Annotated in this window: 40 protein-coding genes (1 of these 40 only partly in view); 25 read left to right on the top strand and 15 right to left on the bottom strand. The window is 43.3% G+C overall.

What is annotated here, in order from left to right:
- The first annotated feature begins 355 nt into the window (after positions 1–355).
- From RB622_RS15245 to RB622_RS15225, 5 genes are all read left to right on the top strand, one after another.
- On the top strand, positions 356–979 hold the full coding sequence (locus RB622_RS15245) for a hypothetical protein (protein ID WP_308047430.1): 624 nt from the start codon (positions 356–358) through the stop codon (positions 977–979).
- Between the two features lie 228 nt (positions 980–1,207).
- A complete protein-coding gene (locus RB622_RS15240) occupies positions 1,208–1,828 on the top strand; it encodes a PspC domain-containing protein (RefSeq protein WP_308047429.1) in 621 nt (206 codons plus the stop codon).
- Between the two features lie 81 nt (positions 1,829–1,909).
- Positions 1,910–2,095 carry a LiaI-LiaF-like domain-containing protein gene (locus tag RB622_RS15235; protein ID WP_308047428.1) on the top strand — a complete coding sequence of 62 codons (186 nt, stop codon included), beginning with the start codon at positions 1,910–1,912 and terminating at the stop codon, positions 2,093–2,095.
- A gap of 6 nt (positions 2,096–2,101) precedes the next feature.
- Positions 2,102–3,124, top strand: coding sequence for a LiaF transmembrane domain-containing protein (locus RB622_RS15230; RefSeq protein WP_308047427.1), 1,023 nt, complete (start codon positions 2,102–2,104; stop codon positions 3,122–3,124).
- 59 nt (positions 3,125–3,183) lie between these two features.
- Positions 3,184–3,900 carry a M15 family metallopeptidase gene (locus RB622_RS15225; protein WP_308047426.1) on the top strand — a complete coding sequence of 239 codons (717 nt, stop codon included), beginning with the start codon at positions 3,184–3,186 and terminating at the stop codon, positions 3,898–3,900.
- On the opposite strand, the gene RB622_RS15220 is transcribed toward RB622_RS15225, so the two are convergent.
- Positions 3,901–4,608, bottom strand: a complete 708-nt coding sequence (locus RB622_RS15220; RefSeq protein WP_308047425.1) for a head GIN domain-containing protein — start codon at positions 4,606–4,608, stop codon at positions 3,901–3,903.
- Between the two features lie 230 nt (positions 4,609–4,838).
- On the opposite strand from RB622_RS15220, the gene RB622_RS15215 reads away from it, so the two are divergent.
- From RB622_RS15215 to RB622_RS15205, 3 genes are read left to right on the top strand one after another with little or no spacing between them, the layout of a single operon-like run.
- On the top strand, positions 4,839–5,432 hold the full coding sequence (locus RB622_RS15215; RefSeq protein ID WP_308047424.1) for an RNA polymerase sigma-70 factor: 594 nt from the start codon (positions 4,839–4,841) through the stop codon (positions 5,430–5,432).
- Between the two features lie 2 nt (positions 5,433–5,434).
- Positions 5,435–6,472 carry a FecR domain-containing protein gene (locus RB622_RS15210; protein ID WP_308047423.1) on the top strand — a complete coding sequence of 346 codons (1,038 nt, stop codon included), beginning with the start codon at positions 5,435–5,437 and terminating at the stop codon, positions 6,470–6,472.
- 46 nt (positions 6,473–6,518) lie between these two features.
- Positions 6,519–8,312, top strand: a complete 1,794-nt coding sequence (locus tag RB622_RS15205) for an STN and carboxypeptidase regulatory-like domain-containing protein (RefSeq protein ID WP_308047422.1) — start codon at positions 6,519–6,521, stop codon at positions 8,310–8,312.
- A gap of 154 nt (positions 8,313–8,466) precedes the next feature.
- Here the strand turns inward: RB622_RS15205 and nadE are convergent, their stop codons facing one another.
- Complete coding sequence (gene nadE, locus RB622_RS15200; protein WP_308047421.1) at positions 8,467–10,500, bottom strand: NAD(+) synthase; 2,034 nt, start codon at positions 10,498–10,500, stop codon at positions 8,467–8,469.
- 223 nt (positions 10,501–10,723) lie between these two features.
- Between nadE and RB622_RS15195 the strand changes: the two genes are divergently transcribed.
- Positions 10,724–11,959 carry an FtsX-like permease family protein gene (locus tag RB622_RS15195; protein WP_308047420.1) on the top strand — a complete coding sequence of 412 codons (1,236 nt, stop codon included), beginning with the start codon at positions 10,724–10,726 and terminating at the stop codon, positions 11,957–11,959.
- Positions 11,960–12,070: 111 nt separating this feature from the next.
- Here the strand turns inward: RB622_RS15195 and RB622_RS15190 are convergent, their stop codons facing one another.
- Positions 12,071–13,234 (bottom strand): methionine aminotransferase, encoded by a 1,164-nt coding sequence (locus RB622_RS15190; protein ID WP_308047419.1) that lies wholly within the window; start codon positions 13,232–13,234, stop codon positions 12,071–12,073.
- A 115-nt stretch (positions 13,235–13,349) separates the two neighbouring features.
- Positions 13,350–13,967, bottom strand: a complete 618-nt coding sequence (locus tag RB622_RS15185; protein ID WP_308047418.1) for a redoxin domain-containing protein — start codon at positions 13,965–13,967, stop codon at positions 13,350–13,352.
- A 256-nt stretch (positions 13,968–14,223) separates the two neighbouring features.
- Between RB622_RS15185 and RB622_RS15180 the strand changes: the two genes are divergently transcribed.
- Entirely contained in the window at positions 14,224–16,368 is a 2,145-nt protein-coding gene (locus RB622_RS15180) for a TIM-barrel domain-containing protein (protein WP_308047417.1), read from the top strand.
- Here RB622_RS15180 and RB622_RS15175 read toward each other — a convergent pair.
- Together RB622_RS15175 and RB622_RS15170 are read right to left on the bottom strand one after the other, a co-directional pair.
- Positions 16,355–16,861 carry an NUDIX hydrolase gene (locus RB622_RS15175; protein ID WP_308047416.1) on the bottom strand — a complete coding sequence of 169 codons (507 nt, stop codon included), beginning with the start codon at positions 16,859–16,861 and terminating at the stop codon, positions 16,355–16,357. The two genes, RB622_RS15180 and RB622_RS15175, sit on opposite strands and share 14 nt — an antisense overlap.
- 24 nt (positions 16,862–16,885) lie before the next feature.
- Positions 16,886–17,923 (bottom strand): LacI family DNA-binding transcriptional regulator, encoded by a 1,038-nt coding sequence (locus tag RB622_RS15170; protein WP_308047415.1) that lies wholly within the window; start codon positions 17,921–17,923, stop codon positions 16,886–16,888.
- 278 nt (positions 17,924–18,201) lie between these two features.
- Between RB622_RS15170 and kduD the strand changes: the two genes are divergently transcribed.
- The 9 genes from kduD to RB622_RS15125 all read left to right on the top strand — a co-directional run bounded on the left by kduD (position 18,202) and on the right by RB622_RS15125 (position 28,870).
- A complete protein-coding gene (gene kduD / locus RB622_RS15165) occupies positions 18,202–18,972 on the top strand; it encodes a 2-dehydro-3-deoxy-D-gluconate 5-dehydrogenase KduD (RefSeq protein ID WP_308047414.1) in 771 nt (256 codons plus the stop codon).
- 165 nt (positions 18,973–19,137) lie between these two features.
- The gene (kduI, locus tag RB622_RS15160; RefSeq protein WP_308047413.1) at positions 19,138–19,968 is read left to right on the top strand and encodes a 5-dehydro-4-deoxy-D-glucuronate isomerase; all 831 of its coding nucleotides are present in this window, start codon (positions 19,138–19,140) and stop codon (positions 19,966–19,968) included.
- 356 nt (positions 19,969–20,324) lie between these two features.
- Entirely contained in the window at positions 20,325–22,658 is a 2,334-nt protein-coding gene (locus RB622_RS15155; RefSeq protein WP_308047412.1) for a glycosyl hydrolase family 28 protein, read from the top strand.
- 44 nt (positions 22,659–22,702) lie between these two features.
- Complete coding sequence (locus tag RB622_RS15150) at positions 22,703–23,047, top strand: cupin domain-containing protein (protein ID WP_308047411.1); 345 nt, start codon at positions 22,703–22,705, stop codon at positions 23,045–23,047.
- 23 nt (positions 23,048–23,070) lie between these two features.
- Entirely contained in the window at positions 23,071–23,505 is a 435-nt protein-coding gene (locus RB622_RS15145) for a cupin domain-containing protein (protein ID WP_308047410.1), read from the top strand.
- Positions 23,506–23,544: 39 nt separating this feature from the next.
- Positions 23,545–25,485, top strand: coding sequence for a glycoside hydrolase family 88 protein (locus RB622_RS15140; RefSeq protein ID WP_409021496.1), 1,941 nt, complete (start codon positions 23,545–23,547; stop codon positions 25,483–25,485).
- 37 nt (positions 25,486–25,522) lie between these two features.
- The gene (locus tag RB622_RS15135) at positions 25,523–27,052 is read left to right on the top strand and encodes a tagaturonate reductase (protein WP_308047409.1); all 1,530 of its coding nucleotides are present in this window, start codon (positions 25,523–25,525) and stop codon (positions 27,050–27,052) included.
- A gap of 33 nt (positions 27,053–27,085) precedes the next feature.
- Entirely contained in the window at positions 27,086–28,390 is a 1,305-nt protein-coding gene (locus tag RB622_RS15130) for an MFS transporter (protein WP_308047408.1), read from the top strand.
- 39 nt (positions 28,391–28,429) lie between these two features.
- Positions 28,430–28,870: a nuclear transport factor 2 family protein gene (locus tag RB622_RS15125; RefSeq protein WP_308047407.1), complete on the top strand. Its 441-nt coding sequence runs from the start codon at positions 28,430–28,432 to the stop codon at positions 28,868–28,870.
- Between the two features lie 146 nt (positions 28,871–29,016).
- On the opposite strand, the gene RB622_RS15120 is transcribed toward RB622_RS15125, so the two are convergent.
- The 4 genes from RB622_RS15120 to RB622_RS15105 all read right to left on the bottom strand — a co-directional run bounded on the left by RB622_RS15120 (position 29,017) and on the right by RB622_RS15105 (position 33,569).
- Entirely contained in the window at positions 29,017–29,610 is a 594-nt protein-coding gene (locus RB622_RS15120; protein ID WP_308047406.1) for a transposase, read from the bottom strand.
- 206 nt (positions 29,611–29,816) lie between these two features.
- Positions 29,817–30,368 carry a hypothetical protein gene (locus tag RB622_RS15115; protein WP_308047405.1) on the bottom strand — a complete coding sequence of 184 codons (552 nt, stop codon included), beginning with the start codon at positions 30,366–30,368 and terminating at the stop codon, positions 29,817–29,819.
- 384 nt (positions 30,369–30,752) lie between these two features.
- Positions 30,753–31,967 (bottom strand): ATPase, encoded by a 1,215-nt coding sequence (locus RB622_RS15110; protein WP_308047404.1) that lies wholly within the window; start codon positions 31,965–31,967, stop codon positions 30,753–30,755.
- Positions 31,968–32,174: 207 nt separating this feature from the next.
- The gene (locus RB622_RS15105) at positions 32,175–33,569 is read right to left on the bottom strand and encodes a leucyl aminopeptidase family protein (protein ID WP_308047403.1); all 1,395 of its coding nucleotides are present in this window, start codon (positions 33,567–33,569) and stop codon (positions 32,175–32,177) included.
- 176 nt (positions 33,570–33,745) lie between these two features.
- Here RB622_RS15105 and RB622_RS15100 point away from each other — a divergent pair, with 176 nt between their 5' ends.
- Positions 33,746–35,137: a glycoside hydrolase family 88 protein gene (locus RB622_RS15100; RefSeq protein ID WP_308047402.1), complete on the top strand. Its 1,392-nt coding sequence runs from the start codon at positions 33,746–33,748 to the stop codon at positions 35,135–35,137.
- A gap of 168 nt (positions 35,138–35,305) precedes the next feature.
- Here RB622_RS15100 and RB622_RS15095 read toward each other — a convergent pair whose 3' ends face one another.
- On the bottom strand, positions 35,306–36,856 hold the full coding sequence (locus RB622_RS15095; protein WP_308047401.1) for a M20/M25/M40 family metallo-hydrolase: 1,551 nt from the start codon (positions 36,854–36,856) through the stop codon (positions 35,306–35,308).
- A gap of 428 nt (positions 36,857–37,284) precedes the next feature.
- Here RB622_RS15095 and RB622_RS15090 point away from each other — a divergent pair, with 428 nt between their 5' ends.
- Positions 37,285–37,521: an acyl carrier protein gene (locus RB622_RS15090; RefSeq protein ID WP_308047400.1), complete on the top strand. Its 237-nt coding sequence runs from the start codon at positions 37,285–37,287 to the stop codon at positions 37,519–37,521.
- A gap of 430 nt (positions 37,522–37,951) precedes the next feature.
- Here RB622_RS15090 and RB622_RS15085 read toward each other — a convergent pair whose 3' ends face one another.
- Complete coding sequence (locus RB622_RS15085) at positions 37,952–38,797, bottom strand: AraC family transcriptional regulator (RefSeq protein WP_308047399.1); 846 nt, start codon at positions 38,795–38,797, stop codon at positions 37,952–37,954.
- A gap of 195 nt (positions 38,798–38,992) precedes the next feature.
- Here RB622_RS15085 and RB622_RS15080 point away from each other — a divergent pair, with 195 nt between their 5' ends.
- Positions 38,993–39,964, top strand: a complete 972-nt coding sequence (locus RB622_RS15080) for a phytanoyl-CoA dioxygenase family protein (RefSeq protein ID WP_308047398.1) — start codon at positions 38,993–38,995, stop codon at positions 39,962–39,964.
- A 160-nt stretch (positions 39,965–40,124) separates the two neighbouring features.
- Positions 40,125–40,937, top strand: coding sequence for an HAD family hydrolase (locus tag RB622_RS15075; protein WP_308047397.1), 813 nt, complete (start codon positions 40,125–40,127; stop codon positions 40,935–40,937).
- A 103-nt stretch (positions 40,938–41,040) separates the two neighbouring features.
- Here RB622_RS15075 and RB622_RS15070 read toward each other — a convergent pair whose 3' ends face one another.
- On the bottom strand, positions 41,041–42,633 hold the full coding sequence (locus RB622_RS15070; RefSeq protein WP_308047396.1) for a serine hydrolase: 1,593 nt from the start codon (positions 42,631–42,633) through the stop codon (positions 41,041–41,043).
- A gap of 186 nt (positions 42,634–42,819) precedes the next feature.
- Here RB622_RS15070 and RB622_RS15065 point away from each other — a divergent pair, with 186 nt between their 5' ends.
- On the top strand, positions 42,820–43,962 hold the full coding sequence (locus RB622_RS15065) for a DEAD/DEAH box helicase (protein WP_308047395.1): 1,143 nt from the start codon (positions 42,820–42,822) through the stop codon (positions 43,960–43,962).
- 18 nt (positions 43,963–43,980) lie between these two features.
- Here RB622_RS15065 and RB622_RS15060 read toward each other — a convergent pair whose 3' ends face one another.
- Complete coding sequence (locus RB622_RS15060) at positions 43,981–45,342, bottom strand: hypothetical protein (protein WP_308047394.1); 1,362 nt, start codon at positions 45,340–45,342, stop codon at positions 43,981–43,983.
- Positions 45,343–45,486: 144 nt separating this feature from the next.
- On the opposite strand from RB622_RS15060, the gene RB622_RS15055 reads away from it, so the two are divergent.
- Positions 45,487–47,280, top strand: a complete 1,794-nt coding sequence (locus RB622_RS15055; RefSeq protein WP_308047393.1) for a DUF1420 family protein — start codon at positions 45,487–45,489, stop codon at positions 47,278–47,280.
- 354 nt (positions 47,281–47,634) lie between these two features.
- Here the strand turns inward: RB622_RS15055 and RB622_RS15050 are convergent, their stop codons facing one another.
- Positions 47,635–47,786, bottom strand: partial view of a M12 family metallo-peptidase gene (locus RB622_RS15050; RefSeq protein WP_308047392.1) — the 3' portion only. It continues 2,131 nt past the right edge of the window; the window shows 152 of its 2,283 coding nt (coding positions 2,132–2,283); the start codon falls outside the window, past its right edge; the stop codon is at positions 47,635–47,637.

Below are 47,786 nucleotides of genomic sequence, written 5' to 3'. Positions count from 1 at the left end.
CTGAAAACCCGATAACCATATTAACCCAAGGCTCCCCCACCGAGCATAGTAAACCGCCGCAAAGGTGGCTAACCCAAGGATTCAGCCCTGAAAACCCGATAACCATATTAACCCAAGGCTCCCCCACCGAGCATAGTAAACCGCCGCAAAGGTGGCTAACCCAAGGATTCAGCCCTGAAAACCCGATAACCATATTAACCCAAGGCTGAAGCCTTGGGGGCCAGAAATGTGCTGTGCGTATCAGGCTTTAGCCATTGATTTTGCGCCTCCCGGTCCAAAAAGTAATTTATTAATAATAAAATTCCCCCGATGAATTATCTTTACGGGAAATATTATTGCAACTAATAACATCAACATGCTAACCAGAACGGTAAAAATCAGTAATGTCACAAACTTGTCCGACGCCCGTTATTGTGCAGGTATGGGAGTGGAAATGCTTGGTTTTTCAATTGATCAGGATTCTCCCAATTATATCTCTCCAAAAAAATTCGAAGAAATATGTTCATGGCTGGCTGGCGTGCAGTTGGTTGCTGAATCCAGCCAAAGTGATCCTGAACTACTCCTTAAAGCACTTTCCGAATATCCTGTTCATTATGTGCAGGTTGAAACTCAAGGATTGCTTACCTATTTACAAAGCGAGCTGAATCTTCCACTGATCCTCCGGGTGAGTGTGGATACCTACGACGCCAACGATATTTATTCAATTCTGAGCCGTTATGGTGACGAAGTTGCTTATTTTTTATTGGAAAGTGACGTAAATACTGCCTTGACCGAAGAATGGATCAATGCCTTGGCACAACTTGCAAAAGAGTATCCGATATTGATCGGTTTTGGTCTTGACGACGAAAGTACCGTTAACAACCTTACCGAAACTTTTCCCGAAATAGGTATTGCTTTACGTGGAAGTGAAGAAATCCGTCCGGGCTACAAAGACTTCGGCAGCATGATGGATATTCTCGAAGCGCTTGAAGAAGAATAAAATGCAACGTAACTTCCCGAAAACCGATCAAAATAATTGCTTTCAAGACCAATTCTTTTGATCGGTTTTCATTTAAATTTCGGGCTGTTTAAGTGTAACTAAAAGTTTGAAAATCGGAAATCATTCCAGATTACCTTTTAACACGTCAACTAACCGATAATAAATTTCCAGCTTGCAGTATCTTGTATCACCCACTACCTTTGATTACAAATAAACGTAAACAACGAAATGGAAAAGAAATTGCACCGCATACCCGATCAGGCTGTATTTGGAGGAGTTGCTTCCGGTATTGCCCAATATTTACAAATAGATGTCGTAATCGTTAGGGTTTTATTTGTCGTGATGTTGTTCCTGCCAATCCCGCCAAGTTTCGGCTGGACCGGTATCCTCTACATCATTTTGTGGGCTGTGCTTCCAACCGGAACTGCGGATGTCCATAATGTTGACACCATTGCGTCAAAACCGCACGATCCCGAAGCAGAGAAAAAACGGAACGACCAGACGATCAAAATTCTTGGAGGAGCACTGGTACTGTTTGGTATCTTTATGCTGGTTGACGACTTCCCTTTGTGGTACGAAATCAAACCCTATTTCTGGCCGGTAGCGTTGATCGTTGTGGGTGCATTTTTAATCCTTCGCCAGCGCGACAAAGAGCAGGAAAATGGCAACGCGACCGTTTATCCGACCACACCACCGCCAACGGAGCCGGTAGAACCCAACACGCCAACACCAGATCCGCAGCCATATACACCATTCAGCACAACGGAATCGACACCTGCGAGTACGTTTCCCAGGGACCCAAACGAACCCAAGGGAGACAATGACGATGATGTAATAAAAGTTAATTAGAGTAAATGAGCTGAAAACACTAAAAAACTTTCAACCGCGCGGCGGACCGCTCTTAACTGTCAACTCTCAACTATTTTAGTCATGAACTTTCGAAGCATTTTCTGGGGTATACTCCTCATCCTTGCAGGCTGCCTCTTTCTTATAGAAGAGTTTACCGGGTTTGACTTCAAAGGCTTTTTCTGGCCCGTCATGCTCATCATCGCCGGTATCCTGCTTTTACTCAAAAATTTCATTAATTCCGATACATCCAACCACTCAAATATTTAAGCAATCATGAAAAATTCAAGAGGTGTTTTTTGGGGTGGAATTCTTATTGTCATCGGTATCGTTGCCCTCCTTCGTAAACTGAACCTGTTTTACTTCCACTGGGATTCGGTTTTACCTTACTGGCCAGTACTCCTTATTTTGGCGGGGATATTGTTGCTGGTAACACAAAAACATGCGCCAGCCAGGGCTTTCGTGGGTATTCTGATAGGCCTCGCCGTTTTCGGAGGCATTGCACACAGGACCGACCGCGCGATTGACCGCAACCGCGACAACTGGAATTTTAACTGGAATGACGACAACGATCAGGATGAAGATAACAACGACGACGGAGACGAAAATAAAGACGAAGACTACGAACAGGATCACAGCGAAAGGCAGGATGATGGAGATAGCAAGTTAAGAAACAACTCCTATCAATATGACATGCAGGATTTTATCCAGAAAGCAAATTTCAATCTGGAAGGCGGTGCCGGCACTTTTACCATGAAAGGTAATACCGATAAACTGTTTGAAGCGGATACAAAATCTTCCGTAATCGGCTTTTTATCAAATACCTCCATTAATAAACTGGCAAATTCTGCAACGGTTAATTTCAAAATGGAAGATGGCAATGTAAAACTGAACCACGGAGAGCTAAGCAATAGAGCAGAGATCGAGCTGAATGACAAACCTATCTGGACAATTGATCTTGGACTGGGCGCTGGAAAAGGCGATTTTGACCTGAGTGGCTATAAAGTAGAATCATTAAAAGTGAGTACTGGTGTAGCCGATATGAATATCCGCCTAGGTGATAAACTGGATAATTCAAAAGTGAAAATTGAAGCTGGCGTAGCAGCCATCGACCTCGAAATCCCAAAATCAGTCGGCTGTGAGATAGTCCTGGACGGAGCACTTAACCTGACATCGTTTGACGATCTTGAAAAAATAAATGATAAACTTTATCGTTCTCCCGGATATGATAAGGCTTCGAGAAAAATTAATATAAACTTCAAAGGTGGCTTATCAAAAGTCAAAATCAGAAGATATTAATCATGTTATCCTCCTTCTCAATCGCTGAGAAGGAGGAATTATTTTACTGTTTGAAACGTATGCGTGCTTTTAAGATATTTTTCCCAACTGCGGTTTTCACCATTTTTTACATATTTGTACAGGCCCAGCATCCTGAAAACCAATCTAAAAAGAATATTTCAGGCACCGAAAAAAAAATCCTCGACCAGGGGCTTGTCAACATTCAAACCGTAAATCCGGATATACTCGTTGAATTGAAATACGCTACTTCTGATAATTTCATGAAGAGAAATGTATACGGAGATCTTACCCATGCCTATCTTCAGCCCGAAATGGCCAAAAAACTTTCTCAGGCCAGCATTTTTCTTCAGCGCATAAAGCCAGGTTTTAAGTTACTGGTGTATGATGCCGCCCGTCCAAATTCTGTGCAATACAAGTTATGGGACGCGCTTGATGATCTTAAAATACCTGCACGTCAGAAAACACAATATGTCGCCGATCCAAAAATTGGCTCCAATCATAATTTTGGCTGCGCCATCGACCTGACAGTTGTCGACGAAAACGGAAAACCGTTGGATATGGGGACCAAATATGATTTTTTTGGCCCTCTTGCTTATCCCCGATCAGAACAGGAAATGCTGAAACAAGGCAAGCTGACATCCAAACAAATTGCGAACCGGAATATTCTGCGCAACGCGATGACTCAGGCCGGTTTTACCGTCAATACAACGGAATGGTGGCATTTTGACGGTATGTCAAAAAAACAGGCCCGGGCCAAATACGGCATGATCAAATAGTTAATCCTGGTGTACCAAACTTCCTCCGGATACCTTTTTCTGAACATTTGGGTTTCCCCGGAATCTTAAATGGCTTGCACCGCTGGCATCCGCTTTGAGAAATTTACTTATCCTGACTTTCCCTTTACTCGCTCCCGATAATTTGAGGTCTGATTCTTCTGCCTGGTATTCGAAACTGCTCAATTCCGACGCGCCTGAAAGTTCTCCATCCAGAAATTGTCCGCTACCAATCAGACTTAAATAGGATGCGCCCGATAAGTCGACTTCAATACTTTTGGCCGAACCGATAAAATTACATTGAGAAGCACCCGACAATTCGAAGTCAATTTTCCGGGCATTTTCAAATCCATAAATACCCGCATCCACCGCTCCTGAAAACTCCACACCCGTCAAAGTAGGCATGGTAACGTCGATAGTCATCTTTTGGCGACGATTTCCCCAATCTTTATAACGAACAACAAGCGCTCCGTCTTCCGTAAAAATCTCAAGGTCATCGAGATCATTTAACTCCCCTGTCGCTGTGACTGCATAGGAATTTCCTGCTTTCACGTTAACCTGAAAAGCATTGCCCATCTCGAGCTGATCAAAACCGGTAAAACTATAATTACGCATACTCGTCCCGCGTGGTTCCGGATCGTCATCAATGCAGGATTGCAGGCTGAATATGGTAAAAGCATAGACAAACAAGGGAAGAAATATTTTTTTCATGGCTAATAAATGATATTTGATTTAGGCTATTTCCAGTTCTCGCATTGAGGACAATCCAAATTTATTTTCCCCCTACGCCCGGAAATATTTTTTAGCCATAGGGGGAAGCGCGTTTCCGTTTGTCATAGAGAAAAGAAATTTAAACCGTGTCAGCAACCGCTCTTATTAATCGGGATTTTATAATCGGAAGAGATTATCTACTTTTGGCCAAAAATCAAAAGAGAAAGTCCGTGAAAGCCACTGATCCGGAAATTGTTCAAGCGATAAGAAAAGGAGACGAAGCCGCTTTCGAGCATACTTTCCGTTTCTACTACCAGCGCCTGTGCAATTATGCCAGTTCTCTATTGAAGGACGAGGAGGATGCGGAGGAAATTGTTCAAACCGTTTTCATAACGATTTGGGAAAAACGAGAAGATCTTGAGATTACCCTTTCATTGAAATCCTATCTTTATCGTGCTGTGCATAACCATTGCCTGAACCGGTTCAAGCACGCCTCGGTGAAAGAGGCATACCGGGAATATTCGGTCAATTATATGCCGCAATCGTACGAATCCGTGACGGAAGCGATCCATGCGGATGAGCTCGCTGAACGTATTGAAAAAGCGGTACGCCGGTTGCCGGAACAATGCCAGAAAGCATTCCGGATGAGCCGCTTTGAGGAAATGAAATACCAGGAAATTGCCGATCAGTTGAGTATTTCCATCAAAACGGTGGAAAACCAGATTGGCAAAGCACTGAAAATATTACGGAGTGAGCTGGCGGATTATCTTCCTTCGCTGCTTTTATTGGTTTATTTTTTACATCAACAGTTTTTCCAATCGTAAGCATGAACAATCATGAAAACATATCGGATGAGCTGTTAGCACGCTACGTAGCCGACATTGCCACTGCTGAGGAAATTGCAGCGATACAAAGCTGGCTTAAAAACGCACCCGAAAATAAAAAGGAGCTCGCAGCCTTTGAAATGCTCTGGGAGAAGTCTGCCGCGTTAAAAACAAGACAGGTAAAAGTAGATACTGACGCAGCCTGGGATAAGGTACGTTTAAAAATGACGGCTAAAAATCCGGTCATCGGGGACGGAAATACCGATCAGGGCCTCGCGCATGAAACGATCATCAGACAATTACCGTTAAAAAAACAATTTTCATATAAGTTATGGATTGCCGCAGCCGTTTCGATGGTCATGATGGCCTTTGGCTGGTATGTTTTCCAGACCCAATTGAATGTCCCCGAGACCTTGCAGGTCGCCACAACCAACAATACAACCGAAGCAACCTTGCCGGACGGAACCCAGGTATTTCTGAATTATAATTCAAAAATAAGTTACCCTGAAAATTTCAGCGGTGATTTACGTTCGGTCGCTTTACAGGGAGAAGCCTTTTTTGACGTAAAACCAGATGCCTCCCACCCTTTTGTCATCGATGCAAATGGTACGGAAGTAAGGGTTTTAGGAACTTCTTTCAATGTTAAAGCTTACAAAAAGGAACTCGTCCGCGTTGACGTAAAAACCGGTAAAGTCCGGGTTAGCAAGGCAGAGCAAAAAATTGAGCTGGTAAAAGGAGAAAGTGTGGAAGTAAAGGATGATACCTTGCGAAGCCTTCAGACCGATTTAAACATCATGGGTTATCGTACGCAGGTTTTCGATTTCAATGCAGCACATCTGGGTAATATTGTTAATTCTTTAAAAGACGGATATCACGCTGATATTCGTCTAGCCAACGCTGATCTGGCCAACTGCCGGTTGACCATTGGTTTTCAAAAAGAACCACTGGACGCCACGCTTTCCGTTATCGCGGAAACCCTGAAGTTACGTTTGAGAAAAGAAGGAACGACTTATTGGCTGGACGGAAACAGCTGCCAGTAGTACCCGCATTCCATTGCTACAAGCCTCAACCTATCCGCGCAGTACCTTGAAAAAGTTCCAGTTCAGCTTCCTGATCATTCTATTGAATTTTCTGATCCCAATTCCTTCACAAGCGCAGGAATTGCTGGAAAGAAAGATCTCTATCCGGATCAATAATCAGCCTTTGAACGAAGTTTTACAGCAAATTGGTAATCTGGGCGGGTTCAGCTTTTCTTACAATCCGGATGTCATTGATACCAGAACCCGCGTCTCCGTCAAAGTTACCAATCAAAGTATACGTGAAATCCTGAATGAGTTGTTTAAAGGAAAAGTTACTTTCAAGGAGCGTCGCAAGTATATTATTCTGCAGAGCAGTCCAAAGAAGGAAAACGAGGTTCCGGAAAATTTCAATCTCAACGGGTATATTATTGACAAAAGTACAGGCGAAAAACTCGCCAATGCCAGTATTTATGACCCGTATACGCTGACTTCAACGATAAGCGACCGGTATGGATACTACAAAATCCGGTTACCGACGGTTTCCTCACCCGTAAGACTTGAAGTCCGGAAACACCAGTACGTTGGTAAATCGGTCGTTATATCCAGTAAAAAAAACACTTATTTACCCATCGCTCTAAACCCGGATACGATCAAATCGCTGTCCGTCCGGCAAATCAATATTCCTAAAAAGACAAATTCTCCCGATAATCCCAAAATACAAATTCCACAGTATGAATATATTTCAACTACTTACGTATCCTCCGATACCATCATAGAAATAGATTCCCTTCGCGCTCAGAAAAAACTGCGGACTACCTACCAGCGTGTAAGAAAAAATTTCAGTATGGCGTTTGCTTCTGCAAAACAGGCCATCAACACCAGAAATATTAAGGATACCCTGCACAGGCCTGTTCAAACCTCAATTTTACCATTTCTAAGTACCAACCGGGAATTGAGCGGTAACGTCGTCAATGATTATTCATTTAATGTCCTCGCCGGCTATTCGCTCGGAACCAATAAACTGGAAATTGGTGGTTTTTTTAACGCGGACCGGGGAAATGTAGTCGGAGTGCAGCTTGCCGGGATTGCGAATGTCGTTGGAAATAACGTCACCGGTTTCCAGTATGCCACAGCGCTTAATCTGGTCATGGGCAATGTGACAGGTTTCCAGTATTCGACGTTGCTGAATTTTACAGCAGGTAATTTTCATGGCCTGCAACTCGCTGGTGCAGGCAATGTGTTGTTAGGAAATCTTTACGGATGGCAGGTTTCGGGTGGTTATAACTATGCCAGAACCGTACGCCGCGGTCATCAGTTAAGCGCCTTTAACTACGCGGATTCATCTGCGACTGCACCCATCGGTCTTTTCAGTTACGTTCGTAAAAACGGATACCGTCGCTATGAGGTTGCAACCGATGAATTCAACTATTTTAACACGTCCTTTAAAACCGGAATGAATGCGTTTTACAACATATTTACGTTTGGATTTAACGCACTGGCCTCCGATAAACCGCTTGGAAGTATTGGGTATGGTTTTGGAACTGCCAGAAATCTAGGACGCGGCTGGATGGTCAATGCCGATCTGACGGCTAACCTGGTGGTCATAGACGAGCATGTAAAAAATAACGATGCGGCGGGTTTATTTAGGATTATTACCGCTTTGGAGCGAAAAGTGGGGAACAGGTTTTCATTGGCATTTGGTCCATCGATAAATCTGCTGGCTGGAAATCAGGCTGGTATTGCCAAAGATGGCCGACGTTTTTTTTCCACGTTTTGGATTGGCGGCAAACCCGATCAGACCCGCAGGAACTACGCCTGGGTTGGATTTCAGGCGGCAATACGGTTCCGGGATAAGCTTTAATTGAGGGGGCACAGTTTCGTTTAACCACAAAGAGCACAAAGTCTAACCACAAAGAGCGCAAAGTTAAAATCTCTGCGCTCTTTGTGGTTAGACCTTTGTGCCCTTTGTGGTTAAACCTTTGTAGTTAATCTTTTCGTGAAACAAAAAAGAAGTCCTAAAATCCAATTCTCCCTCTGCTATTCCTGCCGCCATTACCACCTGCATATGCCCTCAATTCTGCCAATTCCTTTTCAAATCCTCCTGAAAGAATCGGGAAGCGGCACCAGGAACGCGGATCCAGGTTCAGATCATCCAGATGGAAAGACGGCGCATAACGTTCTCTTTTCCACTGATTGCGGCTCCATAATTTAAAGAATCGTTCCGTCCAGCCCAGAACCTGTGCATCGGAATAAACGCCGTTGTACTTTACGAGCATGTGCCTGTAACAATCAACCGGCGACTTTTTATCCCGGATCGCCACTTTTTCCAGAGCGTCCAGGAAGTCATAAGGCATAAGGTCAGCCTCGTCGGTCTGGTTTAATTCCAATGGTCGTAGCTCCGCCGTGGGTTGCAGTGAATTCACCTTTTTCAAGCCCTCAATCCGGATATGTTTTCCCTTCACCTCGCAGCCAACGGTTTCCAGCCAGCGAAGCCATTGACGCAAATAATGTTTGTCAATTCCAGCCAATGGGCTAATACTTCCCGAAGTATCGCCATCCATGGTGGCATAACCTACGGCCACTTCAGAGCGATTGGATGTAGCCAGCAGCAGGTGATTTGACAAATTGGTCAGCAACCAGACACCCGGAGCACGAACCCTCGCCTGAATATTCTGCAAGGCGATATCATCCGTTTTCCATGACAGTTTCCTGCCGATCTGGTCCTCGATCAATCCTTTATAAGTCTCAACCAGACCGTTGATATTGATGTTATAAAAAGTCGAACCGATAGACAAAGCCAGCGAACTCGCCGAGTCCAGTGTATCGGCAGAGCTGTTTTCAGTACCCTGGTAAATATTATGGATCAATGCCAAAGCAATATCTTCCTCCGTTTTGGCGGATTGAATTCCTTTGATATACGACAGTTTCTCCTTAAACCGTTTCAGGCCAATACTTTCGTCGGCCAGACGGATCATCAGACCGCATAAGGCCGTACAAGCGCAGGAATCCGCACCTCCAGACAACGAAATGGTAAACCCATTGGATCTGCTTTTTCTCAGATAGTCAAAAAGCCCCAGAGAAACGGCGCGGGCAAATTCCTCCTCCTTCAACGCACCGCCCTTTTCAAAAGCTTCCAATGCTGCTACTTGTTGTGGAACGGGACCTATCTCTGGAAAATCAAAACGTCCTGCAACACGCCAGGTTTTATCTTTATTTGAGGATGATATCTTGTTCTGCAACTGGTTTAACCGTGTATTATCGGTATCGATCACCGCCGTGATGATCAGATAATCCTCATAACTGAACCGATCGCTTGTTACCAGCATTTCACCGTTGGAAGCGATCATCGCATCGCCGTCATAAATGGCTCTACCCGCCTCATTGCCCAATAAATTGGTATACACATAGCTGCAACCAAATGATCTCGAACCATCCAGAACCAGCCTTTCACGGGTAAGAAACTTATGGAAAGCAAAGTGACTGGCACTCGGATTTAATATCACATCCACACCGCGCTCATAATGACGGCGCCCCGGACGGTTTGACACCCAGGCGTCTTCACAAATTTCAAACCCGATCCTGATGCCTGACAAATCAAAAATCACGTCCCCGATCGGATACAGCATCTGATCAATTTCTATACTTTCGACCAGGCCGACCGGCCATGGACGAAACCACCTTGCTTCGTAATGTATCCCGTTATTCGCCAGATTTTGTTTACAATAAAATCCAATAATCTGTTTGTTGGCGATGAGGCAGGCGGCGTTATACAAATTGTTGTTATGCCGAACGGGCAAACCCACCGCGACAATTATACCAGCCGTAACCTGAACGATTTCATGAAGACATTTCTGAGCCTGATCCACCAGATCCTGCGCAAAAAAATAGTCCTCACAGCCATAACCCGACACGCACAGTTCAGGCAGACAAAGTAAACTTACATCCTGTTTCTTTGCTTCTTCAATCGCTTGCAAAATGTGTTTGGTATTGGATTCCCACGTCATGGGCGTTTGGTTTACTACGCCTGAGGATACTTTTATAAATGACATATTTAGAATAATCCGTTTTTGAGGTACCTACTTTTACCGTTTGACAGAACACAAACCGCTTGGCAACTTAACAAAAAAATAAGGAGAAGAATTGAATATTTTGCGCTAAGATGTAAAAAACACAAAAGAAATCATGCTAACGGTATTTGCGAGGGATTCAAAAGGAAGTAAACTTTTTCGCTACTTTTGTCAGAATAATAGTAAAATCTAAAATCCGATTTCTTTGCAGTTTCCCTCATTTATTGCCAAACGCATCCGGAACAACGAAGCCGGTTCTTTTTCTGCAACGGTTTCACGTATTGGCGTGGCCAGTATTGCTATTGGCGTGGCGGTCGGAATTGTTGCATTCGCAGTGCTGATCGGTTTTAAGGAAACAATTCAGAAGAAGGTTTTTCTCTTCGGCGCCCATATCAACGTGACGGCTTTTGCCTTGGGAAATGTTTATGAGGAAGGTGCTTTACCCATCAAAAATCCTGTTGTTGATGCCTTAAAGAAAATGCCGGAAGTTAGTCACTGGCAGGCTGTTGCCCATAAATCAGGCATTTTAAAAACCTCCGACGAAATAAAAGGTGTCGTTTTAAAGGGTGTTGGGAAAGATTACGACTGGGAATTGTTTAAAAATACGCTGGTCGAAGGCCGTTTGATTGGTACCAAAGATTCGTCTTCTCTGAAATATGGTTATTCTTCCGAAATTCTGGTCAGCCAAAAAATTGCTTCCCAATTGAAACTAAAATCCGGCGACGAGGTGATTATGTATTCGCTGCAAGATCCGCCACGCCCCAGAAAACTGAAAATTTCAGGCATCTATGACACCCAGATGGAGGAATTTGACGACCGGCTTATCATTGGCGATCTGGCTTTGGTACAACGCCTCAACGGATGGGGCCCCGATTCCATTGGTACTTACGAAATTTATCTCAAAGATTTCCAGCAGCTCGATAACGTTTCGCATCAGTTAAAAAAGATTTTACCACCTGCCGTTTATCTCCAAAAAGTTACCGATACATTCCGTCAGTTATTCGACTGGCTCATATTACTCGACAGAAATACAGCCGTTTTTCTGACGTTAATTCTCTTTGTCGCTTGCTTCAACATGATCTCCATTTTACTGGTCATGATCATGGAAAGGACGCCTTTAATCGGCTTATTAAAAACCCTCGGCAGCCCGAATAAGCAAATCAGAATGGTCTTTTTACGCGTCGGCTTATATATGGTACGGAGGGGGCTGCTGATCGGAAATGCAGCCGGTCTGACATTTTGCTGGCTACAATATCAATTTAAAATCATCCCGCTTGATCCGGTAAATTACAACATGGACACCGTTCCCATCATTTTTGACTGGGCTACGTTTCTGTTAATTAACGTGATCACCATTGTTGTTTCTGCCTTAATTCTCATGATCCCAACGCTGATCATCACCCGGATCCAACCCATCAAAGCCTTGTTATTCAAAAAATAAATGATTGTTGTTTCTGGTTAGGTTACACAGAGAACCACTGAGTTACACAGAGATACTCGGAGCTGATGTTATAATAATAACCTCCGTGTATCTCTGTGTAACCTAAAAATATCACCAGATCACCTTATTCAACAGTTCCCCAGCTCTCAGAAGTGTGTCATTGTTTTTAGCAAAACAAAACCTCAAAACTCTGAAATCAGTCGGTTGGTCGTAAAATGAAGCAATCGGAATCGATGCTACGCCTGCTTCCTTTGTTAACCGTTCGGCCAATACCAGATCATGTTCATCCGATAGATGCGCATAGGATACGTTCTGAAAAAAACTCCCTTCCGACGGTTTCAAAATAAATCCGGTATCCCGGATCGCGTTGTTAAAAAGATTTCGCTTGGTCTCGTAAAAAGTAGAAAGACTTAAATAATGATCCGGTTCTTTCAGATATTCTGCCAGCGCAAACTGGAATGGTGTAACCACACTAAAAACCATGTACTGATGGATTTTGCGAAACTCAGCAGTATACTCCACCGGTGCCAGGCAATAACCCACTTTCCATCCTGTTGTATGAAAAGTCTTCCCGAAAGACCCGCAAAGGAAAGTTCTGGAAGCCAGTGCAGGTATGGAAGCCGCAGAAATATGCTGTAATCCGTCAAAAATAATATGTTCGTACACTTCGTCACTGATGACAAACAGGTCATGTTTTTTGGCTAAAAAACTAAGTTGTTCCAGGTCTGTCGAGGTCCACACTTTGCCGGTAGGGTTATGTGGTGTATTGATAATGATGGCCTTTGTTTTGTCCGTAACTTTTGAACCAACAACTACCCAGTCGATATATTCATACTGCGGATCCAGGGTCACGAAAACCGGAACGCCTCCGTTCATTTCAATCGCCGGAACATAACTGTCATAAGCAGGTTCAAAAACAATTACCTCATCCCCCGGATTCACAACCGTAGAAATCGCTACGTAAAGTGCCTCCGTAGCGCCGCTCGTGATCGTAATTTCGGATACAGGATGATATTCCGTACCTGTTGACTCAAACACCTTCTGAGCAATTGCTTCCCTCAACGCTATCACACCGGCCATCGGCGCATATTGGTTTTTTCCCTGACGGATATATTTATCAACCAGTTTTTGCAACTCCGGAGAACAATCAAATTCCGGAAAACCCTGCGCCAGATTGATTGCCTTATAATCCTCGGCAAGTTTCGACATATGGGTAAAAATGGTAGTACCCACTTTGGGCAGCTTCGACTGGATTCCTGAGATTGCAGAAGGCATAAAAAACGTAACAGAAGTGTCAGATAAAAGAAAATAGTACACCGGCAACCGGACTGGTTCAAATATAATTGAAACAGTCTGACTGCCGGTGCAGATCATATAATTTTAGAGATTTTTATTTTTTGTCTTTCCAGTCGTAAACTGTTTTCAGCAGCGCTTTACGATTTGGCGTTCCGTCGAAATTTTCATCCACAAAAGTGTAGGCAATCTTTCTGTCACTACCAATCACAAAAAGTGCTGGCGTAAATACCTCCTCTGAAATTCCCGCGATACGGTCCCAGATCGGTGAAGTTTCGGAATAAACCCCGTAAGACCGTGCAACGTTAAAATCTTTATCGTGAATGATGGTAAAATCAAGTTGCAGTTTCTTTGATATTCTTTCGATTTGCTTCGGCGACTCGTTAGTCAGGACCAAAAGCTGCCCCCCGAAAGCTTCGATTTGCGGAGCAAGTTCCTGCAAAACAGCCAAATGTTTAGGTGCGTAACTCCCCCAGCATGGGCAATAGAAACTCAATACAAGTGGTTTGTAAGACAAGAGATCAATCAGAGACCTGGAATCACTGGCTACGGAATATCCGGAAACAGATGTTACCTGCACGCCATCTTCCGATCTCAAATAAAATAAAGGGGCCAGATCGCCTGCTGACAGTTCCTCAGCCTGCTCATCCTGCTCCCGCTCTTTCAGCTGAATGGTTGAAATGTTACCCAATTCATCTTCGATTTCGTAATACATAATCGTTAGGGTTGTGTATTTGTTTGAGTTTCTAATGCAAAGGTATTATTAATCTATATAATCTACAATATTTATAGACTTTTAATTTTAAAGAATATTTTCTAGTAGAAACGAAACGATGGTTTGTTTACTAGGTGGTAAGAACGCCGGAAGCGGGCCCCGCAGGAGCTTCCGGCTTATAGTAAAATAAATTGGTAAAATACCAACGCTGATTCAGCCGTCTTATCTAATACGAGTCCATTCCTAAAACCCATGTATGAAACGATTTTACCTGTTTTTATCGCTATTAATGTTAGGCGGTCTTTTGCCGCCTGTTTCTGCCCAATCGGTACGATGGCATGAAATTCACCCCGGAATCTGGAAAGGGACCGTCGGAAAACCCGATACCTACGACTTATTGAAAGCAGCCGACACCGACCCCTCACCGACCCTCAAAAAACTACAAAATGCTACATTTCCATTAAACAACGAGGACATTTCCGTCGAAGTCAAAAACGGAAAAACCTATCTTCGTTTTCCCTTGAAAAGAAATGAGCAACTCTATGGTTTCGGTCTGAACTTTCAGACGATCCACCAACGCGGGCGCATTATGCAGCTGCACGCGGATCATTATGGCAAATCCGATAATGGACGCACCCATGCCCCCGTTCCTTTTTACGTGTCTTCGCTGGGCTATGGTGTATTTGTGAATTCTGCGAAATATATTGAGGTTTATGCCGGATCGTCTGTCAGGAAAGACAGCAAAAATGCCCCGGAAGTTCAGGACAGAAATACGGATAAGAACTGGCATGCCCACCCCTATTCCGACGCCATGGAAATGCTCGTTCCGGGTGAGGGCATAGAGTTGTATGTTTTTGCAGGACCAAAACCTGTCAATGTGATCGAGCGGTTCAATTTGTTAAGCGGCGGTGGCTGTCTCCCACCAAGATGGGGACTGGGCTTCACGCAGCGCGTCAACCGCCTTTACAACGACGAACAGGTCAAAGCCGAAGCCAAGGCATTTTCCGATAGAGGTTATCCGCTGGACTTTATTGGACTGGAACCTGGCTGGCAGAGTAAATCCTATCCCTGCACCTTTGAATGGGATCCAACCCGTTTCCCCAATCCTGAAAAGTTTGTAAAGGAAATGGATGCCGTGGGTGTAAAAATTAACTTATGGACCAACCCATACGTTTCGCCTGATGCTTCTATTTATTCAAAAATAAAACCTTACACGGCGTCTCATACGGTATGGAACGGGATTGTACCGGATCTTTCCATGCCAGAAGCCCGAAAAATATTATTCGGGCAGTTTGAAAAAGAGCATGTTAAAATTGGTGTGAGCGGATATAAAATTGACGAAGTGGACGGTTTCGATACCTATCTGTGGCCGGATGTCGCTACTTTCCCTTCCGGTCATACGGCAGAACAGTTAAGACAAACCTACGGGTTGCTCGTTCAGAAGCATACCTATGACATGTTCAGGAAAAACAACAGCCGTACCTATGGCCTCGTACGTGGCTCCAATGCCGGCGGCGCTTCTTTTCCTTATGTTATTTACAACGACAATTACAGCCACGAAGATTTCATTACAGCCCTCATCAACAGTGGATACGCAGGTGTATTGTGGACACCGGAAGTGCGCGCGTCAAAAACGAGTGAAGAATGGCTCAGAAGATTTCAGACCGTATGCTTTTCTCCCATGGCCATGATTAACGCCTGGGCCAGCAGCACGCAACCCTGGACCTTCCCGGATGTCGCCGAACAGGTTAAAGACATGGCTCAGCTGCGGATGCGGATGATGCCTTACTGGTACAGCACTTTTGCGAAATATCATTACGAAGGCACGCCGCCATTCCGTGGGATGAATCTTGAAGAAGGCTTTGGCATGGAGCTAAAAAAAGAGAAAACACCAACCAATCTGGAAGAAAATCCATACGAAGAAGCGACAGCAAAAGAAGTGAAAGACCAGTACATGGCCGGAGAATATTTACTCGTTGCACCGCTTTTCACAGGACAAACAACGCGAAAGGTGATCCTCCCAAAAGGAAAATGGTACGATTTTTACACCGGCAAATTTGCAGGCGACGGCGAGGTGATTACCGTAACCCCGGGATTATCCAAAATTCCTGTTTTCGTAAAAGATGGTGGCATTATCCCGATGATGCCTGCGCTGTTACATGCCCCAAAAGCGAATGAAAAAGTCGATCTGGAAATACGCTATTACGGCAAAAAGCAGGCAGCCGTTTCTAGATTATATGATGACGATGGTGAAACATTTGCCTACGAAAACAATCAGTATGCTTGGCGTGAATTAAAGGTTGAAAGCCGGAATGGCGTATTAAGAGGCAGTATTTCCAGTCCGGAAAAAGGCAAACCCAACACCGTCGGCAGAGTAACCTGGCACTTTATGACAAATTAATTTTCGCCGTATTCAGGTTTTTAAAACCCAGATTAATATGCTGAATGGAAGTAGTGTTAAGCAGCAAATCGGTCGTAATAAATTCCGGATAAATACTTCCGAAATCGATTTGTTTGATATCTTTCCAATGAAACAGCAGCTCGGTATCGTCTTCCTGCACGACAAAATCCAGCTGGTTATCAAGATCCGGGATTTCCATTTGGTAATAAAAGCCGATTTCGTGATACCGGGTTTCGTTGTATTCAAAGAAATTTTCAACCACCCAAAGCAGGTTGCCTACGGTTACGGTTTTACCAATTTCCTCGACCATTTCCCGTAAAAGCGTTTCTTTTGAAAACTCGAACATATCCACGCGACCACCCGGCAAACTCCAGAAATTATCCGTTGGCGTTTTATGAAGAAGTAGTTTTCCGTTTTGAACGGCAACACCGGCCACACGAAAATTGAACAGCGAATTGCCCACAGGGAGACAAATCGATTCGGCACCATTCATAGATCAATCAGGATTTGCGTGACACTATACATTGACCGTTTTACGCGCCGTCGATTCTCGGATGATCAAAGATGTTTTCAATGATCTTGTTTCAAAAACGGTCGGTTTTTTAGGGTGTTCAATCAACCTGATTAAAAGCTCCGTGGCCTGATGCCCCATATCCAAAGCCGGCTGTACAACGGCAGTTAGCGGCGGATTTAATAAATCTGCTATGCTCGTATTCGTAAAACCAACGACGGCAATCTCATCGGGGAGCTTGATTTGTTTTTGGTGTAAAACGGATAAACAACTGGTGGTTAATCGGTCGCTGGCCGTAAAAATCGCATCCGGCGGTTCAGACATATCCAGCAACTCCTGCACCGCAGTTTCATTTTCACTCATCATCATCCCGCCATGGTGACAATATTTGACGTACGACTCATCAAAAGGAATGCCGTAATCTTCCAACGCCTGACGGTAGCCCGCAAGACGTTCCATCGTGATCGACAAATAGAAAGGGCTGGTCAAATGCGCGATCCTTTTTCTTCCTGTTTTGATCAAATGTTCTGTTGCCTGATAACTCCCGAAAAAATTGTCCACAACGATTTTATGCGTATCGATATTTTTTGGAACCCGGTCGATAAAAACGATGGGCATCCCCTTTTCCAGTAATTCTTCAAAATGTGTCAGATCCGTGGTAAGGCTTGAAAGCGATACCAAAAGACCGTCAACCTTCCTTGAAACAAGATAATTTGTATTGGCAACCTCCCGCTCGTAGGACTCATGGCTTTGAAAAATCACAACGTGATAACCCATGTTGTAAGCAATGGATTCGATGCCGTTGATCAGCTGCGAGAAAAAATTATTGGCAATTTCAGGAATAATGACACCGATGGATTTGCTTTTACTATCTCTCAAACTCAACGCAATCGGATTAGGCCGGTAGTTCATTTTCTCGGCATATTCCAGTACAAGCTTTTTGGTTTCATTGTTGATTTCGTAACTATTTCTCAACGCACGGGATACCGTAGATGTCGACAAATTCAAGGCACGGGCAATATCTTTTATTGTAATTGTTTCCAAAGAATATATTCGTTTACTACAACTTATTCCTAGATAAAATATACTTAACTAAACACTCAGTGAATATACTAAATAACCCTTTAATTCTACAATTTTCAATTATTAACTTACCATCAGACATTGCTGGTAACGTTCCCGATAACGATTGCACAAAAAAAGACAATCCAATATTTGATAATTCTAACTATTACATCTAAACTCGTTGAAATTCATACTCATTTTTTGCACAAACTGGCTGTATTTATGCTGGCGACCCAAAAATCAACAGAAAAATTTAAATGAATAGTACAAATTTGTTCAACCTCACCGGGAAAACTGCCCTCGTAACAGGTTGTAACCGTGGCATAGGCAAAGCGATGGCCGAAGCACTGGCCGAAGCGGGTGCTGATATCATCGGTATATCTTCTTCGCTGCCAGCAACTGAGAGTGAAATTCAAAAATCAATTACGTCACTTGGCAGGAAATTTTATCCATATCAGGTGGATTTGGGAAGCCGGGAGAGTCTTTATGCTTTTATCAAACAGGTAAAAGAAGACCATCCGGTTATTGATATTCTTGTCAATAATGCCGGCATTATTCTTCGCCAGCCTACCGCCGAGCATAGCGACGAATATTGGGATCAGGTATTGAATGTTAACCTGGATGCACCTTTCATCCTTTCCCGCGAACTCGGTAAAGAAATGGTTGCAAGAGGATATGGTAAAATAATTTTCACAGCTTCTTTATTGACCTTCCAGGGCGGAATCAATGTGCCGGGTTATACGGCATCAAAAAGTGCCATTGGGGGTTTGGTTAAAGCACTTGCCAATGAATGGGCCGGAAAAGGAGTCAATGTGAACGCCATTGCGCCGGGTTATATCAACACCGACAACACCGAGGCGCTGCGCAACGATCCGGTCAGAAGCAAATCCATTCTGGACCGTATTCCTGCCGGCCGCTGGGGATTACCCGAAGATTTCAAAGGCCCTGCGTTGTTTCTTGCCTCGGATGCTTCCAATTATGTCAACGGGACGACTTTGACCGTAGATGGCGGCTGGATGGGTAGATAGTGGTCTGCCGCGCGGTTTAATCGATGGAGTGACCGGGCTGCCAGCGCAGTTAATGATAGCATGTTGACTCTCCCGAATTTAATAGGCAACAACAAAATTTATAAAAGCGCTGTTTTCTAAAAAGCCAATTGCTAACAGCCAAAAGCTAATAAATACCCCTAAACTATGGAAATCAGGTTTGAAAGTAGCCGTAAAGAAGTATCTCAGATGAATACTGAGACTTTGCGGGAGAATTTTTTAATTGAGAATATATTTGAATCCGGTAAGATCAACTGGGTTTATTCGCATTACGACCGTGTGATGATCGGCGGTGCCATACCCGTTTCCACGCCGCTGGTACTGGAAACGTTCGATTCCCTGAAAGCAAAATATTTTCTGGAAAGACGTGAAATCGGTATCATCAACATTGGCGGCGATGGAAAAGTTACCGCCGACGGTGAAGAAATAGCGATCAGCAAACTGGGCTGTATTTATGTAGGAAAAGGAACGCAGAAAGTCATTTTTACAAGCAATGATGCAGAAAACCCTGCCGCATTTTACTTATTGTCGTCACCGGCGCATCAGACTTATCCAACGCGTTTATTCACAAAAGAAGATGCAACGCCCGTAACGATCGGAAGTATGGAAACTTCCAACCACCGGACCATCTACAAATACATTCACCTGGATGGTATCCAAAGCTGCCAGCTGGTGATGGGGCTTACGGTGCTAAAAACGGGTAGCGTCTGGAACACCATGCCATCGCACGTACATGACCGCCGGATGGAGGCTTACTGTTATTTTGATGTGCCCACCAACCAGCGTGTGCTGCATTTGATGGGTGAGCCGTCTGAAACCCGCCACTTATGGGTAGCCGACCGCCAGGCTATTATCTCGCCCCCCTGGTCGATTCACTCTGGCTGTGGTACTTTCAACTATTCATTTATTTGGGGAATGGCCGGAGAAAACAAAGATTACACCGACATGGACGCCGTTGCCATAGGCGATTTGCGTTAACAGGATCCAAAAAACACAGAGGAGTTTGGTAAAATTAAGTCTTTTACCAAACTCCTTTTTTATTGCTATAATACCATTTTTCGGCAAGCCGGTTTCGCTCTCAAACAGTTTCAAATTCCGCGTAAATTCATTTATACAACTGAAAATCATATTTGATCGGGCGAAATACAGCGACTGGCAACGTTCCCGAGAACGATTGCACAACAAAAGACAATTTATTATTTGATAATTATAATTATAAGCTCTAAACTCGTCATATCCCAGGATATTCGCTGTTTATGGCAACCGGGAATAATTATTAAAATAAGTCAATTAATAAAACTATTTCCGGAAAACCGGTTTTGAATGAAACAAGGATGAAAAAACTATTATTACTTTCTCTGGTAGTCATTTTAGGGTTCAGACCGGATCAGGATAAAATCCAGGTTTTTCTGATTGGTGATTCTACTTTGGCCAACAAACAACCCGGGGACGCGCCGGAAACCGGTTGGGGAATGGTTTTTCAGGATTTTTTCCAAAATAACATTCAGGTGCAGAACCATGCGATGAATGGCCGCAGCACCAAAAGTTTTATCAATGAAGGACGCTGGGCAACAATCACAAAAAATATGAAATCCGGCGACTGGGTATTTATCCAGTTCGGGCACAATGATTCAAAAGATAAAGACACCAGCCGTTACGCTGCTGCCAATGCCGATTACAAAAAAAATCTGACCCGTTTTGTAAATGAAACCCGGGCCAAAGATGGAAAACCGGTTTTGATAACCCCGGTAATGCGTCGGCGTTTTGATGAAAAAGGTAAATTTTTGGATACCCACGGCGACTATCCTGCTGCCGTAAAAGCAGTGGCGGCCGAATTAAAAGTGCCGGTGATTGACCTGCACCATTTGAGTCAGGAAGTCATTGTCCAGCACGGTGTTGAAGGGTCAAAAACTTTGTTCATGCATCTGGAAGGTGGTTACTATCCAAAATTCCCAAAAGGTATTGTGGATGACACGCATTTCTCCCAATACGGTGCACGGATCATGGCCGGTTTGGTTGCCAAAGAAATAAAGTTTCAAAATCTTGCTTTGGAAAAGTATCTCAAACATTTCGGCACCACCGATAAATATGTGTTTGATTTGCCGGTCATTCAACAGCCCGCATTCCGGAAAGATACATTCAACATCATTTCTTATGGTGCTAAAAATGATGGATTAACCCTCAATTCTGTCGCTATTAATAACGCAATAAATGCCTGCGCGAAAAAAGGAGGCGGGACGGTTTTAATCCCCGAAGGCTTCTGGCTGACTGGACCGATTACTTTGAAAAGCAATATTAACCTGCACATTGCCAAAGGCGCCCTGTTACAATTCAGTGACAATTATAAAGATTATCCCCTTGTAAAAACCACCTGGGAAGGGCTGGACGCCATTCGCTGCCAATCGCCGGTGAGTGCCTCAGATGCGGTTAATATCGCCATCACCGGCAGCGGGATTATTGACGGAGCCGGGCAAGTCTGGCGGTCAGTCAAAAAAGAAAAATTAACAGACTCGCAGTGGCAAAAATTGATCGCATCCGGTGGCGTTCTCGATGAAGGTCAAAAAACCTGGTATCCGAGTGAAGGTTCACGTTTGGGAAATAAAACGCCGGGAGCCGGCAACATTGCGGCCGGTTACACGATAGAAAATGTTGTTAAATTTCAAGAGTTTTTACGCCCTAACCTGATCCGCTTCACCAATTGCAAAAAGATATTACTGGAAGGTGTCACGTTCCAGAACTCGCCTGCCTGGAACCTGCACCCGATGCTTTGCGACCATATTACGTTAAGAAATCTGACGGTTCGAAATCCCTGGTATGCACAAAACGGCGACGGTGTCGACCTGGAATCGTGCCGGTTTGGAATGATCGACAATTGTACTTTTGATGTGGGCGACGACGGGATTTGCATTAAATCCGGCCGTGACGAAGAAGGGCGTAAGCGTGGCGTACCTACCGAAAATGTGATCGTCCAGAATTCAACGGTTTTTCACGGTCACGGTGGTTTTGTGATCGGCAGTGAAATGTCCGGAGGCGTTAAAAACCTGTTTATCAACAATTGCAATTTTCTGGGAACCGATGTGGGACTTCGTTTCAAAACAGCACGCGGCCGCGGTGGTGTAGTTGAGAACATTTTCATCTCCGACATTAACATGTCAAATATTCCGGGCGAGGCAGTTTTGTTCGACATGTATTACATGGCCAAAGATCCGGTTCCAAAGGCGGGTGAGAAAAATGAACTGCCTGTCATGAAAGCAGAACCGCTTAACGCAGGAACGCCCCAATTTCAGAATTTTCATATCCGAAACATCGTCTGTAAGGGAGCTGAAACGGCCATCATGGTTCGCGGTTTACCTGAAATGAGTATTAAAAACATTACCATCGAAAATGCGGTATTGCAAAGCAACAAGGGCTTTGTCTGCATTGAAGGCGAAAATATCAATCTGAAAAACGTCTCTCTTTTTACAAAAGATAAAACCGTGATGCAGATTCAGAACAGTACCAATGTCACGATGGATGATATCAAATATTCTGACGGCAAAGAGTTGCTTTTGAACATTACCGGCGATCGTTCCAAAGGAATCCGCCTGTTGAATACCGATGAAAAGAAGGCAAAGAAAAATATTGAATTTGGTGGAAATACCTCAACAAAAGCATTAACCGGAAAATAATTATCGCAGCAAGCAGGCGTCATAAAATATATCAGTAAATCATCATGGACCAAAAAGGAAAAGAGTTTATCAACGATTCGGAAATTGACTGGGAAGAGCTCGGAGGCGGATTGAAAAGGAAAATCATGTCATACGATGATAACCTGATGATGGTTAAAGTCGCTTTCGAAAAAGGCGGCATCGGTACATTGCACAGCCATTTTCATACCCAGATGAGCTATGTCGACAGCGGCTCATTTGAGATAACCATCGGCGATAAAACCGGCGTGTTGAAAAAAGGAGATGCCTACTACATTCCGCCAAACATCGTGCATGGCGCTTTGTGCCTGGAGGCTGGCGTACTTGTTGATATTTTCACCCCGCTGCGGGAAGATTTTATCTCAAAATAAAAATTTCAGACATCAATTAAATCATGAGTCACAAATCACAGCTTTTTAAGCCCGCACTTGTTTGTTTAGGGCTTTTCCTCTTTGCCAATCCATTATTTGCACAAAATGCTCAGGCCGCGGCGGCAAAAGGAAAACAAATGATCATAGATGCCGAAATCCCCTGGCAGGAACTGGGCGTGGGATTGAAACGTAAAATCATGTCTTATGACGAGACCATGATGATGGTAAAAATTGACTTCCAACAAGGCGGTACTGGAACACCTCACAAGCACGTACACACCCAGATGAGCTATGTCGATAGCGGTGTTTTTGAAGTCACGATCGGAGATAAAAAACAGATTCTGAAAAAAGGTGACGCCTTTTACGTGCCATCCAACGTCATGCACGGCGCCGTTTGCCTGGAAGCCGGGGTTCTGATAGACATGTTTACGCCGATGCGTGAGGATTTTGTAAAGTAAAAAACCGAAACCAGTATATATTTTAAGATTTTGAATGGCATGAAATATTTATCCAACCGTTTTATAAAAATTACTTCGTCCCTGCTTTTTGGGCTGACCGCTGTATCCTCCTACGCGCAGGAAAAACCATGGTCAACACGCATGGCGGATTCTTTTATTTCCTGGAATAAGGACTCGATCCTCGTAGGGGAAGCCAAACGTTCCAACTGGAATTATGAGCAGGGTTTGATGCTGAAAGCGCTTGAAAGAGTGTTTTACCGCACGGGTGAAGGTAAATATTTCGAGTATATCAGAAAGGATGAGGATCAGTTTGTGAAACTGGACGGCTCCATTCGCACCTATGATTTCAGTTCTTTCAACCTGGATAATATTCCGACTGGTCGAGCTTTGCTCACCCTTTACCAGCAAACACAGCCTGACAAAGAGAAATACAAAAAAGCGGCTGATTTGCTTTGGAAGCAATTAGCTGAGCAGCCTCGCACCAAGGAAGGCGGATACTGGCATAAAAAAAGGTATCCAAACCAGATGTGGCTCGACGGGTTATTCATGGCTGAACCTTTTTCTGCCGAATACAGCCTGCTATTTAACCACCCCGAGCATTTCAATGACATCGCCAAACAGTTTGAACTCATTGAAAAATATGCCGTGGATGAAAAAACAGGTCTGATTTACCACGCCTATGACGAGAGTAAAGAGCAAAAATGGGCAGATAAAAAAACAGGCAGATCGCCTCATTTCTGGGGACGTGCCATCGGATGGTATGTAATGGCGTTGGTTGACGTACTGGATTATTTTCCAAAAGACCACCCAAAGAGACCTGAGCTGATCAAATATCTTCAGAGAATTGCACCCGTGCTGGCCAAATATCAGGATAAAAACTCCGGTGTATGGTATCAAATTATGGATCAGGGGACACGTAAGGGCAATTATCTTGAAGCTTCTGCCTCCACGATGTTTGTGTATGCGCTGGCAAAAGGCTCGCGTTTGGGTTACATTCCGGCGAGCTATGCGGCTGTGGCCAAAAAAGGTTATGACGGAATCATCAAAAACTTTATTGAAAAAGAATCCGACGGGACGATAAGTCTGAATAAAACGGTGAGCGTAGGCGGACTTGGCGGCACGCCTTACCGTGACGGGAGTTATGAGTACTACCTGAGCGAGCCAATCCGCAAAAACGATTTGAAAGGTGTAGGACCGTTTATCATGGCCAGCATCGAAATAGAAATTGCTGCTGAAAATGCTGTTGGACAAGGTAAAAAAGTGGGGCTGGATTATCATTTCAACAAAGAAGTGAGAAAGAATGCTGCTGGTCAGCAAGAACCGTTTCACTATACCTGGGAAGATCGTCAGCATTCGGGCTACTGGTTGTGGGGGAAAATCTATCGTGAGTTAGGTGCAGAAACCGTTTCAATCCCGGCCGCTCCTACCGCCGAAAATCTTAAAGGCATTGACGTATACATCATCGTTGATCCTGATACAAAAAAGGAATCACCAACCCCAAACTTCGTGCAGGCGAAAGACATCGCTGAAATTGAAAAATGGGTGAAGGCCGGCGGTGTGCTGGTGTTAATGACAAACGACACAGCCAATTGCGAAATACCTCATTTCAACCAGCTGGCAAAGGTTTTTGGCATTCAGTTTACCAACAAAAACAGAAACATGGTCCAGGGCCTTCAGTTTGAACAGGGCCGTATTGACGTACCTGCCAACGACAAGGCCATTTTCAAAAATGCCAGCAAACTGTATATCAAAGAATTATCTCCCATTGCCGTAACGCCGCCTGCCAAATCGGTTCTGACCGACCATGATGATATTATCATGGCTGTTTCAAAATATGGCAAAGGGACAGTATTCGCGCTTGGAGATCCGTGGATTTACAACGAATATCTTGATGGTCGCAGAATCAATAATACGTTCCAGAACTTCGAAGCTGCCAAAGAACTTTCCACCTGGTTATTGCAGCAAACAGCAAAAAAATAGGATCTGACTTTTTTACATTGACTAAGATTTAAAACTTATGAATCACCTATTTCGCGAACATTTGCGCCGGCTGCGGAACCATCCGGATGTGACCGTACCAGACGATTCAGTTTTCGAATTGCCGGAAAAAGTAATTCAGTTTGGAACCGGCGCATTTTTACGCGGACTTGCTGATTATTTTGTAGACAAAGCAAACCGTGAAGGTATTTTCAACGGACGGATTGTTGTTGTAAAATCAACCGAGGAAGGTGATTTGAAAGCATTTGACCGTCAGGATAACCTGTACACCCTTGCCATGAAAGGGGTTCATAACGGAAAGTTAATCGAGGAAACCATCATTTCGTCATCGATCAGCCGGGTTTTATCCGCCAAAAATCAATGGTCGCTTGTACTGGACTGCGCCAGGAATCCGGCAATAAAAATTGTGTTTTCCAACACCACCGAACTGGGTATCCAGCTCGTTCAGGATGATATTTACCAATGGCCGCCGATTTCATTTCCAGGTAAATTACTGGCTTTTCTATATGCGCGTTTTACCGCATTTGCGGCAAGTCCCGACCATGGATTGGTAATTGTACCAACGGAATTAATTTCTGATAACGGGAAAAAGCTGGAATCCATCGTACTGGAACTGGCCCACCGAAACGGACTGGAAGGCTCTTTCATCGATTGGCTTGAACAAAGCAATTCGTTCTGTAACTCTCTCGTTGACCGCATTGTACCTGGCCGGCCGGATGTTCAGATCAAAAAACAGATCGAAGAAGAATTGGGTTACATCGACGACCTGATGATTATTTCGGAACATTACCGGATGTGGGCTATCGAAGGTGACGAAAAGGTCAAAGAAATTCTATCATTCAGCCAGGTAGACTCCGGCGTCATTATCGAGTCGGATATTGAATTGTACCGCGAATTAAAACTTCGTTTGCTCAACGGCGCGCATACACTTGGTTCCGGTCTGGCCTATTTATGCGGTTTTACCACCGTGGTAGAGGCCATGAAAAATCCAACATTCTCTGCCTACCTGACCAATCTGATACAAGGTGAAATTTCCCTCGCCATTCCTTATCCCGTGAGTGAAGAGCGAGCTCAAAAATTCAGTAAAATGGTATTGGACCGCTTTCTGAACCCGTACATCGAGCACAAATGGATCAATATCACCCATAATTATTCTGCCAAAATCAACTCGCGGGTTATCCCTTCCTTTTTACAATTTCATAAAGAATTTGGCACTACGCCCGAATACATAACTTTCGGTTTCGCAGTGTATATATTTTTTATGAAAGCGGTTCGTAAAGACGGTGATAATTTCTATGGTCTTGCAAACGGCAGTTATTATCTTATTCAGGATCAGCGGGCGGCCTATTTTCACCAAAAATGGCAGATCACTTCTTTGCCTGAAATGGTCCATCTGATTTTAAAAGATCCGTTCATTTGGGGCTCCGACCTCACGAAGTTGGGGGTATCAGAGGAGAATGTCGTCCACTATTTAGAATCCCTCGAAAACGTCGGCGCATCTCAGACTCTTGCTGATTTTCTTTCAAAAGTTGAATACGTCAAAATCTAAATTCAATCCCCGAAACAATAATCTGTCGCAAATATGCTTACTACCGAAATCCCTAAGTTAGAAAATCAAATGACGAAGTATCGCTGGCGCGTCGTTGCTTTGTTGTTTTTTGCAACCACCATTAACTATCTCGACCGCCAGGTATTGGGTCTGTTAAAACCAGCTCTTGAATCTGATTTTAGCTGGACTGAGAAAGATTTCAGCCACATTGTGATGGCCTTTCAGGCAGCTTATGCGGTCTCACTCATTGGTTTCGGTGCCATTATTGATAAAATCGGGACTAAACTGGGATACATCATTTCGGTTGTGGTATGGAGTATTGCAGCTATTTTACATGCCGCCGCTACCGGAACGCTTAGTTTTGGTTTGATGCGTGCACTGCTTGGACTCGGTGAGGCAGGAAACTTTCCGGTTGCCATTAAAGCAACTGCCGAATGGTTTCCTAAAAAAGAGCGCGCACTGGCGACTGGTATTTTTAATTCGGGCGCTAACATCGGTGCTGTGGTTGCACCAATCATGGTTCCCTGGCTTTTGGGAGCGTATGGCTGGCAGGAAGCATTTTGGATCACGGGTGCGCTGGGTTTTGTATGGTTGTTTTTCTGGTGGAGATACTACGAAGTACCCTCAAAACAACAACGTATCAACCAGGCTGAATTTGAATACATCCACAGTGACAATGAACCGGATACCAGCAAAGAAGCACCTGTAAAATGGCTTGATCTTTTCAAAGTACGCCAAACCTGGGCCTTTGTTTTCGGAAAAATGTTAACTGATCCTATCTGGTGGTTTTTTCTATACTGGCTTCCATCCTACTTTGCGGAAGCCTTTAAGCTTAACCTTTCCAAACCAAGTCTTGAACTCGTGATCGTATACACAGCTACTACCATTGGCAGTATCGGTGGTGGTTATCTTTCAGGTCACTTTATTAAAAAAGGCTGGCCGATTTTCCGCGCCCGTAAAACCTCAATGTTTATTTTCGCCATTTTGGTTACTCCAATCATGCTCGCACAATACACAACCAATATCTGGCAGGCCGTATTCCTGATCAGTTTGGCTGCGGCAGCGCACCAGGCCTGGAGTGCCAATATTTTCACAACGGCATCCGATATGTTTCCGAAAAAAGCGGTTAGCTCGGTTGTCGGTATTGGCGGCATGGCCGGATCAGTAGGTGGGATACTTTTCCCGCTTTTGGTAGGTATTATCCTTGACAATTATAAAACAGCTGGCAATATCGGTGCCGGCTATAACCTGATCTTTATCATTTGCGGTTTCGCTTACTTGCTTGCATGGGGAGTTATGCACTTCTTTGCACCCAAAATGGAACAAGTTAAAATTTAAAAGAATCCGGTCCCGGTAATCTTAAAATTATTTATGATCATGATGAAAAAAACACTCTTTGCCGCAGCGTTATTGCTACTTACCAGTCTTTCGTCTTTTGCACAAAGTGCTGATGAAAAAGCAGTTGGTAATGCTGTGGAAAAATTAAAAAATGCAATTATTGCGGCTGATGCACCTGCCTTGGACAAGCTGACTTCTCCGTTGTTATCTTATGGTCATTCCAATGGATTGCTTGAAGATAAAAAGGAATTTATCCGTGCGCTGACCAGCGGCGAATCGCATTTCACCAAAATTGACCTTTCGGATCAGACAATTTCTGTTTCCGGTGATTTGGCTATCGTTCGTCATAAGCTGATTGGAGATACACACAACAAGGGGAAAGATCCTGCTCCGGTTAAATTGGGCGTTTTTTATGTTTGGCAAAAAACAAAGGGAACCTGGTTGTTATTAGGTCGTCAGGCGTTTAAATTACCAATGTAAGGCCAATCCCTCGTGGTTGCCCCTCTCCCATCCAAAATCCTGTGCCCGGGCAATGTTCCTGCGTACTTATTCCAGATATATTATATTGGGGAATAGGGGGTTGATAGAAATTTGATTTTTTTTAGGGGCGACCACAAGGGTCGCCCCTACCTGTAAAAACGATCTTCGACCCATTTCGCGGGATTGTTTATGATGTAATTTGCGATATTATCAAAGGCGGCGGACGTTCTTATGATATGTTCGTAGTAGTTCCTTTGCCATAACCTGCCTTCAAAGCATTTCCAACCGGAAGTTTTCACACCTTCAATGTATTTTACTGTTGTTATCGATTTAAATGCAGCGATAATCTCGCCAATCGTAGGCTTATGGAGATTATTGCCATCTGGTACTTCGCTATTGCCGGTAATAATTTCTATGATCGCGTGGAAGTGGTTTGGCATTACGACAAATTCATGGAGTTGAATGTTGGGAAAACGGGTAGGTAATGCCTCCCACTCAGCATCGATCATTTTTCCTGCATTGGTTAATGTTATCGAGGGAACGATTTCCTTGGGTGGCTCGCTGTTTTCAGGAAATTCGGTTTTAGGGGCGACCACGAGGGGCGCCCCTACGATATGACCGAAAAAACATTCGTGGTTTTGGCAACAAATGGTGATAAAATAATATCCCGATTTACTGTAATCATATTCTTTTAAACGAATGGATCGTCTGTGATGAATATCCGGATTATACTGCCCCATGATCTTTTATTTTAAATAAAACATTCCGTACCATTCGTTTATAGACGGTAGTTTTATTAAAAAGTCATTACGTCAAAACCGGGAATTCAGCTCCATTAGGAAAAGACAACGCACACGAATTCAAATTATTAGGAGTTCAACAACCTGAGTGCAACGGATAAAAATCACCCACCGGTAACTAACAAGTATAAACGACAAGACGATTATCATTTGGCATCATAAAATTTTAACGGGCCTTTATAATAACCTGTCAGCTTTTTACCGTCCGAGCCTTCTGTACAGTCAAAAGTTAATTCGTAGTTATTACCATCTTTTTTAACATTAACCTTTCCATAAATAATCTCGTGTACCTCCCCCGCTGATGTTATGTAATCTGCATTGAAAACGACGTATGAAAGTCCAAAGGTTTTTGCCATCAGGGTGGCTGTGTCGTCAAAGACATATTCACCCTCACCCAGAGCATTTGAAACCGGGCTGAATATTTCAAAATAAAGAATATGTCCTTTGCCCGACGTAGAATCAATTTTTCCCGCACCTTCATAAACTTTAACGCCGGAAGAATACAAAAATAAAACCTGCTGATGCCCCTGGTTCTTTTTAGACTGTCCATAGTCGATCAGTAAACCACTGGCCAGATCGTAAGTTTTCCCATCAAAAGTCAAGGTACTTTTCGGAGTAACTTCTTCGTCCTTTTTACAGCTAAAAAAAACGAAAACAGCAAATACCAGAAGACACAAAAATTTGGAAAAATTTAGCATAGAACGGATAATTAGAAATGAAAAGCTGGACTAAACGCAAAAAAACGCTATTGAACCTCTTGAAATATTTTGCAAACTTTTCTTCTAATCATCCGGCACATCTGCCTGGAAGGATAAAAGTATTTCTTGAATAAAAAAAAGGCATTCCGATTGTTTCTAATTCCTTCTACAACCAGAATGCCATTGATTTGAATAATCTTCTTTACACAGACAGAAGCTTAGCTATAAGCTATTCAATAGTCCGTATTAAGTAGTAGTGAAAAATTAGTTTATATTATTGATTTTTATAATAAGCTATTAATCATCCGGTTACTGAGCTAATCGCATATAGCTAATTACCAACAGATACTTATTATATTAAAGTTAAAATAAAACCACTAATTATCAATGCGTTGGTCGGTCAGAAGCCGGTACAGACGCATGATAGTCACTTTGAATGATATCAGCGTATTTGTCCAGAAGTTCTATCACCTTATCCTTGGACTTTGAGCGGACTACGAGCCCAATATGATGTTCTTCATCCATCCGCCAGACAATCTCAGGATCATCGAAAACCGAAATATCCGGCCATGGCTGCCTGGTCAGCGAGATAATGATTCCGGCATATTCTTTACGGCTTGGCGGCAGCTTGAATACTTCGCCGTTTGCTTCGGCGGTTTCCATTTTTGCCCACTCTTTCCATAAATTAATTCCAGAAGAAGCATCCACAAGCTCGGACAAATGTGCGCCCCCAACCCGGCAGGATGTTTCCAGAAAGTAATACTTGCCATCATCTTTTGACCGTATCACCTCTGTATGCGACGCACTGTGCCGCAGGCCAAACGCCTTTAAAACATCAACCGATATCGTTTCCAGTGCATGTGCTTCCGATGAGTCAAAAGGTACAGTCATCGAACGAAATATACCTCCGCCATGAGCTACGTCAAAAGGTGGGTCCAGGTATTTGCTGTTCCATGAAAAGATCACCCGCCCGTTCATCGACAAACTGTCCACGTGATAAACATCCCCCGGCTTAAATTGCTCAACAAGGTAAGCATGTCTTTTGTCGCCAAGTTCATGGATTGTTTCCCATAACTCTTCCCGGTTATCCAGTTTTTTAATTCCGGTAGCCGACGCTTCGGAACGTGGCTTAATCATCCATGGTCCCGGATGATCATCGAGAAATTTGTTAATGATGTCATCGTTAAACAAACCGCAAAACCCCGGAACCAGTATTCCCGACTCAGATGCCTTCGTCCGCATGGCCAGTTTATCTCTAAAATATTTTCCCGTGGTTTGTCCCATACCGGGTATCCTGAAATATTCACGGATCAGCGCTGCTTTTTCCACATCAAAATCATCCAGGGCAACAACACGATCGATCATGCGGCTGCGCATGATATACGCAAGGCCCGTAATGACTTCATCCATGTCGTAGGTTTTATTCTCATCTTCCTCTATGTAGAAGAACTCATCGACAGATTCCCGCGCCCACGGTTTCTGATCCAGTTTTTTAGCTGTCAGTAAATAGACAACATTCCCCGCATCTTTGCAGGCTTTCAGAAAATCATTCCCTTTAAAATAGGTCGAAATACATAGAAAAGTTAAAGCACGCGCCATAAACAACCGTTTGTAGTGTTAGTATGCATATCAAAGCATTCCTGTTCAGCAAGAGTCGCCGGAAAACTTCCTTTTCCCAAATCTAACAAAAACAAGCTGTTTATCAAGTAAAGATTAAGTTAAATTTCTATGATTTGAAGAATTTAAAATCACAGCCTGATTTGGTCGGATAAAAGAAAAAATAACACGATTGAAAGTTATCCTGCATTATTTCAATGACGTCAGGTAGGTCCTTAGCAAACGGATTCCATAAGCCGTTCCCGCCCGTCCGGGTGCAAAATCATTATCCCCAAAAGCCATTCCGGCAATATCCAGATGGGCCCATTCCGGATGTTCATCGGTAAACACTTCCAGAAATTTGGCTGCGACTATTGCTCCGGCCAGGGGCTTTCCATGGTAGTTTTTAAGGTCTGCAATATCCGACGATATTTCCTCTTTGTATTCGTCCCAAACCGGTAATCGCCATAACCGCTCCCCGGTTTCCTCCCCCGCCTTTGTCAGGTCACTCGCCAGATTATCACTGACGGTAAACAGCCCTGCCGCTTCGTAACCCAACGTTTGAATGATACTTCCCGTTAATGTCGCGAGATCAATCACAACATCAGGCTTATATTCCCCGACGGCATAACTCAGCCCATCCGCCAGTATCAGCCTTCCTTCGGCATCCGTATCGATCACTTCAATCGTCTTTCCGGCATAGGATCTGATCACATCACCCGGTTTCATGGATGAACCATCGACACAGTTTTCCGTCGACGGAACAATACCGATAATTTTTACCGGTAGTTTCAGCTGCGCAGCCAGCTCAACGATCCCCAAAACGGCCGCAGCACCGCCCATATCACTCTTCATCAGGTGCATATTGGCAGAAGGTTTTATCGAAATTCCACCCGTATCAAATGTAACGCCCTTTCCAACCAGTGCGATGGTTCTGCTATAATGCTCGGGCTCGTATTCAGAAATGATCATGACCGGCGGCACATCACTTCCCTTACTCACCGAAAGCAACGCATACATGTGAAGCTCATGCAGTTTGTTTTTATCAAAAACGGTGACTTTATACTGATTGTTTTTTCCCGACTCAACGGCCCATTCTGCCAGCTTTTCGGGTGTTTTATAATTTCCCGGTGCGTTCATCAAATCCATGACACGGGTTTGTACCAATGCAGTTTTGTGAGCAAGGGTTATTGCATGCGTGTTGGCTTCTGTCACCGCATCTGTCAGGACGAATAATTTGCCCGTCTCACCAAAAAACGAGCTAAAAATCTTGGGTTCGGTTTTGTATAATTGCAAATTATAGCCGCCTAAAATGATACCATTCACAGCCACTTCGATCCATTCCGGTGTTTTACCTTTTGCATCCAGTACAATCTGATCCGGCCAGCGATCCTTACGTTTGAAAAACAAAAATCGCAGCGTTTTAAGAACAGCAGCCAGTTTTGGAGACTTTCCAAGACCCAACCAGATTTCGTTTTCAGAAGGCCACCAGACCTCACCTTTCTCCGCTTTAAAATACTGCTGTTGCTCAAGTTCAGTACCTGATTCAAAAGTGCGAAGTAGAAGTGTATTTTCCGGTGCTTCTATGGTCTGGATAAAATGCATAAGGTTTCATAAATAAGTGGATAGTATCCAAAGCTAAGGATAGTAGCGCTTTATTTAAATTTTATCCAGGAATATTATCGGGCAAAGCAGGTGAGTACGGGAATGTTCACGAGCCCCAAAATACTATATTTGTTTACCACCTTAATGCAATTTCAACCAGCTATCTCAGGCAGCACATGAACGTACAATATCTATCCAAACAATCTATATTTCAAGGCATTATCTTTTTGGGACTAATTTTAGGCCAAATACATAATGTTGTTGCCCAACGCAATGAAACCAAAGCAAACGACTCCAATACGCCGCTCCACTTATTGCAGCCGGATTATCCTGTACCCTACGGACTGGTAAAAAAAGAGCATATTGTGAATGATTTAAATCGTATTCATGCGTATTTAAACAACGTTACTCCGACGGCATTTGTGGACAGCAAAACGGGAAAACCGGTAACTGACCTGGCGAAAATTGACCAGAATACGGCTTTGCAAAAAGGCGATTACCGGATCGTGAGTTATGAATGGGGCGTAACCTATTCGTCGATGCTGCTTGCAAGCCAGGTGACGGGCGATCCGAAGTTTAAGGAATATGCCGATAAAAGGCTGCAATTTATTGCTGAATCTGTTCCCTATTTCAAAAAAACCAGCGCAGAACATGCCGATTGGGGCACCGCCGGTCCTTTGCGGGGTTTGGTGGATCCGCATGCACTGGACGACTGCGGGGCCATGTGCGCTGCGATGATCAAAGCCACCAGAGCCGGAACAAAAGGAAATTTCCGCCCGTTGATCGACAGCCATATCGATTACATTTTAAACAAGGAACACAAGTTAAAAGACGGTTCACTGGCCAGAAACCGGCCCCAGCCCAACACAATCTGGCTGGATGATCTCTTTATGGGCGTTCCTGCCCTCGCGCAAATGGGCAAACTTACAGGTGATAAAAAATATTATGATGAGGCCGTAAAACAGGTTTTACAGATTTCCGGCAGAATGTTTAATAAAAACAAAGGAGTGTACATGCATGGCTGGGTGGAAGGAATGACTGATCATCCCGAATTTCACTGGGCCCGTGCAAACGGCTGGGCAATTTTGACGAAAGTGGAATTGCTTGACGTACTCCCTCTGAACCATCCCGGAAGACCAAAAATTCTTGAATTGCTCAAAGCACATGTACGCGGGCTGGCCTCCTATCAGTCCGGATCTGGTTTCTGGCACCAGTTACTGGATCGCAGCGATTCCTATCTGGAAACGTCTGCCACCGCAATTTATGCTTATTCCATTGCCAAAGCCATTAATAATGGCTGGATAGACGGACTTAGTTATGCACCGATGACGCTGCTTGCATGGCATGCCGTCTCCACAAAAATCAACAAGGAAGGACAGGTGGAAGGCACTTGTGTAGGAACCGGAATGGGCTTTGATCCTGCATTTTACTATCACCGTCCGATCAGCCCTTTTGCGGCGCATGGTTACGGACCGGTGATTATGGCCGGTGCGGAAGTTATTAATTTACTGAATAACAAGTCGTTCGAAATCAATGACAGTTCCGTACAGTTGCTGCAAAAAAAGTAAGTTTCTCTTTCTGGACTCAGTCAGTTTGTACCCGAAAATGAGTTAAAATTAGATGTCGGTTTATGAAAGCAAGCAACGACCTCCAATGTAAAGAAGTCAAGTTTTGAAAACTTGACTTCTTTACCATCCACAAAAACTTAAAGTATTTTTCAAACAATAGCCCAACAATTAATCAAGTCCCCCCTTGCGTGTCGGCTGCCTTACCGCCGGCCAAGCACCAGGCTCTCCTTTTGCATTGGCTGGAAGCACGCTTTTTTCGCGGGATGTTTTGGCAGGATCTTCACTCGCCTGATAAGCCATGATGGCGGCTAATATTGCGTTGCTGCGCACATCATCAAAAACAATCTTATCGTAGGTATCGCGATTCGTATGCCAGGTATACGTTCCATACGACCAGTTTAATGAGCTCAGTGAAAATGCTGGCGCGCCAGCTGCTACAAACGAAGCAAAGTCCGAACCTCCTGCACCGGGTGCACCAGGAAATTTGGTTTCAATCGGTGCCTTAATAGCGTCCGGTACTTTCGACAACCAGCGTCCCAAATAGTCATAGGCATACAAAAAGCCCTGACCAGACAAATTTATCACGCGCCCGGTTCCATTATCCTGATTAAAAACCGCCTGAATATTTTTAACGATTTCCGGATGGTCTTCAACGAAAGCACGTGAGCCATTCAAACCTTGCTCCTCGCTCCCCCAATGTCCAACCAAAATTGTTCTCTTTGGATTTGGATAAACTTTTTTCAGGATACGCATGGCTTCCATCATCGTTAAGGTACCGGTACCGTTATCGGTAGCGCCCGTACCGCCATCCCATGAGTCAAAATGGGCTGAAAGAATGACATATTCATCCGGTTTTTCTGTTCCTTTTATTTCCGCAATGGTATTGAAAGTGGGCACTACACCATGCTCTTTCGAATCCGCTTTGACACTGATTTTTGGTGTATGCCCTGATTCTGCCAAACGATACAGCAAGCCGTAATCTTCCAAAGCGATATCAACGGTAGGTACTTTTTTGGTAACTGCCCCAAAAATTTTGTTCGCCCCAAATCCTTTTGACCAGTAAGAAGCCACAATACCAACCGCACCCGCTTTTTCCAAAGCCAAAGGTAATGTACGTGCCGAATAACCCGTTTTGGTAATTCGTTTCGCCCATGCTTCTGTCTGCACATCACGATCTTTTTTCATCTTTTCAAACGATTCCTTCGTGCCAAATTCCTGCCAGTTATAATCCGGACGGCCTGTGGGCTGCAACATGCTGATCATCACAAACTTCCCTTTTACAGAAGGAAGCCACTTGGCAAACGCCAGAGAGTCCGCCAGATCAGGAACAATAACAACATCAGCGGTAACCGTTTTACCCGCCGTGGACGGACTCCATGCCAGCTGCATACCTTCCAGAGATTTCACCCGCGGCGAAACCATGTCAATATGAGAAGCCCCCCGCTCCCACCCGCGCCATTCTCCCCATTTTTCATTTTTAGCGAAAATATTCCATTCTTTATATTTGGCAACCGCCCATTCATTTGCCTGCACCATTTGTGGTGAGCCGACAAGTCGGGGCCCGATCACATCCATTAATTCATGCGCCAGTTTTTCAAGCTGCGAATTTTCATTGGCTTCTTTAACGATACCATCTACAACAGGATCTTTTGTCTGTGCCTGGGTTAAAACTGAGGTTGCCAGGAGCAGCCCAAGCGAGAGCCCGGATAATTTCTTCATAGGTTTAAAACTTAGGTTTTGGATTTCGGTTTTCCTAAATTAGGAATATTGAATGATCCGACAATCCATTCCTGGATTATTCCTGATTTGTCCAAGAATAACCTTATCCATGCAGCAAGAAAGCGCACAAACATATACTGTGGCAAAAAAGCAGATTGAAACAACTATTGCCGACAAAAATTACAAAATCATTGGGACGGCCAATGATCGGCAGTCCCTTATACCCGGAAAAAATAATAAATAAACGATTCAACAACATTTCCAAAATTAAAATCGGAGGTTCATGCCACAAAATAAGGGAATATCCGGTATTGTAAGTAAACAGCCAGACGGTTGTTCGCCATTAAAAACTGCAACCGGATTTCAAGCCGCTCTATGAAATAAATTTTACTGAAATTTTCCCTTAACCTTCATTAAATGAGTTTCATATGAAAGAGCAAATCAGAAATTTACTGGCCGTTAATACCGGACTTCCTTTTCATTCGATTACCGATGACGCAAACCTGTCCCGTGATCTTGGGCTCGACAGCCTCGATACAGTGGACCTGGTTTTGCAGCTGGAAGATATGTTTAAAGTCTCCATCCCGGACGAAGATTATCAGCATTTGCAAACGGTGAAGCAGTTTTGTGAGTATTTGCAGGAAAAAGTTATGGCTACGGCATAAAAAAGGAAAGGCTTATCTGAAATCAAATCCGATCAGCCTTTCTTTTTTATATGATCAAAAAATATCTGTTTACGGAAGATGATCTCCGTTAAACAACAAAATTTTTCTATTCTAAAACAGACAGGAGGCTCCAAAGGAGCCCAGAAGCATCGTAAACCAAACAACTTCTATAAACAGGGAGCTCTTAACGAGCTTTTCATTAACAGGATCATTAATACGCCACCTAGTGAGCAATTATTAAAATGTTTTGACGGCATTAGCCGTCTCCTGTTTATAGCAAAATAAATGGGGGCCTAAAAAACTCCGTAGGCGTTTCCGATGCTACCTTCTGTATTATCTGGTTATGAAAGGAATTAGCGTATCGCATAAAATCCGACACTTTTCGGAAACATACGCTTTAAAAATAGCTTTTCACTGACAAAGGCTCTTCTCACTTCAAATAACGTTTTTTAAATTCCGAGGGATTTCCGCCTTCAACTTTTCTAAACAACTTGTTAAAATAAGACAAGCTTTCGAAACCTACGGCAAAACAGGTTTCGGATACGGTTTTATCCTGTAACAGATAATTTTTAGCCTGATTAATACGATAATGATTCACAAAATCGGTAAAAGTCATTTTGGCATTTTTCTTAAAAAACCTGCAAAACGCCGCCGTTGTAAGGTTTACCTGCTCCGCAATGAAATTCACATCCGGTTTTTGATCAAAATGCGTTTCCACATATTTGTAGATCGTATGCATGCGAAACTGTTCTTTCTGCAAAGATTTGTTCCCGGCGGGCCTGTTATTTAAAACCGTAACCTGATCCGCCGAGGCCAGCAATCTGAGTATTTGAAGCAGGGAAATAAGCTGATCAAAATGATCCAGTTTCGGTAATGCTTTAAGTTTCTCTCCTACAATTTTCTTCGTATTACCCGTAAATGAAAGTCCAAAATGCGACTGATCAAAAAGTGATCTGATGAGAGCAAACTCAGGAATATCAAGAAAATCCTTCCCCAGAAAATCCTCCTTCATTTGGATAATCACCTGTTCACAAGCCGTCCGTACGCCATAGTCAAAATTTAAATGCGGAATATTCGGCCCAATCATAACCAGATCGCTGCCTTCATAAACAGAGGTATGATCCCCGACATGCCGGGTTCCACTGGTTCCTTCAACGTATACAATTTCATATTCCGGATGAAAATGCCACAAGAACGTATCATTAAGTCCCGGTGTAAGCAGCACTTTAAACGAACTTCCTTCATCAGGAGCAATATTTTCGCGGATAATTTTCACTTGGACAGCTGGTTGTAGGCATTAAGCTAAAATCCTGAATTAATGCACAAAACAGACTCTTCTTTTGCCGTTTATTCAACTAAAATTACCAAAGATATCAATAGAGAGCAAATAGTGGTTATTGTAGCGGTTGATATGACTTATGCGGGCAAAGTAACTTTGTCATATTAAATCACGCAAAAAATATCATATCAAATGAAACATCAGACCATGGCCCCCACGATGGCGCCTACCAGCGCGCACAAAGATATTCCCGGCAATCCTTCGACTGCAAAATCCAGTAACGTGAAACTGAATGATCGAAGCAATGGCAAGCCTTTGCGCTTACTGAGTGAAGCCGACTGGCAATTTTGGATCACCAACGGTTATATCGTCATTAAAGATGCTGTTCCAAAAGCACAGGTGAAAAAACTGGCAGACTTCCTCTGGGAATTTGAAGAAAAAGATCCAAATGACCAGGAAACCTGGTATACGCCGCCACGTGCTGAAATGAAAATGAAAGAACTCACCAACACCGGCATGGTGGAAGTTTACAATCATCAGTATTTATGGGATAACCGTCAGTTTCCCAAGGTGCATGAAGCTTTTACGGATATATGGGGAACCGAAAAATTATGGGTGACCATCGACCGCGCGAACCTTAACCTACCGCTAAGACCCGGATTTGACTACAAAGGTTTTATTCACTGGGATTATGATCCTGAAACAAAACCACAAAATGTTCAGGGCGTTTTGGCGCTCGCCGACCAGGATGATGAAAATATGGGTGGTTTTCAATGCATTCCCGAATTGTTCAGGACTTATGATACCTGGAAACTGACGCAACCGGAAGATCGTAATCATTTTCAGCCCGACACCACAGGTTTTGACCTGGTTAAAGTAAAAATGAGCGCGGGAGATCTGTTAATTTTCAACAGTTCGCAGCCGCATGGCATAAGGCCAAACCGTAGCAAGGACAAAGTCCGGATGGCACAATACATTGCAATGATGCCGGCTCAGGAAGACGACGAAGCCCTTCGCCAGTGGCGTGTTAATTCCTGGAAAGAAAGACAGGCTCCCGAAGGGTACGCATTTCCTGGTGATCCCAGAAATTGGGAGAAGACAAAATACGAAACTGCGGAATTATCCGATCTGGGAAGAAAATTGCTGGGGTTGGACAAGTGGTGAGGTGTTTAGAAGATATAATTTTCTACAACGTTACGGCGCACAATTGGGACATAAATTAATTTTAAGTGTCTAACCAACACAAATTTTTATCCAAGTCTGTTACTTTTTAGTCAGACTGAGCGTTCTTTGTATAAAATATTGATTCAGTAAATACATTAAAATGTCAGATATTAAGCTGGTTGCAACCGATATGGATGGTACGCTTCTCAATTCGAAGCATGAGATAAGTGATTCTTTTTTACCTGTTTTCAGGAAATTAAAGGATCAGGGGATCATTTTCGTGGCAGCCAGCGGACGGCAATATTACAATTTGCTTAAGACGCTGGACGAAATAAAAGACGAGGTCATTTTTGCGGCTGAAAATGGTAGTTATGTCGTTTTTCAGGACGAAGAAATACATGTGCAGGCCATGGATCAGCAAATCGTCAGAGAGCTTATCATAAAGGCACGGAACATCGGCGGTACTTATGCCGTGATTTGTGGCAAGAAAAAAGCCTACGTTGAAAGTGCCGAGCCTGAATTTATCGATCACCTTAAGCTCTATTTCGAAAGGTATGAAATCGTTGACGATCTGCTGAAAGTGGAAGATGATCAGTTTTTGAAATTCACTTTATGTGATCTGGCTGGCTCGGAAGGCAATAGTTATCCACATTACAAACATTTGCAGGATACCTTGCAGGTGAAAGTGTCCGGACCAATCTGGCTGGATATTTCACACAAGGAGGCTAACAAGGGAAAAGCGATGGAAGTGCTTCAGGCCAAATTTAGCGTTTCATTTGAGCAGACGATGGTTTTCGGAGACTACTTCAATGATCTGGAAATGCTTCAGAAAGGTTATTATTCCTATGCGATGGCAAATGCACATGCGGATATCAAAAGTGTCGCCAGGTTTATTGCCAAGAGCAATGATGAAAATGGTGTGGTAGAAATCCTCTCTACGTTGGTCGACAATTCCATTGTGGCCGATAAATAAGGCATTTTTAAAGAAGTCAACTTTTGAAAAGGGGCACGCCCCGTGTTGACTTCTTTAAAAATGAAGAGATTATTTTGGGCAAATTTCTACACTGCCTTCAAGCTCAACGCACCAGTTTTCCTTTCAAAATCGGTCGTGTATCTTTTGTATTGCCTAAAATAGCCAGACTTCTCACAAATTCAGTTTCAATATCTCCCTGATTAAAACGACATTTCACCACTTCGTAATGAGCGGTTTCAATAAATCGCCAGGTCATTTCAAAGGTATTCTCATCCGTCCAGGAACCACTGGCGGCAATTTTAGTCTTCGTTTCGCCCGGAATAACCGTCTGTGTTAATTTCAACGGCAGCGTGCTGATGTCCGTCATGCCATGCTTCCATTTATTGATGCCGCAGCTCACCAGATGTTCCCCCTTATCATCCATGATCTTAAAATCACAGCCGTCTTCTTTGAAAGAAAGGGAAATGTTACTGACCAACAAGGCATTTTCATCTATGGCAAAACTTTTACCATTTACGGTTGCTATGGTCGGCGATACCGGTTTTCCTTTGGGTATGGATAGCGCCAGTGCTGACAATTTTTGTTTCAACTGATTTTGGGCAGTTTTATCCGCCGCAATTGGCGAACTTTTGACAGCAGGCAAAATATGATCCCATACCTGGTCCAAAATCCCCTGCATATCGGCAGTTTCACTCGTCATGGCTATTACCAAATCTTCTTTGGGTAGAACGATACAATATTGTCCATAGGCCCCATCTCCCCGGAATGCCTCGTGACGGCACTGCCAGAACTGATATCCATAACCTTGCAGCCAGTCATTTTCTTCTTTCTTGCGAGCGCCGCCTTTGGATTCAACCTGTGCGCTTGTGGCGTCTTTTATCCAATCCTCAGATACCAGACGTTTGCCATTCCACATGCCTTTTTGTATCAGCAACTGCCCGAATTTGGCGATATCTTCCGTTTTTAGCCGAAGTCCCCAGCCGCCGGTATTAATGCCATTCGGATCTACTTCCCAGTCCGCGCCTACGATATTTAATGGTTTGAAAAGTCTCGGAGTGAGATAATTCAGCACCGTTTCACCCGTCAGCTTCTGGATAATTGCTGAAAGCATGTACGTTGCGCCGCTGTTGTAAACAAAAAATGACCCAGGCTCATGTTCCACCGGCAAAGCCAGAAAACTCTTTATCCAGTTTGTTTCCGGAGAATTGCGAAGGGAAGGCGTACTATCCTTGTCGTGACCGGTTGACATCGTTAACAAATCTTTGACCCGCATCGCAGCAAGATTCGGACTTATCGTTGCGGGTACATCCGTTGGGAAAAATGAAACGACCTTATCTTCCACTTTTAATTTTCCTTCGGCAACTGCCAATCCGATCGCGGTTGACGTAAAACTTTTGCTCAAAGAATAAAGCGTATGTTTCAGGTCCGGCGCATAGGGGCCCCACCAGCCCTCGACAACGATTTTCCCATGCCGGACAACAATAAGGCTATGTAAATTCAGGTTTTTATTCTCGATTGCATTGACAAAATCAAAAATTCCAGCTGATCCAACACCCTGTGCTTCCGGCAGACTCCGCAGTAATCCGGTATTGGAAACTGCCGCTGCCCGGGATAACACAGGCAACTGACTGAGCAATCCCAGCTGAAGGGCAGCCCACCCGGTTTTTTCTAAAAATTCTCTCCGATTTAATGCCATGTTGTAAAAGTGAATAAAGGTCTGTCAAATAATTTATTTCTTCGTTTACATCCGTTCATGGTCAATTTCAGACCCTGTTTTAGGAGGAATAACACGGTTTTCAATGTTACCAGAACATGATAGCCTGCTTATTGGTATATTTGCAGCGACCAAATGGTCATTTTATCATAACAAGTACAGAATCATATGTCTTTCCAAAAATTTGGTTTATCCGAACCTTTATTAAAAACCATAGCAGAACAAAATTATACTCAACCTTATCCGATTCAGCAGGAAGCAATTCCGGCGATTTTGGAAGGCAAAGATATTTTGGGAATTGCGAAAACAGGTTCGGGAAAAACCGCAAGTTTTGTATTGCCGATTCTGGAAATGTTTCAGTCCAAAAGTGCCCCGAAAAACAGGTACATCACGGCCCTTGTGCTGGTACCAACCCGGGAACTTGCCGTGCAGATTGGCGTGGTTTTTCAGACATTCGGGGAAAAACTCCCGCGAAAAGTAAAAAGTCTGGCCGTTTATGGCGGTGTTTCGATCAATCCACAGATGATCGCCTTACAGGGTGTTGAAATCCTGATCGCGACACCAGGCAGGCTCATCGACCTATTATCTCATAAAGCCCTTAATATTTCTGAAACCCAAATTCTGGTGCTGGATGAAGCCGATAAGATGCTGAATCTTGGTTTTGCAGAAGAAATGAAGGATATCCTTTTTCTTCTTCCCAAAAAACGTCAGAGTATTCTTTTCTCGGCAACACTTGGAGAAGAAGTAGATAAGATCAATAAAAGTACGCTTAAAAATCCGGTAACGATTGAAATTACGGAAGAAGAGCAGAATCTGGACCTGATCAAACAAAGCGGATATTTCGTTGATCCGGAGAGAAAAGGGCCCTTACTGCGCTATCTGATCAAACAAGGAGAAATGAAACAGGTGCTTGTTTTCGTTTCATCGACCAGAACGGCTGATAACCTGGTTGTAAAACTGGTAAAAAACGGCATCCAGGCAGCCGCCATGCACAGTAAAAAAAGCCAGGGTGCGAGAACAGAAGTTTTAAATAAATTCAAATCCGGGAAGCTGGCCGTTATGGTCGCCACCGATCTTGTTTCAAGAGGTATTGACATACAGTTTTTACCACATGTGATCAATTTTGAATTACCACGTTCTCCAAAAGATTACATTCACCGCATCGGACGCACCGGGCGTGCAGAATCGACCGGTGAAGCAATTTCACTGATCACACCCGAAGAAGCACACCACTGGAAAATCATTCAAAAGAAAATGGGCAAGCGCGTTGAAATGACAGAGACTTTTGATTTGGATTTGATGGGGTATTGAATTACTGGGGCAATAAATTCATTTATTATTCCTACTTAAATATTTCTTATACAAAGAATCCTCGGATCCAAGATACTGTTTTGCCCCTTCTTCATCTTTGTAACCAAAGCGCAAAGTCTGATAGGTGTTGGGATAGGAATCGTATGCATATACCCTATACGTATCGCGTTTTCCAAGGTAAAAATTCGCTAAGATATTGTCTCTTAGCAAAGGGCTTTTAACCAAAATTCCGTTGAGAAATAAAAAAGACATTAACGAAAAAGCAATAAAAAACGACCTCTTTTGCCCCCATTGACCGGTCCTGATGTTTGTATCCAACCCTCTCAGGATACAAACAACCAATATTATACAAAGTGGAATGGATCCTCTGAAAAATAAATCACTATAAATCCCCATCCGATACTGGGATAATAAAAATATCCCGGTAAATATTAAATGAATAAACCAGGCTGGAAAATAGTTTTTATTTAACGAAAATACGACCACATAAAACATCGCAAGATCCACCATAATACCAGTGAGATAACCTATCATGACAGGCTGGATTGCGCCAAAACTCCACAAAAAACCTTTTGTTACAATAGACTGAGAAGATAAGAAATAGACAAATGCGGGGGTAAACAACAGCCCGGGAAGTAAATACCAATGGAGAATGTTTTTTAAATTTAATTGCTCAATATCTCTCTTGAAAAAATATTTATTGACCACTAGCGCAGCATAAAGCAGTACCAGGACCATAGCGGGAAAAACGCCCCATATAAACGCAAGGGTAATAACAAAAAAACTCTCTTCCTCCTTTTTTCTGCATACCAAGTCATGCACTACTATTCCGCAAACAATGACGGCAGGAATTACCTGGTTCGGCGCATAAATGCTTTGTTCAAAAACTGATCTGATGGAAGGATTATATATCGGAAGATTGATATTGCCGGCGCCTAATTTATTAAACACAAGAATAATCAGCTGCCCGATACCTCGTATAAATAAAAAAACGACAAGCAGCGATTTGTTCTTGTTAATGAGAACATAAATCCATGACAGCCCCAGAAAAAATCCAAAACAGGTCCACAAAACCCAGACCATTGGTAATAAGTGCCCGGACCATTTACTAATAAACGATGGGACTAGATAATATCCAAAATAGTAGCACGCATACCGATCAACATCTTTAAAATAAAGCGGCCAGTCATTTTTATATAAATCGTAGAACTTTGCCTGATGTGCAAGCCAATCCATTGACTGCGTACTCAATCCATGGATACCACAAAAGAAAGTCCATAACAACGCAAGCAAAAGAACAAACAGCATGTCTTTTAGTGACAGCTTTTCATTCCTGTCCTTTTTCGTACATTCGATCATGAACAGATAGAGGAATCCCATAATTAAAAAGATCGCGTGGGCTTGCCGAAACCATCCAAGGCTAAATAATAAATTGGGCAGCAGCAAGTATGTAATACTACATTTACGTAAGAGAGCTGTGTGCATATAGTAAAAAAGACGTATCTATTATTCCAAAAATACAAAATGAATTCCTTAACTGATTACTTAATTTCTGCGCCCCTTTCTGCGCTGCTGACAATCATTTCCGGATTAAGTATGGCGTTATTTTTTGATTATGTAGGCAGAAAAATTTTCAAAAATGACACGGCAATATTCCGTGCGATGTATTTTTTCACCGGATTGCTATTAATTAGCTGGCTGATCTGGATCGTTTGCTTACTTCAAATTGCTTCCATAATACTTTTTAAGAGTCTGCTTTGGGGTATCATCGCGTCAGCATTTTATCTTGTAATTACACAAAAAACCTTATCCTTTTTCAATAAGCCGGACCGTCCGTTTTTAAATGGAACGAAATCAAAATATCTTGATTTCTATCTGTTTTGCATACTACTTTTTATTTCCTCCTGCTTTTCGATACTCGGTTTAACTGTACCCACGGATTCTGATTCTTTAAGTTATCATCTCGCCGTGCCAGTGGAAATTCTTAAAAACGGAAGCTTACTCTTTAATAAGGATAATCTTCATTTTCGGATGCTTGGGTTCGGCGAAATGTTGAATCTGTTGGGATTGGCCAATGGTTGTCCGCAAATCGGTGGCTTTATCCAGTGCATTGCATTGCTTCATGTATTCAATGCGAGTGCCAGCGTCATCACTTCATCACAAAGACTAAACTTGATAACCTTATACCTGTCCATTCCAACTTTATTATTCCTGGTACCCAATCAAAAACATCAATTAACGGGTATCCTTGCTACATCTGCCTGCTTTCTATTCCTCACGCAGCCCATCATATTTACCTCCGCATCCCTGACATTATTCCTGTCCGTTATGTTTTTTGCAGCGGGAATAAAATATTCATTTCTTTTAAGTGCTGTCGCATTAATTATATTTCTGCTGCTGAAAACATCCAAGGCAATCACACCTGGCAAACTTATTTTTCATTTAACCTTGCTCGGTGCGATTGTTCTTTTACCGCAATTCATTTTAAAATGGTATTACTTTGGCGATCCTCTTTCGCCATTGCTGGAAAGGTTTTCCGTGCAAAAAGACCCGGTCATTGTAAAGCTGCACACATACATCAAAAACTACCGCGAATCGCCGTATCCATTTCCTCTTAACCTCATTCTTGTAACTTCCCTCGGGAGAATATCAACCGTTATCGGCATTGCCGCCATAATCCCTGTTCTATTATTATTTTCTCCCAAAAGATTCAAACGAGAACTTATCGCCATCATTTTTCTGATCGTCATGACCATAATCTTCGGACAAGTATCCGCACGATTTTTAATGGAACCCGTTTTTTGGTCTATTCCATTGTTTATGACCGTTTATGGCGATCATCGATATTTCAAATATCTCATCTTCACGGCACGGCTTCAATTGTTAATTATTTTACCCTTGGTACTGATCGGAATATACAATCTCGCACCGTCTGTCCTGACCAATACCCTGAGATATGAGGTTATGTTACGATCTTCCAATGGGTATGCAGAAAGTGTCTGGATAAATGACGTGTTGCCAGCCAACGCACGAATAGCCATTGCTGACAAATCCAGAGCGTTCTTACCCAGAGCCTATTTCCCCTGGGAATATTTATTCTTTTCAACTATGAGTGACAAAAAAGAAGCCATCCAACTGGATTACAAACTAAGGCATCAATATAAAACGGAGTATCTGATACTGCCAAAACAAGGTTTTGATGAAATCAAAAATAAATATGCGGGAACAATTGTAGCTGGGCCTAAAACATTTTATTTAGCAACAAGAAATCCACTAAATAGAACAAAATATGAAATGGTAATTTATAAAATGAAGTAGCGTGCGGACGTTTTTTACAGGACATATACAGGTAAGAGCAGGAAGGATGGTAAAGGTTATACTTACAAAGACATTGCACACCGCTTGCGTCGGATTTTGATCCGAGTGATCAAGGCTATGAAAACTGGGGGTCCGTCCGCGAATTGTATCATGGTAAATGATCACAATCAATGTTTTTCCTTCCTGTAAATCAGTAAGTCAACTTATTCACGTAAAAGGGCGATCAAACTATCGGATCGCCCTACTTTAGTATCTCATTACAGTAAATCCCAATTTACTGTAATATTTTCTGTACAATAACGGGTTGATCGTTTGCCTGAATACTTAGAAATAACAAACCTGAATTCAATTTTGTCATGTCGTCCTTGATTTGATTACTGCCCTTGGAAAGCCGTTTTCCCAGGCCCTTACCCGATTTCCCAGGATGTTAAATAAAGCAATATGTACGATGCGTTCCGTATCGGACACCAATTCATAAGAAATATCGTCTCCAACTAAAGTCTGGC

Origin of the sequence: Dyadobacter sp. LHD-138 (assembly GCF_030929615.1) — a bacterium.
GTDB lineage: Bacteria > Bacteroidota > Bacteroidia > Cytophagales > Spirosomataceae > Dyadobacter.
Note: the sequence above shows the minus strand (reverse complement) of the source record. Positions and strands in the feature narration are given on the sequence as shown.

Bases quoted from the DNA above. Each gene is read 5' to 3' on its own strand.
- RB622_RS15245 (WP_308047430.1), top strand. From the start codon at position 356: ATGCTAACCAGAACGGTAAAAATCAGTAATGTCACAAACTTGTCCGAC.
- RB622_RS15240 (WP_308047429.1), top strand. From the start codon at position 1,208: ATGGAAAAGAAATTGCACCGCATACCCGATCAGGCTGTATTTGGAGGA.
- RB622_RS15235 (WP_308047428.1), top strand. From the start codon at position 1,910: ATGAACTTTCGAAGCATTTTCTGGGGTATACTCCTCATCCTTGCAGGC.
- RB622_RS15230 (WP_308047427.1), top strand. From the start codon at position 2,102: ATGAAAAATTCAAGAGGTGTTTTTTGGGGTGGAATTCTTATTGTCATC.
- RB622_RS15225 (WP_308047426.1), top strand. From the start codon at position 3,184: ATGCGTGCTTTTAAGATATTTTTCCCAACTGCGGTTTTCACCATTTTT.
- RB622_RS15220 (WP_308047425.1), bottom strand. From the start codon at position 4,608: ATGAAAAAAATATTTCTTCCCTTGTTTGTCTATGCTTTTACCATATTC.
- RB622_RS15210 (WP_308047423.1), top strand. From the start codon at position 5,435: ATGAACAATCATGAAAACATATCGGATGAGCTGTTAGCACGCTACGTA.
- nadE (WP_308047421.1), bottom strand. From the start codon at position 10,500: ATGTCATTTATAAAAGTATCCTCAGGCGTAGTAAACCAAACGCCCATG.
- RB622_RS15190 (WP_308047419.1), bottom strand. From the start codon at position 13,234: ATGCCTTCTGCAATCTCAGGAATCCAGTCGAAGCTGCCCAAAGTGGGT.
- RB622_RS15185 (WP_308047418.1), bottom strand. From the start codon at position 13,967: ATGTATTACGAAATCGAAGATGAATTGGGTAACATTTCAACCATTCAG.
- RB622_RS15180 (WP_308047417.1), top strand. From the start codon at position 14,224: ATGAAACGATTTTACCTGTTTTTATCGCTATTAATGTTAGGCGGTCTT.
- RB622_RS15175 (WP_308047416.1), bottom strand. From the start codon at position 16,861: ATGAATGGTGCCGAATCGATTTGTCTCCCTGTGGGCAATTCGCTGTTC.
- kduD (WP_308047414.1), top strand. From the start codon at position 18,202: ATGAATAGTACAAATTTGTTCAACCTCACCGGGAAAACTGCCCTCGTA.
- kduI (WP_308047413.1), top strand. From the start codon at position 19,138: ATGGAAATCAGGTTTGAAAGTAGCCGTAAAGAAGTATCTCAGATGAAT.
- RB622_RS15155 (WP_308047412.1), top strand. From the start codon at position 20,325: ATGAAAAAACTATTATTACTTTCTCTGGTAGTCATTTTAGGGTTCAGA.
- RB622_RS15150 (WP_308047411.1), top strand. From the start codon at position 22,703: ATGGACCAAAAAGGAAAAGAGTTTATCAACGATTCGGAAATTGACTGG.
- RB622_RS15145 (WP_308047410.1), top strand. From the start codon at position 23,071: ATGAGTCACAAATCACAGCTTTTTAAGCCCGCACTTGTTTGTTTAGGG.
- RB622_RS15140 (WP_409021496.1), top strand. From the start codon at position 23,545: ATGAAATATTTATCCAACCGTTTTATAAAAATTACTTCGTCCCTGCTT.
- RB622_RS15135 (WP_308047409.1), top strand. From the start codon at position 25,523: ATGAATCACCTATTTCGCGAACATTTGCGCCGGCTGCGGAACCATCCG.
- RB622_RS15130 (WP_308047408.1), top strand. From the start codon at position 27,086: ATGCTTACTACCGAAATCCCTAAGTTAGAAAATCAAATGACGAAGTAT.
- RB622_RS15125 (WP_308047407.1), top strand. From the start codon at position 28,430: ATGATGAAAAAAACACTCTTTGCCGCAGCGTTATTGCTACTTACCAGT.
- RB622_RS15120 (WP_308047406.1), bottom strand. From the start codon at position 29,610: ATGGGGCAGTATAATCCGGATATTCATCACAGACGATCCATTCGTTTA.
- RB622_RS15115 (WP_308047405.1), bottom strand. From the start codon at position 30,368: ATGCTAAATTTTTCCAAATTTTTGTGTCTTCTGGTATTTGCTGTTTTC.
- RB622_RS15110 (WP_308047404.1), bottom strand. From the start codon at position 31,967: ATGGCGCGTGCTTTAACTTTTCTATGTATTTCGACCTATTTTAAAGGG.
- RB622_RS15105 (WP_308047403.1), bottom strand. From the start codon at position 33,569: ATGCATTTTATCCAGACCATAGAAGCACCGGAAAATACACTTCTACTT.
- RB622_RS15100 (WP_308047402.1), top strand. From the start codon at position 33,746: ATGAACGTACAATATCTATCCAAACAATCTATATTTCAAGGCATTATC.
- RB622_RS15095 (WP_308047401.1), bottom strand. From the start codon at position 36,856: ATGAAGAAATTATCCGGGCTCTCGCTTGGGCTGCTCCTGGCAACCTCA.
- RB622_RS15090 (WP_308047400.1), top strand. From the start codon at position 37,285: ATGAAAGAGCAAATCAGAAATTTACTGGCCGTTAATACCGGACTTCCT.
- RB622_RS15080 (WP_308047398.1), top strand. From the start codon at position 38,993: ATGAAACATCAGACCATGGCCCCCACGATGGCGCCTACCAGCGCGCAC.
- RB622_RS15075 (WP_308047397.1), top strand. From the start codon at position 40,125: ATGTCAGATATTAAGCTGGTTGCAACCGATATGGATGGTACGCTTCTC.
- RB622_RS15070 (WP_308047396.1), bottom strand. From the start codon at position 42,633: ATGGCATTAAATCGGAGAGAATTTTTAGAAAAAACCGGGTGGGCTGCC.
- RB622_RS15065 (WP_308047395.1), top strand. From the start codon at position 42,820: ATGTCTTTCCAAAAATTTGGTTTATCCGAACCTTTATTAAAAACCATA.
- RB622_RS15060 (WP_308047394.1), bottom strand. From the start codon at position 45,342: ATGGGATTCCTCTATCTGTTCATGATCGAATGTACGAAAAAGGACAGG.
- RB622_RS15055 (WP_308047393.1), top strand. From the start codon at position 45,487: ATGAATTCCTTAACTGATTACTTAATTTCTGCGCCCCTTTCTGCGCTG.